The organism is Paracoccus sp. SCN 68-21 (assembly GCF_001724535.1).
Taxonomy (GTDB): Bacteria; Pseudomonadota; Alphaproteobacteria; order Rhodobacterales; family Rhodobacteraceae; genus Paracoccus; species Paracoccus hibiscisoli.
Window position 1 is genome coordinate 57305 of the sequence record NZ_MEES01000064.1, and the last position, 56812, is coordinate 114116.

Sequence of the window (56812 nt, forward strand, 5' to 3'; positions counted from 1 at the left end):
CCAGCGCCGCCGCATGGCGCCCATCGCCACGCCCTCGGCCCATCTGGCGGTGATCGGGGGTGTCATCCAGCGCTTGCAGGCGCAGGGCGACGACGGCGTCATCGACGCGATGATCCCCGCCCTGACCGGCGCCCCCCCGCGCCAGGTGCCCCGCAACCGCCCCAGCCCAATCGTGCTGCGCGAGGCCACGACCCTGGCCACCCAAGGCGGCGGCGCAATCTGCCGCGACCATCTGCAGCATGTGGTCAGCCAGAACCGCATCCTGGCCGCCCGCCTGCACGGCCTCAAGGACGCATTCGAGCTGGAGCAGGACTTCTGGCGTACCGCCACCGCCCATGTGAACCTGCAGCTGGCCGACCGCGCGATCGAGGGCGTGCCCGTCGCCCCCGACGATCTGCCCGCGATGGTCCACCAGGCGCTGCGCCAGACCCTGGACGACATGGCCGACCTGGCAACCGTGCTGATGGCCGCCTGTGTCTGGGCGCGCATGGCCACCCCTGCGCGCGACGCGTTCAAGGCCGCCCATGGCACCCATCGCGACGGGCCGGGCCACGGGGCGATGCTGCGGCTGGTCGATGCGCTGGCCGCGCAAGGCTTTCCCGACCCCGCGCTGGAGCAGTCCGGCGATATCGAGCGGTTCGACCGCCAGCTGAACGACCTGGTCGTCCAGTGGCTGGACGGCGCGACCTGAGGCCGGCGTGACCCGGTCCTCCACCCCCCGCACGGCCCTGGGGCGCGGCTTGATCGCCTGGCTGGACCGGCGGACGCCCGGGGTGGGGCTGGTGGTGGGGGCGCTGTTCGTGGCCGCCGCCCTGACCCCCAGCCTGATCCCCCGCAGCCCCGACATCCAAGGCATCCTGGCAGGCACCAGCTTTGCCGCCGGATATGGCGCGACGGTCGCGGCGGGGATGCTGTGGCGCTATCTGCAGCTGCCCGGCCTGCCCGACCGGCAGGCGCGCATCGTGGTGCCGCTGATGGGGCTGGGCGCGCTGGCGATCATCCTGGTGTTCCTGGCGCGCTCGACCCGCTGGCAGAACGACATCCGCGCCGCCATGGCCCTGCCTCCGTCCGAAGGCGCCGCGCCTCTGATCGTGGCGGGCCACGGCATCGTGGTCGCCGCCGCCCTGCTGATCGTGGCCAAGCTGCTGGCGGCGCTGGTCCGGCTGGTCAGCCGCCACATCGCGCGGGTCCTGCCGCCCCGCCCGGCGCGAGTCCTGGGCATCGTCATCACGCTGTTTCTGGCCCAGCAGGTGTTCAGCGGCGTCCTGCTGCGCGGCGTGGTGCGCAGCATCGACACCAGCGCGCAGGCGCTGGACGCGCTGATCCCGGCCGACCTGACGCCCCCCACCGGGGCGTTCCAGCCCGGCGGCCCCGGATCGCTGGTCGCCTGGCAGGATCTGGGCCGCGAGGGGCGGATCTTTGTCGCAAACACCCCCGACCCCGACAGCCTGACGGCGGTGACGGGCCGCCCCGCGCGCCAGCCCCTGCGCGTCTATGTCGGCCTGAACGCCGCCCCCACGCTGGAGGCCCGCGCCGCCCTGGCCGCGCGCGAACTGGAGCGGGCGGGCGGGTTCGAACGCGCCACGCTGGTCGTGGCCATGCCCACCGGCACCGGCTGGATGGACCCCGCCGCGATCGAGCCGCTGGAGATGCTGAACCACGGCGACGTGGCCACCGTGGCGCTGCAATATTCCTATCTGCAAAGCTGGATCTCGCTGCTGGTCCAGCCTGATTACGCGACCGATGCCGGGCGCGCGCTGTTCGCCGCCGTCCACCGCCTGTGGCTGGAACGCCCGCCCGAGGCGCGCCCGCGCCTCTATCTCTACGGTCTCAGCCTGGGCGCGCATGCCTCGCAGCAATCGCTGCGCCTGCACGAGATGCTGGACCGGCCCGTCGATGGCGCGCTCTGGGTCGGGCCGCCCTTCGTCAGCCCGCTGTGGCAGACGCTGACGGCGGAGCGCGACCCCGGTTCCCCCGCCTGGCTGCCGCAGCTGACCACCGGAGAGGTCGTGCGCTTTACCGACGGGCGGCGCGACGATATCGGCGACGGGCCCTGGGGCCGGGTGCGCATCGTCTATCTGCAATATGGCAGCGACCCGATCGTGTTCTTCCGCCCCGACAGCGGGTTCCGCCCACCCGGCTGGCTGGCCTATCCCCGCGCGCCCGAAGTCTCGGACGCGCTGCGCTGGTATCCCATCGTGACCCAGCTGCAGCTGGCCTTCGACATGGCCATCGCGCTGGAGGTGCCGATGGGTCACGGGCACCTTTACTCCTATGTCGATCACATCGACCCCTGGCTGGCGGTGACCGACCCGCCGGGCTGGGATGCCGACCGGCTGGCCGCGCTGCGGGCGCATTTCCGCGCCCGCGAACAGGCTCTGGCCGCGCCCTAAAAGGCGATCTGCACCTTCATCGCCCGGCTGCGGTCCGAGGCGAGGGCGAACCCCTCGACCGCGCGCTCCAGCGGCACGGTATGGCTGATCAGCGGCGTCACGTCGATCAGCCCCTGCCGCATCAGCGCGATGCCGGTCGCGAACTCGTCGTGAAAGCGGAAGCTGCCGCGCAGGTCCAGCTCCTTGGCGGTGATGGCCATCATCGGCAGGCTCATGTCGCCCCCCAGGCCCAGCTGCAGCACGACGCCCCTCGGGCGCATCGCGCCGATGCCTGCGACCAGCGCGGGCTGCGCGCCGGTGCATTCATAAAGCACGTCGAAATGCCCCTTGTCCGCGCCATATCCGGCCAGACCCTCCGGGTCGCGGGCCAGGTTCACGGTCAGGTCCGCCCCCACCTGCCGCGCCAGATCCAGCGTGTAATCCGACAGATCCGCCGCCACGATCTGCGCCGCCCCCGCCCGCCGCGCGGCCAGCACCGACAACAGCCCGATGGGACCGCAGCCCGTGACCAGCACCCGCGCGCCCAGCATCGGCCCCGCCCGCCCCGTGGCATGCAGCGTGACGGCCAGCGGCTCGGCCATGGCGGCCTGTCCCGGGGTCAGCCCGGTCGCATCCACGCATTGCGCCACATCCGCCACCAACAGCTGCCGGAATGCGCCCTGCACATGCGGAAACGGCATGGCCGAGCCATAGAACCGCATGTTCAGGCAGTGATTGGGCAGCCCTTCGCGGCAGAACCGGCACCCCCCGCAAGGCCGCGACGGAGACACCGCAACCAGCTGGCCGGGCGCAAACCCGGTGACGCCCTCGCCCAGGGCCTCGACATGGGCCGAGACCTCATGGCCCAGGATCATCGGCTCTTTCAACCGGATCGCGCCGAAACCGCCATGGTTGACGTAGTGCAGATCCGACCCGCAGATCCCCCCGGCGGCCAGGCGCAGCAGCAGTTGGCCGGGACCGGGCGCGGGGTCGGGACGCTCTTCCAGGCGCAGATCGCCTGCGGCATGGATGACCAGCGCGCGCATCACGCCACCTCACTGGGCAGGGCGCGGCCCGCGAAATGCGCGGCCAGATTGTCGCGCAACAGCTGTCCCATGGCGCGGCGCGTCTCGACCGTGCCGCTGGCGTGATGGGGTTGCAGGACCACATTGCGCAGCGCCAGAAAGCGCGGGTTCAGTGCCGGTTCCCCCTCGAACACGTCCAGCGCGGCCCCTGCGATGCGCCCCCCTTCCAGCGCCTCCAACAGCGCGTCCTCATCCAGGTTGGCGGCGCGCGAGATATTGACCAGCATGCCATCGGCCCCGAGCGCCTCCAGCACGCGGGCATCGACGATATGGCGCGTCTCGGGCGTGGCCGACAGGGCCATGACCAGCAGGTCCGACTGCTGCGCCAGGCTCACCGCATCGGGCAGGAAGGTCCAGCCGTGGGGTGCGTCCGCCTTGGGCGCGCGGCCCGAATAGGCGATGGGCATGCCGAATGCCGCCAACCTCTGCGCCACGGCCATGCCGATCCGGCCCAGCCCCAGGATGCCCGCGCGCCGCCCCGACAGCCGCCGCTGCAGCGGATAGCCGCCCTGCGCCGCCCAGGACCCGTCGCGGACCCAGGCCTCGGCCCCGATCATGCCGCGCGACAGGGCCAGCGCCATGCCGACGCCCAGATCGGCGACATCCTCGGTCAGCACGTCGGGCGTATTGGTCACCCGGATGCCCCGCGCCCGCGCCGCCGCCAGATCGACCGCATCGGTGCCCACGCCATAGACGCTGATCACCTCCAGCCGCGGGCAGGCGGCGATCAGGGCGGCATCCGCGCCCAGCTCTCCGCGCGTGGCGATGGCGCGCACCTGCGCGCCGTGCTGGGCCAGGAAGGCCGCGCGGTCGGGGGCCTCGAACAGGCGGTGCATGGTGAACATCTGCTCCAGCGGCTCCTGATCCCATGCGGGATAGGGGCCCATCTGCAGGATCTGGGGTCGCGACATTGGTCCTCCGGCGGCTTGACAGGCTTTGTTAACGATACCATAGTGACGGGAAATACGCCTGTCCATCGTCAAACTCGCCCGAAAGGTTGCCCCATGACCAACCCGCTTTTCGACCTGACCGGCCGCCGCGCCCTGATCACCGGATCGTCGCAGGGCATCGGCCTGGCGCTGGCGCGCGGGCTGGCACAGGCGGGCGCACAGGTCGTGCTGAACGGGCGCGACGCGGGCCGCCTGGCCGAGGCGGTGGCGCAGATCCCCGGCGCGGTCGCCTTGCCCTTCGACGTGACCGACCACGCCGCCGCCCGCGCCGCCGTGGACGGGTTCGAGGCCGATCACGGCCCCCTGCACATCCTGGTCAACAATGCGGGCATGCAGTTCCGCGCGCCGCTGGAGGAGTTTCCCGCCGACGCCTTCCAGCAGCTGCTGCAGACCAATGTGGCCTCTGTCTTCAACGTGGGGCAGGCGGTGGCGCGGCACATGATCGCGCGGGGCGCGGGGCGCATCATCAACATCGCCAGCGTCCAGACCGCGCTGGCCCGCCCCTCCATCGCGCCCTATACGGCGACCAAGGGCGCGGTGGGCAACCTGACCAAGGGCATGGCCACCGATTGGGCGCGCCACGGGTTGCAATGCAACGCCATCGCGCCTGGCTATTTCGACACGCCGCTGAACGCGGCCCTGGTCGCCGACCCCGATTTCTCCGCCTGGCTGGAGAAACGCACCCCCGCTGGCCGGTGGGGCCGGGTCGAGGAGCTGGTCGGCGCCTGCATCTTTCTGGCCTCCGACGCGGCCAGCTTCGTGAACGGCCATGTGCTTTACGTCGATGGCGGCATCACCGCATCCCTCTGACCGGACAGGACCCGACCCATGACCCAGACCACAGCCCTGATCGGTGCAGGCGCGATAGGCGGCGCCATCGGCGCGCGCCTGGCTGCGACCGGCACGGTGCTGGCCGTCTTTGACCTGGACCCCGCGCGCCTGGCGCCCCTGTCCGCGCTTGGCGCGCGGGCCGCGACCAGCGCGGCGGATGCCGCACGCGGCGCGCAGGCGGTGATCCTGTCGCTGAACGCGCCCCATATCGTGGACGCCGCCGTCTTTGGCCCCGACGGCGTGGCGGCGGGGGCGGCGCCCGGCACGCTGATCATCGACATGTCCTCGATCGACCCGGCGGCCACGCACGATCTGGCGGCGCGGGCGGCGCTGCGCGGCCTGCACTGGGTCGACAGCCCGCTGTCGGGCGGCGCGCCCAAGGCCGCGACCGGCACCCTGACGCTGATGCAGGGGGGTGACGCGGATCACGTCGCCCGCGCCCAAGCGGTGCTGGCGCGGGTCGCGTCGAACCAGACGCATATGGGCCCGGTGGGCGCCGGACAGACGACCAAGCTGATCAACCAGATCCTCTGCGGGCTGAACTTCCTCGCCGTGGCCGAGGCCACCGCCCTGGCCGAGGCCGCGGGCGTCGCCGCCGACCGCATCCCCGCGGCCCTGGCGGGTGGCCGGGCCGACAGCGCCATCCTGCAGGAATACATGCCCCGCTTTGCCGCCCGCGACTATCGCCCGACGGGGCGCATCGACAACATGGTCAAGGACCTGAACGGCGCGCAGGACCTGGCCCGCGCGACCCACACACCCATGCCGCTGACCGCCCTTTGCGCCGAGATCCACCGCCTTCTGACCGCCCAAGGGCTGGGCGATCAGGATCAGGCCGCGCTGATGGAATTCTTTCCCAACCCCCTGGCCAAGGAGCCCACCCGATGATCACCCGCTTCGCCCTGTTCCAGGGCCGCATCCGCGACGGCCAGGACGCGGCCTTCCGCGCGGCCATCCTGTCCGAGGTGCTGCCCGAATGGCGCGCCTTTCCCGGCGCCCTGTCGGTGCGCGTGAACTTTGCCGAGTTTCGCGACGATGGCGCGCCCTCGATCCCGATGATCCTGGCGATCAGCTATCCCGATCTGGACACGGTCCATGCCGCCCTGGCCAGCCCCGCCCGCACCCGCGCCAAGGCCGCGACCGAGGCGGTTCTGGCGCGGTTCTTCGACGGCCAGATCCACCATCACGTCACGACGGCGCATGATCACGACCTGACCCCGGCTTGAAAACCGCCGCCCGATCCGGGACAGTGACCGCAGCCCCCGCACAGGCCCACTCATGACCCGCCGCGCCCCCACTATGATCGACATCGCGCGCCTGGCCGGGGTGTCGCCCATGACCGTCAGCCGCGCCTTCAAGGATGACGGCCGCGTCAGCGACACCGCCCGCGCCGCCGTGATGCAGGCCGCCGAACAGCTGGGCTATGTCTTTGACAGCACGGCCAGCGCGCTGCGGTCTCAGCGCAGCGATTTCGTGGCGGTGACCATCCCGTCCATCAACAACGCCAACTTTGCCGATACGGTGCGGGGGCTGTCGGACGGGCTGCGGGCGCGGGGCTTGCAGATCCTGCTGGGCTATACCGATTACGACGTCCAGACCGAGGAGACCCTGATCGCCCAGCTGCTGCGCCGCCGCCCCGAGGCGATGGTCGTCACCGGCGGCACCCATACCGACCGCGCCCGCGCCCTGCTGGACAAGGCCGCCATCCCCGTGGTCGAGATCTGGGACCTGCCCGCCCGCCCCATCGGCCATGTGGTGGGCTTTTCCAACGCCGCCGCGATGGGCATGCTGGTCGATCACCTGGTGGGCCAGGGCCGCCGCCGCATCGCCTTCATCGGCGGGGACGCGGCCCGCGACACCCGCGGCACCGACCGCAGGCGGGGTTTCGTGGCCGCGATGCGGCGCCACGGGCTGGACGCGACGCGGCTGATCGATGCCGGCGCGCCGCCCATCTCGATGGCCGAGGGGGCGGCGGCCATGGCCGAGCTGCTGGCGCGGCTGCCCGATACCGATGCGGTGGTCTGCGTGTCCGACCTCTCGGCCTTTGGCGCGCTGTCGGAATGCCAGCGGCGCGGCGTGGCGGTGCCCGACCGCGTGGCCATCGCCGGTTTCGGCGATTACGAGATCGCGGCCATTTGCGTCCCGCCCCTGACCACCGTGAACCCCTTTCCCGGACAGATCGGCGCGCAGGCCGCCGCCCTGATCCTGCAGGCGCTGGACGGCACCCTGCCCGACCCTGCCCTGATCGGCATCACGCCCCAGCTGATGACCCGCGCCAGCACCGGTTCCTGACGATTCCCTAACGCAGCGTGCGCAAGCGGTGTACACCCTGTGCCCCTCCGGTGCAGCCCCGGTGCACGCCCCGTGCGGCCCGAAACCCAGCATCTGCTGGGCCCGCGACACCCACCCGTTGCGCAACGCATCAAAGCAACGCCCGCAACGCAACAGGGGGACGGTCGCCCGCCCCCCTCACAATCAGCGGCTGGTGATGGAAGTCACGATGGCATCGCCGTTCTGCGCGATGAAGGCGTCCCAGACCGGGCGCACCGCCTCCTGAAAGGCCGCCGCATCGACATCGCGGTTGATCTGCATGCCCTTGCCCTCCAGATCGGCCAGCATCTCCTCCTCGTGGTCCTGCGCAAGGCCACGCTGCATGGCCACGGCCTCGGTCGCGACCTCCTGGACCAGGGCCTGATGTTCCTCGGACAATCCGTTGAACTTGTTCATGTTCATGGCCAGCGCAAGGGCCGAATAGGCATGCTGGGTCAGCGACAGGTAATCCTGCACCTCGTCGAACTTGAAGCTCTGGACGATGCCCACGGGATGGTCCTGCGCATCGACCACGCCGGTCTCCAGCGCGGTGTACAGCTCGGCCACGGGGATCTGCTGGGGCGTCGCGCCAAGCGCCTGGAACATGTCCGACAGCGCCTTGGAATTGTTGACCCGCATCTGCAGCCCGGCCACATCGCCGGGCTGGGTGATCGGCCCGCGATTGTTGGTCATGTTGCGATAACCGTTTTCCGGATAGCCCAGCATCTTCAGGCCATGGCCCTGAAATTGCTCGCTGATCCCCTGACCGACTTCGCCGTCCAGCACGGCATAGGCATCCGCCCGCGTCGGAAAGATGAAGGGCAGCTCGAACGCGCCCGCCTCGGGGACGAGGCCGGTCATGTTGTTCAGGCCGGTCATCACCACGTCGATGATCCCCGATCGCGTGCCATCCACCATGGCCGCGTCATTCCCCAGTTGGCCCTGGGGAAAGATGGTGACGGTGATCTCTCCGCCGCTGCGCTCCTCCAGCTGTTCCTTCAGGAACAGGGCCAGGTTCTGCTGCAGGTCGGTCTCGGGCGCGGCATGGGCCAGGCGCAGGGTGGTCTGGGCCTGGGCGGCCAGACTAGCCACCGACAGGATGGCGGCCAGGCAGGTGGTGCGGAACAGGGTCGTCATGGTTGGGTCCTCCCTCAAGGATGTCAGCCGCCCAGAATCCGGGCGGGCACGGTAATCAGTTGCGGAAACAGGATGAACAGGCCCAGAAGGACCACATAGCCCAGGATGAACGGCCCGACGCCGCGCACGGCCTGGCTCATCGGCACGCGGCCGACGCCGCAGACGACGTTCAGCACCGTGCCCACCGGCGGCGTGATCAGCCCGATGGAACAGTTCAGGATGAACATCAGCCCGAAATAGACCTCGTCGATCCCGGCCATGCGCACGACGGGCATCAGAAGCGGCACCAGGATCAGCACCGTGGGCGACAGGTCCATGACCATGCCCACGGCCAGCACCAGCAGCATGATGACCAGCATCAACAGGCGCGGGCTGTCGATCAGCGGTTGCAGCAGGGCGGCCAGCTGTTGGGGCAGCTGCGCGACTGTGATCAGCCAAGCCGCGACCATCGCGCAGCCCACCAGGAACATCACCATCGCGGTCGACCGCCCCGCCTGGATCAGCACGTCGACAAAGCCCCGGAAGGTCAGTTCGCGATAGATCACGGTCGAGATGACGATGGCATAGACGGCGGCCACCACCGCGGCCTCGGTCGGGGTGAAGGCGCCCGAACGGATGCCGCCGATGATGATGACCGGCAGAAGCAGCGCCCAGATGCCCTCGCGCAGCGCCTTCCAGCGTTCGGCGCGGGTGGCGCGGGGCAGGACCTCGATCTCCTCTCCGCGCATGATCAGGGTCCAGATGGTGACCAGCATCAGCGCCATCATCAGGCCCGGTGCGATGCCCGCCATGAACAGTTTCGCGATCGAGATGTTGCCCGCCACGCCCACCAGGATCAGCGGCAGCGAGGGCGGGATGATCGGCGCGATGATGCCGCCCGATGCCAGCAGGCCCAGGCTGCGCCCCTCGGGGTAGCCCGCCTTGCGCATCATCGGATAGAGGATCGAGACCAGCGCCGCCGCATCCGCCACCGCCGATCCCGACAGCCCGGCCAGCACGATGGCCGTCAGGATCGCGACGTATCCCAGGCCCCGCGCCGATGCCCGACCAGGGCCATGGCCAGCGCCACGATGCGCGTGGACAGCCCGCCGCGCGACATGACCTCTCCGGCGACCAGGAAGAACGGCACCGCCAACAGCGGAAAGCTGTCCACCCCGTTGATCAGCGACTGCGCCAGGATGTCGGCGCTGAACAGGTTCATGTGCACCATCAGCGCCATCGACGACAGCAGCAGCGCGAAGGCCACGGGCAGACCCGCCAGGATGCCCAGGAACAGCACGCCGAGGAACAGGGCCAGGGTCATCTCAATGCTCCTGCCGGGTGGCCAAGGGCGGGCGGTCGGGACCGAAGATGCGCACCAGCGCCACCGCCGCCATCAGCACCGCCGACACCACCCCCGCCAGATACAGAAGCCCCGACGGCAGTCCCGTCAGCTGAGAGATGTTGTTCCAGTTGGCCAGCGTCTGCCGCCAGGCGCCCACGAACAGCATCAACACCGCGACCAGCACCACCACCCAGCAGATGCGCCGCAGGATCGGCACGAAACGCGGCATCAGCGCCTCGGAGAATTCCGACAACTGCAGATGCTCTCCCCGGCGCAGGGCCACGGCCGCGCCCAGCATGACCACCCAGACAAACCACAGGCGCGACAGCTCGATCGTGACGCGCAGCCCGCTGGAGAAGCCATAGCGCATGACAACATTGGTAAAGACCAGCACGATCATGCCCGCCAGCAACACCGCCATGATGATGTCTATCATGCGCCACAGCGCCTCGATCGCGGCTCTCATGCGGTCATCCCCCTCTTGTCCTCGGTCGACATGATATCGTTACCATGCCCTCTGTCAATCACGTCTGTCGCTTGACCGGACGGTTCATGACATCTGGACATCCGCGCAGGGGTGATCATGGTCGGCCCAACAAGAGGGAGAGTGCGATGAGCTATCTTGGCATCGATCTGGGCACATCGGGGCTGCGCGCCCTGCTGGTGGATGACGCGGGCCGCCCCCTGGGCGCGACGGAACGCCATTACGGCGTGGCCCACCCCCATCCGGGCTGGTCCGAACAGGACCCTGCCGACTGGATCACCGCCTTTCAGGGCGCGGTGGCCGACCTGCGCGCGGCGCATCCCGAATTCGCGGATCTGCGCGGCATCGGCGTGGCGGGGCACATGCACGGCGCCTGCGTGCTGGACGCGGCCGGCCGCGTGCTGCGCCCGGCGATCCTGTGGAATGACACGCGCAGCCATGCCGAGGCCGCGGTCCTGGACGCCGATCCGCGGTTCCGCGCGCTGACCGGCAACATCGTCTTTCCGGGCTTTACCGCGCCCAAGCTGGCCTGGATGGCCGCGCATGAGCCGGACCTGTTCGCGCAGGCTGCCCGCGTGCTGTTGCCTGCGGCCTATCTGAACCTGTGGCTGACCGGAGAGGCGGTGGGCGATCTGTCCGACGCTTCGGGCACGGCCTGGCTGGACACCGGGGCGCGCGACTGGTCGGATGACCTGCTGGCCGCCACCGGCATGACCCGCACGCAGATGCCCCGCCTGGTCGAGGGGTCCGGCGCGGCCGGACGGCTGCGCGCCGATCTGGCCACCGAATGGGGGCTGTCCGCGCCGGTGACCGTGGCCGGGGGGGCGGGCGACAATGCCGCCGCCGCCTGCGGGATCGGCGCGATGGCCGAGGGGGCGGGGTTCGTGTCGCTTGGCACCTCGGGGGTGCTGCTGGCGGCGCGCGACGGCTATGCGCCCGCGCCCGACACGGCGCTGCACAGCTTTTGCCACGCGGTGCCGGGGCGCTGGTATCAGATGGGGGTGATGCTGGCCGCGACCGACAGCCTGAACTGGCTAGGCCGCGTCACCGGGGCCAAGCCCGCCGCGCTGACCGCCGATCTGGGGCCGCTGCGCGCGCCCGGCCCGGTCCGCTTTCTGCCCTATCTGTCGGGCGAGCGGACGCCGCATAACGACCCCGCCATCCGCGGCAGCCTGACCGGGCTGGCGGCGGCGACCGACCGCGACGACCTGACCCGCGCCGTGCTTGAGGGGGTGGCCTTCGGGCTGGCCGACAGCTTGGCGGCGCTGCAATCGACGGGCGCCCAGCCCACGCAGCTGATGGCGATCGGTGGCGGTGCGCGGTCGGAATACTGGCTGCAGGTGATCGCCACCGCGCTGGACGTCACGCTGACCCTGCCCGGCGATGGCGAATTCGGCGCGGCCCTGGGTGCGGCGCGGCTTGGCATGGTGGCTGCGGGCGCGGGCACGGTGGATCAGGTCATGACGCCGCCGCGCGTCACCCGCCACGTGGCCCCGGACCCGGCGCTGCGCGACGCCTTTGCCCAGGCCCATGCCGATTTCCGCGCGGCCTATCCGGCGATCCGCAGCGTCCAGTAGGCGTCACAGATAGTTGCGCGCCACGGCGATCGCGACAGCCTGGGTGCGGCTTTTCGCGCCCAGCTTGCTGCAGGCCTTGATGGCGCGCTGCTTGACGGTCGATTCCGCGATGGACAGCAAGGTCGCCGTGTCGGCCTGCCCCAACCCGTCGCGGAAACAGCGCAGCACGTCCAGCTCGGCCGGGGTCAGGGCGGCACGGTTCAGCACCAGGTCGGTCCAGAGCTGGAACTTGGCCCGGCACAGCGCGATCTCCTCATCGGTGAATTCACGGTCGGGATGGGACAGGGTCAGGAACGACCGCTTGCCCGCGACCTTTCGCGAGATCGCCACGCCGTGGTTCAGGCGGAACTTGCGCGCGGCCTGCATCACGCCGCGCAGGTCGGGGATGCGCACCTCGGACCAGCGGGCGGCGCCGTCATGCGTCATCGTCCACATCGCGATGGGGTCGCCGAAAAAGTAATTCCGATCCTCATAGATGGCGCGCCAGGCCTCGGGATAGGCGTTGAGCAGATGTTCCGGCCCCCGATAGGTCAGGTTGAACCCCATGATCCAGCCGGTTGGCGCCAGGACGTGCATCTGCGCGATCTCGTCGTCGAAATTGGGGATCAGGTCGTGCAGCATCGCGGTCTCCGGCAGCAGAACCCCAGAATATGCCTTTTCGGACATACTGAAAAGGCAGCTTTCCCGTTTTTCGCGCGACATCCGGCCGCCCCACGCCCATTCCGTTAACCTATGCCAGCAAACGGAGGACCGGATGGTGAAGAGTATCAGAGAGCCTAAACTGGCCACGGCCGAATTCAGTCGGGACATGGTCGAGACGATGCTGACCTATTTCGACGCCTATGCCCAGGACGGGGTCCTGAAGGTCGAGGTGACCGATTGGGGCCTGTGGCTGCCCAACAAGGTGACGGGCGGGCGGCAATTTCTGGGACTGGCCCGGCTGCCAGACACCTATCGCCAATAAAGGAGCATGACATGACGACGACACCGACCGATGTGCGGATCGCCACGATCCGCCTGCCGCAGGACATGGCGCAATTTGATCTGGTGACCAGCTTCTTCAAGCTGCGCAAGCAGATCTTCGTCGACCGCATGGCCTGGCCGCTGCACCATGCCGAGGGCATCGAGTTCGAGCAATACGACACCTTCGACACCGTCTATGTGATCGCCCATCAGGACGGGCGCGCGGTGGGGGGCGCGCGGCTGAAACGCACCGACTGTTCGTTCGGCGGCGGCAAGGTGGTCTATTCCTACATGATCCGCGACGCGCATCTGGGGCTGCTGCCCGGCATGCCCACCAACCTGTGCCATGACGAACCCCCCGTCGATCCACAGTCGTGGGAGCTGACACGCTTTGCCGCCCTGCCCATCCCCGGCCTGGCCGAAGCGATCCTGGAGGCCGCCAACCGCCATCTGCATCAGGTGGGCGCGACCGATTGCCTGTTCCTGGGGCCGCCGGCGTTTCTGCGCATGGCCACGCGCCTTGGCTGGACGCCGCGCCGGATGGGCGACCTGGTCGGCAATAACGACGGCAAGTTCCTGGCCTTCGCCTGCGCCGTGCGCCAGCCTGCGATGGCGGCCTAGCACCCGGTCGCCTGCCCCGGCGCCGTGCCGACAGGCGCGACCTGCACCCGACCCGCGCCGATCCGGGCGCGGATGGCGCGCGACAGCGCGTCGATGCCGACCGTCACCAGCGCGGTGGCGACCAGGATGACGATGGCGCGGTCCATGCGCAGCTCTCCGATGGCGTCGTCCAGATAGAAGCCCAGGGTCGCGATGCCCAGGATGCCCATGATCGCGGATTCGCGGATGATGATCTCCCATCGGTACAGGCACAGCGCGACGAAGGGGCCGAACAGGCGGGGCACGATCTCCCATCCCCACAGGGTCAGGCCGCGCGGCGCGTCGGCGCGCAGGCGCAGCCCATCGGCCTGACGCCCCAGCAGATGCGCGATGATCGCCCCGTTATGCAGCCCAAGCGCCAGGATCGCGGGCAGCATGGAGGGCCCCCAGACCTGCAGGAACAGATAGGCCAGCATGTATTCCGGGAACGACCGCAGGATCACCAGCACCAGGTGCCCCACCCCCGCGCCGATCCGCCCCGTGACGCGCCGCGCGATCAGCGCCTGGCCCAGAAACGCCACCGCCCCCGCCAGCACCAGCGCCAGCTGCGCCACGATCAGCGTCGCGGCAAGGCCCGGCAGGATGGCCGTGGTGGTCAGGTCCCACAGCCAGGGCCACAGGGCGGCGGGGTCGCCCCGGCGCAGCGGCGCGGGGATGATGTCGCTGGTCAGGAACCGCCACAGCGCGCCCTGTCCCATCGGCGGCGATGTCACCTGCGCCAGCATCACGGCGGACGCCGCCAGCCACAGCAGCACCGCGCGCGGTCGCATCCACAGCCGCACCGTGGCGATCAGCGCGATATAGATCGCCATGACCGCCCCCGCCGCGCCATATTCGCCCTGCCGAAAGAACGTGTCCAGCTGGAACCCCAGGGTCGGCAGCCCGATGAAGCCAAGCACCGCCGACGACCGCAGCCCGCATTCGACGCGATACAGCGCATAGGTCACCATCTGCGGCACCGCCAGCGGCAGCCGCGCCCAGAGGAACCGCGTCAGCGGGTCGGCGCGCGGCCCCAGCCAGTCGGCGGGGCGGCGGTCGGCCTCGTCCAGGATCTCGGACAGGACCTTGGCGAAAATGCCGGAATAAGGCAGCGCGATGGCCAGCACCCCCGACCAGATGCTGATGCCAAAGACCTGCAGCAGCAGCAGCGCCCAGAACAGCTCGTGCACGGATCGCAGCGCGATGGCCAGGCCCCGCACCGCGCGCCAGCGATAGAAGGGTGCCATGGCCAGCCCCGCGATGCCGCCCAGGGCGACGCCGGCGACGGCAAAAGCCACGGTCAGCGCGACGGCCCGCGCGATCTGTTCGATGGCGCTGAAATCGGGCGTCAGGAAGCCGCGCCCCATCCGCGCCAGCGTGGCCCAGGGGTCGTGCCCGGCGGTGGCCAGATCGGCCAGCGGCAGGCACAAGACGGCCACGGCCAGAAATCCCGCCACGACCCCAAGGCGCGACAGGCTAGCCATAAAGCGCCTCGATCCGCGCGGCGTCCAGTTCGGTGACGGGCAGGTCGAACAGGAACGCCCCCTGGCGCAGCCCGATGACGCGCGTGGCGAATGCCCGCGCGATGGCCACGTCATGCAGCGCCAGGATCGCGGTGGGGAACGCGCCCCTGATCAGCGCGGCCAGCGTCTCGGCCTGGCGGGGGTCGACGGCGGATAGCGGCTCATCGCCCAGGATCAGGTCGCCGCCGCGATGGATCGCGCGGGCCAGGGCCACGCGCTGTGCCTGACCGCCCGACAGACCCTCGACCGCGCGATCGGCCTCGGGGGTCAGGCCCACGCGGGCCAGATCGGCCAGCGCCGCCGCCCGGTCGGGGGCTGCGGGCCGGATCAGCGTGCGCAGGTTGCGCCAGGCGCCGTGATCGTCCAGCCGCCCCATCAGAACATTGCGCAAGGCCGACAGCTGCGGGACCAAGGCCGTGTCCTGCGGGACCAGCGCCACGCGCAGGCCCCGCGCCAGCGCCGCCCGGTGCAGCGCCGCCAGCAGGGTCGACTTGCCCGACCCGCTGCGCCCCAGCAGCGCCACCCGTTCGCCGGGCGCCACATGCAGGCGCACCCCCGACAGCACGGGCGCGCCGCCATAGCCCAGATCGGCCCCGTCCAGCAGCTGCAACAGGTTACTCCAGCAGATCCAGATCGCGGGCGACCTGCTCGATGGGCGCGTAATCGTCGTTCTCGGCCGCGATGAAGGCGTTGCGCGGGAAGGCCGCCAGCAGGTCCGGGTCGTCCATGCCGATCAGGGCGGCCTGCACGCGGTCGGCAAAGCCCTCGCCCCACCGGGCGTCCACATCGCCGCGGATCGTCCAGTTGTAATCGGGATAGGGCGGCGTCTGCCAGATGATCGTGGTCGTCTCGACCTCGGGGGCGTTGTCGGCAACCGCCTGGTCATAGACGGTATAGTTCAGCGCACCGACCTGCCACGCCCCAGACGCCACCAGCCGCAGCGTCTGGCTGTGATCGCCCGAAAAGCCCACGCGGCTGAAGAATTCCTCGGGCGCCTCTCCGGTTTCCTGGCGGATGCCGTATTCGGGCATCAGCCGCCCCGAGGTCGAGGTCTTGGCCCCGAAGGTGAAGGACAGGCCGCGCGCAGCCTCAGGGAAATCGTCCGACCGCTCCAGCCCGGTATCGGTATGGGCGATGAAATAGCTGACGAAGGTGGTGTCCTCATCGCCCTGCGCGATGGCGCGGGCACCGTCGACCAGCAGGCGCGCCTGAACCCCCGACAGCCCGCCGAACCAGGCCAGCTGGACCTGATCGTTGCGGAAGGCGGTGACGGCGGCGGGGTAAGATTTCACCGGCACGAATTCGACCGGCACGCCCAGCTCATCCGACAGGTATTCGGCGACGGCGCTGAAGCGTTCGATCAGCCGGGTCTCGTCCTCGTCGGGGATGGCCGAGAAATACAGTGTGTCCTGCGCTGCGGCGGACAAAGGCAGGGCGGTGGCCAGCATCGTGGCAAACAGGCGAGACAACAGGGGCATGGGGCAAGCTCCGGGGGTGTGAATGGGGCGCGGTGATCGGCGGACCCATGGCCGGGTCTCGCGCCGATGTGCCAAGCCCCCGTTTCCGGCGGAACCCACGCGGCCCGAACGCACCCGGCGCATCGGCTTGTCCGGCCCTTCTAGCGCAGGGTTTTGATCGCGCGCAAGGGATCACGTCTTGACTTGGCCGAAGCAAACACGGACGATTAGTGCGTACCTATCAATTCGACAGGCAGAGGGGAGGGTCCTATGAATATCGACCTTTCGCGCCGCAGCTTTCTGAGGCTGGCGGGAGCGGGGGTTGCGGCAACGTCACTGGGCGCCATGGGATTTGGCGCCGCAGAGGCAGCAGAGGCGGCGCATGTGCGACCCTTCAAGCTGGCCACGACGACGGAAACGCGCAACACCTGTCCCTATTGCTCGGTCGCCTGCGGAATCATCATGTATTCCCGCGGCGACGTGAAGGCCGGCGAGACCGCCGAGCTGATGCATATCGAGGGCGATGCCGACCACCCGACGAACCGCGGAACGCTGTGCCCCAAAGGCGCGGCGCTGAAGGATTTCGTCCACGCGCCCACGCGCCTGACCCATCCCCGCCTGCGCCGTGCCGGTTCGGACCAGTTCGAACAGGTCACCTGGGACGAGGCGCTGGACAAGATCGCCCGCGCCCTCAAGGACGACCGCGACGCGAACTTCATCGCGACCAACGATGACGGCACCCCCGTCAACCGCTGGACGACGACGGGTTTCCTGGCCGCATCGGCCACGACGAATGAAACCGCATGGCTGACCTACAAGACGGTCCGGTCCATGGGGATTGTGGGATTCGATAATCAGGCGCGCGTCTGACACGGCCCGACGGTGTCCAGTTTGGGCCCGACATTTGGCCGTGGAGCGATGACCAATCCATGGACTGACATCAAGAACACCGACCTGGTGATCGTGATGGGCGGAAACGCCGCCGAAGCGCATCCCTGCGGCTTCAAATGGGTGACCGAGGCCAAGGCGCATCGCGGCGCCAAGCTGGTCGTGGTCGATCCGCGCTATACCCGCACCGCATCGGTCGCGGATTACTATGCGCCCATCCGTCCGGGCACCGACATCGCCTTCCTGATGGGGGTGATCCGCTGGTGCATGGAAAACGACAAGGTCCAGTGGGACTATGTCCGCAACTATACCAACGCGTCCTTCCTTGTGCGCGAGGATTTCGGCTGGCAGGACGGGCTTTTCAGCGGCTATGACGAGGAAAAGCGCGACTTCAACAAGGAAAGCTGGGATTACCAGATCGGCGAGGACGGCTTTGCGCTGACCGACCCGACGCTGCAGGATCCGCGCTGCGTCTGGAACATGCTGAAACAGCATGTCGATGTCTACACGCCCGAATTCGTGGAGAACATCACCGGCACGCCGCGCGACAAGTTCCTGGACATCTGCGCGATGATCGGCGAATGCAGCGCACCCGACCGGACCATGACGTCGATGTACGCGCTTGGCTGGACGCAGCATTCCAAGGGCGCCCAGAACATCCGCGGCATGGCGATGCTGCAGCTGATCCTGGGCAATATCGGGGTCCGCGGTGGCGGCATGAACGCGCTGCGCGGGCATTCCAACATCCAGGGCCTGACCGATATCGGCCTGATGTCGAACCTGATCCCCGGCTATCTGAACATCCCGACCGAGCGTGAGGTCGATTGGCAGACCTATCTGTCCACCCGCAGCTTTACCCCGCTGCGGCCCGGTCAGACCAGCTATTGGCAGAACTATCCCAAGTTCATGGTCAGCTTCCTCAAGGCCATGTGGGGCGATGCCGCCACCGAGGAGAACGATTGGGCGTTCGAATACCTGCCCAAGCTGGACGTCCCGGCCTATGACATCATGCGCATGTTCGAGCTGATGAACAACGACCGGGTGAACCTGTATTTCTGCCAGGGCTTCAACCCGCTGCTGTCCATCCCCGACCGGGGCAAGGTCACCGCGGGCCTGTCAAAGCTGAAGATGCTGGTGGTGATGGACCCCCTGTCCACCGAAACCTCGCATTTCTGGCAGAACCACGGCGCGCATAACGAGGTGGATACCGCCAGCATCCAGACCGAGGTGCTGGAGCTGCCCACGACCTGCTTTGCCGAGGACGAGGGCGCGCTGGTCAATTCGGGCCGCTGGCTGCAATGGCACTGGCCGGGCGCGACGCCTCCGGGCGAGGCCAAGCATGACACCTGGATCATGGCGCAGATCTGGACGCGGGTCCGCGAGCTGTATCGGACCGAGGGCGGCGCCTTCCCCGATCCGATCCTGAACCTGTCCTGGGACTATGCCGATCCCGGAGAGCCGCATCCGTCGGAACTGGCGCGCGAGATGAACGGCCGTGCGCTGGCCGATGTCACCGACCCGGCGACGGGCGCGGTGGTCGTACAGGCGGGCCAGCAGGTGTCCGGTTTCGGACAGCTGCGCGACGACGGGACGACCATGGCGGGCTGCTGGATCTATGCCGGCAGCTGGACCGAGGACGGCAACATGATGGCACGGCGGGACAATTCCGACCCCGACGATGTCGGCATGTACCTGAACTGGGCCTTTGCCTGGCCTGCGAACCGGCGGGTGCTGTACAACCGCGCCTCGGCCGATCCGCAGGGACAGCCTTGGGATGCCACGCGCCCGCTGGTCCAGTGGGACGGCACGCGGTGGGGCGGCTATGACGTGCCTGACATCGCGCCCACCGCCAATCCGACCGAGGTCGGCCCCTTCATCATGAACCAGGAGGGCGTGTCGCGCCTGTTCACCCGGGGCATGATGCGCGACGGGCCCTTCCCGACGCATATGGAGCCCTTCGAGAGCCCGATGGCCAACGTGTTCAACCCGCGCATGCGCGGGAACCCGGTGGCCCGGGTGTTCGAATCCGACGTGGCGCGGCTTGGCGACAGTTCCGAGTTCCCGTTCGTCGCGACCTCGTACCGCCTGACCGAGCATTTCCACTACTGGACCAAGCACAACCCGGTGAACGCCGCGCTGCAGCCCGAGTTCTTCGTGGAGATCAGCGAGGAGCTGGCCGCCGAACGCGGCATCGCCAAGGGCGGTCGCGTGCGGGTCTGGGGCAAGCGCGGGCAGGTCTGGGCCAAGGCCGTGGTGACCAAGCGGATCAGGCCGATGACCTGCGACGGCAAGACCGTCCATGTCGTGGGCATCCCGCTGCACTGGGGCTTCATGGGCGCCGCGAAAAAGGGTTGGGGGCCGAACAGCCTGACGCCCTTCATCGGGGATGCGAACACGGACACGCCTGAATTCAAGGCGTTCCTGGTCAACATCGAACCCGCAGCCGAGGAGCCGGTGGCATGAACGACATGGCAAACAGCCCGACCACGGCGGCGTCCAACCCGCCCGTGCAACCGACCGAGGCCTATTTCGATGCGCGCGACGTCGTGCGCATCTCGGCCACGCGCAACGTGCCGCAACCCGACCGCCAGCTGGAAAAGCTGGCCAAGCTGATCGATGTGTCCAAATGCATCGGCTGCAAGGCCTGCCAATCCGCCTGCGTGGAATGGAACGACACGCATCCGGCGGTGGGTGAGAACGTGGGGGTCTATGAGAACCCCCACGACCTGACCCCCGACATGTTCACCCTGATGCGCTTTGCCGAATGGGAGAATCCGGCCACCAACGATCTGGAATGGCTGATCCGCAAGGATGGCTGCATGCATTGCGAGGATCCGGGTTGCCTCAAGGCCTGCCCGGCGCCCGGCGCCATCGTGCAGTATTCCAACGGCATCGTGGACTTCATCAAGGACAACTGCATCGGCTGCGGCTATTGCGTCACGGGCTGTCCCTTCGACATCCCCCGCATCAGCCAGACCGACCACAAGAGCTATAAGTGCACCCTGTGTTCGGACCGGGTGGCCGTGGGCCAGGGTCCCGCCTGCGCGAAAGCCTGCCCCACCCAGGCCATCGTGTTCGGCACCAAGGCCGACATGCAGGCCCATGCCGAGACCCGGATCGAGGATCTGAAATCGCGCGGCTATGAAAACGCAGGCCTCTATGACCCGGCCGGCGTCGGCGGCACCCATGTGATGTATGTCCTGCATCACGCGGACAAGCCCGGCATCTACAACGACCTGCCCGAAAATCCCCGGATCTCTCCGGTGGTCGAGGGCTGGAAGGGCGTGACCAAGACCGCGGGCCTTGCCGCCATCGGCCTGGCCGCGGTGGGCGCGACGCTGCACGGCCTGTTCGCCCGCGGCAACGAGGTCGAGGAGCACGACATCGAATCCGCCGACAAGCTGGTCAAGGGTCAGGACCCCGATGAAGGGGGTCATGTCTGATGGCGCCGCGTCCCTATTACTCGGAACCAGGCGACCGGCTGGAAAGCGTCCAGCCGGTCGAGGTCAGCCGCTATCGCGGGTTCACCCGCGCGAACCACTGGGTCACCGCGTTCAGCCTGATCGCGCTGGCCCTGTCGGGGCTGGCGCTGTTCGACCCGGCGCTGTATTTCCTGACCGGCCTGTTCGGCGGCGGGCAGATGACACGCTGGATTCACCCGATCATCGGCGTGGTGCTGTTCTTCAGCTTTGCGTTGATGTTCATCCAGCTGTGGCGCCTGAACATGCCCAAGCCCGAGGACACGACCTGGGTCGCCAATATCGGCGACGTGGTGAAGGGCCGCGAGGAGAACCTGCCCGAACTGGGCAAGTACAACGCGGGCCAGAAATTCGTGTTCTGGGCCATGACCGGGCTTATCATCGTCCTGATCGTGTCGGGCGTGATGATCTGGCAGCAGGTCGCGGGCCATCTGGTCAGCGTGCCGCTGCGCCGCGTGGCGGTTCTGGTCCATGCGCTGGCGGCAGTGGCGATCATCCTGGTGTTCATCATGCATGTCTATGCCGCGATCTGGACGCGGGGCACGCTGCGCGCGATGACGCGGGGCACCGTGACCGGCGGGTGGGCCTGGCGGCACCACCGCAAATGGCTGCGAGAGATCGCCAGCCGCGACAACAAGGGCCCGGCAGAGTAATCTGCCGGCCACCATCACCGGCATCCCCTGTGGCCGGTTCGGCCCGGAGCGACACATGACCACCACCATCCAACCCGACCCCTCGGCCATCGGCGGCGTCCCCACGGCGCCGCTGGCCTTTCTGCCCAAACCCCTGCGGCTGTTCGCGACCCGCGCGAAACGTCTGGCCTTTCTGGCGCAGCACAGCGCCAATCTGGGGCCGTGGCTGACCTTTCTGGGGCAGCTGGTCGCGCTGCAGGCGCGGCTGGCCGAGGATCTGCCCCGCCCCGCCCCCCTGCCTGCCGACCGCATTCGCCTGGCGCGCGAAAACCGCATGCCGCCGATCGACCGCGCCGCGCTGGCCGCCGACCCCGAGCTACATGCGGTGCTGGACGCGGTGCTGAGCCAGGCCGCCGCGCTGGACATGCCCGAGCCCGCCCGCATCGCGCTGTCGGCCGTCACCGCGGCCGACCTGGCCGACCGCCATTGGCTGCTGGAGAACATCCTGGCCGACCGCATTCCCGATGACAGCGTCGCGCCGCATCTGTTCGCCGCGCTGGCCGTCCAGCTGCATCTGTCGCGGCTGGCATCCGGTCTGCCCGCCGATCAGCTGGTCAAGATCCGCACCGGGGTCTGCCCGGCCTGCGGCGGCAGGCCCGCGACCTCCAGCGTGATCGGGGTGGGCGATCTGGACGGCGTGCGCTATGCCGCCTGCGCCTGCTGCCAGACGCAATGGAACGAGGTGCGCCTGACCTGCCTGTGCTGCGGCCAGACCGGCCAGATCAGCTATCGCAGCGTCGAGACCGACCAGGCGACCGTCCGGGCCGAGGTCTGCGGCGATTGCGACAGTTGGGTCAAGGTGCTGTATCAGAACAAGAACCCCAGCCTGGAGCCCGTCGCCGACGATGTCGCCAGCCTAGGCCTGGACCTGCTGATGAAGGACACGCCCCTCCGGCGCGGCGGCTTCAATCCGTTTCTTGCGGGGTATTGATGTCGGGATTCCGGGCGCTGCCCTCGGTCGACCAGCTGCTGCTGGCCCTGCCCGATCAGGTCGACAGGCATGGCCGCCAGGCGGTCACCCGGACCGCGCGGCTGCGCCTGGACGCGGCCCGCGCGGCGATCCGTGACGGCGCCGACGGCGCCGCCGAGGCCGCGCGGCTGCCGCATCTGCTGGCCGCCGATCTGGCGGCGGCGGCGGTCACGCAGCTGCGTCCGATCCTGAACCTGACCGGCACGGTGCTTCACACCAATCTGGGCCGCGCGATCCTGGCGGATGAGGCGATCGCCGCCGCCACCGCCGCGATGGCCGCGCCGCTGGCCCTGGAATACGACCTGACCACGGGCGGGCGCGGCCAGCGCGACGACCATCTGCGCGGCCTTCTGTGCGAGCTGACCGGGGCCGAGGATGCCACCGTCGTCAACAACAATGCCGCCGCCGTGCTGATCGCGCTGAACACGTTCGGCGAGGGGCGCGACAGCATCGTGTCGCGTGGCGAGCTGATCGAGATCGGCGGCGCCTTCCGCATGCCCGACATCATGGCCCGCGCCGGTACCCGCCTGGTCGAGGTCGGCACCACCAACCGCACCCATCCCCGCGATTATCAGGACGCGATCACAGACCGGACCGGCCTGATCCTCAAGGTCCACACCTCGAACTATCGCATCGAGGGCTTCACCGCCGAGGTCGCGGCGCCGGAGCTGGCGGCGCTGGCGCGTCAGGCGGGGGTCGTGATGCTGAACGACCTGGGCGCCGGGTCGCTGGTCGACCTGTCGCGATGGGGGCTGCGCCGCGAACCCACCGTGGCCGAGGCCGTGGCCGAGGGCGCGGACCTGATCACATTCTCCGGCGACAAGCTGCTGGGCGGTCCGCAGGCGGGCTTTATCGTCGGGCGGCGCGACCTGATCGCGCGGATCAACCGGAACCCGATGAAGCGCGCCGTCCGCCTGGACAAGATCCGCATCGCCGCGCTGCAGGCGACGCTGCGCCTCTATCGCGACCCGGACCGGCTGCCGGACCGCCTGCCGGTCCTGCGGATGCTGTCCCGCCCGCAGGCGGATATCGCCGCCCAAGCCGCGCGGCTGGCCCCGCAGGTCGCGGCGCTGCTGCCCGATCACCGCGTGACCACGACCGATTGCGCCAGCCAGATCGGTTCCGGGTCGCTGCCGACGGACACGATCCCCTCGGCCGGGCTGCGGATCACGGGGACGGGCGGCGACGCGCCCGACCGGCTGGCCGCATCGCTGCGCGCCCTGGCCCGACCGGTGCTGGGCCATATCCGCGACGGCGCGCTGATCCTGGATCTGCGCTGCCTCGGCGACGATCGCGACCTGCTGGAGGCGCTGGCGTGATCGTCGGCACGGCGGGGCATATCGACCACGGCAAGACGGCGCTGGTCCGCGCGCTGACCGGCACCGATGCCGACCGCCTGGCCGAGGAGAAGGCCCGCGGCATCACCATCGATCTGGGTTTTGCCTATGCCGATCTGGGCGGCGGGGCGGTTACCGGGTTCGTCGACGTGCCGGGCCATGAACGGCTGATCCACACGATGCTGGCGGGCGCGGGCGGGATCGACCTGGCGCTGCTGGTCGTGGCCTGCGACGACGGGGTGATGCCGCAGACGCGCGAACACCTGGCGATCCTGCAGCTGCTGGGCCTGTCGCGCGGGCTGGTGGCACTGACCAAGGCCGATCTGGCCGATGCCGACCGCCGCACGCAGGTCACCGCCCAGATCCGCGCCGCGCTGGCGGATGGCGGGCTGGCCGATGCGCCGATCATCCCGGTGTCGTCGCTGACGGGCGAGGGTATCGACACCCTCCGCCACGCCCTGATCCGGGCCGAGGCGCAGACCGCCGACCGCGCCGCCGATGCGGGCTTTCGCCTGGCGGTCGACCGCAGCTTTACCCTGCAGGGCTCCGGCACGGTGGTCACTGGCACGGTGCTGTCGGGGCGGATCGCCATCGGTGATCTGGTCACGATCAGCCCCTCCGGGATCGCGGCGCGGGTGCGCGGCATCCACGCCCAGAACCGCCCCGCGACCGAAGGGCTTGCGGGTCAGCGCTGCGCCCTGAACCTGGCCGGAGAGGCCGTGGCCAAGGACGCGATCCATCGCGGCGACATCGTGCTGACGCCTGCGCTGCACGCCCCCACCGACCGCATCGACGCCCGCCTGAGCGTGCTTGGGTCCGAGCCGAAGCCCATCGGCACCTGGTTCCCCGCCCGCCTGCACACCCACGCGACCGAGGTGGGCGCCCGCATCGTCCCCCTGTCCGACCCCATCGCGCCAGGGGGCGGCGGCCCGGTCCAGATCGTGCTGGACCGCCCCATCGCGGCCACCATCGGCGACCGCTTCATCCTGCGCGACGTGTCGGCCAGCCGGACCATCGGCGGCGGGCATTTCCTGGACCTGCGCCCCCCCGCGCGCAAGCGGCGCACCCCCGACCGCCTGGCGCTGATCGCTGCCGCCGACGCGCCCGAACCGCTGGCCGCGATGCTGGCCACGGCCCCGGTCGATGCGACAGTCTTTGCCCGCGACCGCGCGCTGTCGCCGGCGCAGACGGCGGCGGCCCTGTCCGGGGCGGTGGTGATCGCCGGGCTGGCGCTGTCGCCCGCCCATCGCGACGCGCTGCAGCAGGGCATCGCCGACACGCTGGTCCGGTTCCACGCCGAGAACCCCGACCTGCCCGGCCTTGGACGCGAGCGCCTGCGTCTGTCCCTGACCCCGCGCCTGCCCAAGGACGCCTTTCTGGCCCTGCTGCGCGCCGAGGCCGAGGCCGGGCGCATCACGCTGGACGGGGCATTCGTCCGCCAGCCCGGCCACGAGGTCCGCCTCTCCCCCGAGGATGAGGCGCTGTGGGACCGCATCAGCCCCGTCCTGCTGGGCGATCTGCGGTTTCGCCCGCCGCGCGTGCGCGATTTCGCCACCGATCTGGGGGCCGATGAAAAGGAGATCCGCCGTATCCTGCGCCTGACGCAGAAGCTGGGCCGGACCGATCAGATCGCGCATGACCATTTCTTCGCGCGCCCGGTGACGGCCCAGATGGTGGCCATTCTGCGCGACGTGGCTGCGGCGACGGATGACGGGTGGTTCACTGCCGCCCTGTTTCGCGACCGGGTGCAGAACGGCCGCAAGGTTGCGATCGAGATCCTGGATTTCCTGGACCGCCACGGGGTCACGCTGCGCCGGGGCGATCTGCGGCGGCTGAACCCGCACCGGCTGGACCTATTCGGTTAGGGGCAGCTGGCCCTGTTCGACCACGGCCTCCATCGCCACATGGCTGGAGGTCGCGTTGACATGCGGCAGGCTGGATATGCGTTCCGCCATGATGCGCCGGTAATCGGCCATGTCGCGGGACCGCACCTTGAGCAGATAGTCGAAGCCCCCCGCGATCATATAGCACTCCTCGACCTCGGGGACGGCGCGGACGGCGGCGTTGAACGCCTCCAGCGCCTTGGGGCGGGTGTCGGTCACGCGCACCTCGACATAGGTGACATGGGTCAGGCCAAGGCGCATGGGCGACAGGATGGCGCGGTATCCGGTGATCAGGCCCGCCTCCTCCAGCTGGCGGATGCGGGCGGCGACGGGGGTCTTCGAGAGGCCGACCTTGCGCGCCAGATCGGTGATGGGGATGCGGGCATTGGCGGTCAGCTCGGTCAGAATGCGGCGGTTGATCGGGTCCAGAAGGTCGGTCACGGTCTGTCTTTCGCCTCATCTTTGGTCTGATCGTCCACAGTCTGCCCCAAGATCGGTCCCATCGTCCACCCCTGCCGCGATAGGATGCGACATGACCCAAGGGGGACCTGCCATGACCGCACTCGATTCGACCGCCAAATTTGCATCCGAAGGCCCCTTGCTGGACCGTCTGGTCCGCGATGCCGCGCTGTCGCCCGACATCCGCGCCCGCATCAGCGGCCGCGCGGCCAGCCTGATCCGCCGCATCCGCAGCGAATCGAAACCCACCATGATGGAGCTGATGCTGGCCGAATACGGCCTGTCCACGCGCGAGGGCGTGGCCCTGATGTGCCTGGCCGAGGCGATGCTGCGCGTCCCCGACCGCGCCACCATCGACGCGCTGATTGAGGACAAGATCGCGCCCTCGGACTGGGGGCGCCATCTGGGCGACAGCTCGTCCAGCCTGGTCAATGCCTCGACCTGGGCGCTGATGCTGACGGGGCGGGTGCTGGACGACAGCAAGCCGGGGCTGGCCGGAACGTTGCGCGGCGCGATCCGGCGGTTGGGTGAACCTGTGATCCGCACCGCCGTGACCCGCGCCATGCGCGAGATGGGGCGGCAGTTCGTGCTGGGCCAGACCATCGACGCGGCGTTGGAGCGCGCCAAGGGCCAGGAGGCCAAGGGCTATACTTACAGCTATGACATGCTGGGCGAGGCGGCGATGACCGCCCATGACGCCGCCCGCTATGCCGAGGAATACCGCAAGGCCATCGCCGCCATCGCGGGCGCCTGCAGGCACGGGTCGGTCGCGAAGAATCCCGGCATCTCGATCAAGCTGTCGGCGCTGCACCCCCGCTATGAGGTCGCGCAGGAGGCGCGGGTGATGGCCGAGCTGGTCCCCGTGGTCCGCGATCTGGCGCGTCAGGCCCGCGCCGCGAACATGGGCCTGAACATCGACGCCGAGGAGCAGGACCGCCTGGCCCTGTCCCTGAAGGTGATCGAGGCCGTGCTGCCCGACCCGGACCTGGCCGGGTGGGACGGGTTCGGCGTGGTGGTGCAGGCCTATGGCAAGCGCGCGAGCGCCATGATCGACGCGCTGCACGCGCTGGCAGTCCAGCATGACCGCCGCATCATGCTGCGCTTGGTCAAGGGCGCCTATTGGGACACCGAGATGAAACGCGCCCAGGTCGAGGGGCTGCCGGATTTCCCGCTCTTCACCTCCAAGACCGCGACCGATGTCAGCTATGTCGCGCTGGCGAAAAAGCTGCTCGGCATGACCGACCGCATCTATCCGCAATTCGCGACGCATAACGCCCATTCCGTCGCCGCCGTGCTGGAGATGGCGGGCAATCTGGGCGGTGGGGCGCCTTTCGAATTCCAGCGCCTGCACGGCATGGGCGAACGCCTGCACGACATCGTGCTGAAGGATCAGGGCACCGCCTGCCGCATCTATGCGCCGGTGGGCGCGCATCAGGACCTGCTGGCCTATCTGGTCCGCCGCCTGCTGGAGAATGGCGCGAACAGCAGCTTCGTCAACCAGATCGTCGATGAGGCCGTGACCCCCGAGGAGATCGCCCGCGACCCCTTCGACGCCCTGGCCGAGGCCCGCGCACCTGCGGCATTGCTGGCGCCCGATGCGCTCTACGGGCCGGGGCGCGTGAATGCGCAGGGCTTTGATCTGAGCGCCGCCGACCGGCTGGAGGTGATCTTTGCCGCGCGCGGCGCGGGCGTGCCCGATGCCGCGCCGATCCTGGCCGATGGGCAGTCGGCCCCGGGCGCGCCCGAGCCGGTGACCAACCCCGCCACGGGCCAGGTGGTGGGCCGGGTCACCCAGGCCGATGCCGCCACCGTGGCCCAGGCCATCGCCGCCGCCCGCCCCTGGGGCGCCCCCGCGCCCGAGCGCGCCCGCGTCCTGCGCCAAGCCGCCGACCTCTATGAGGCCGAGTTCGGCCCGATCTTCGGGATCCTCGCGCGCGAGGCGGGCAAGACGCTGAACGACGCCGTGGCCGAGCTGCGCGAGGCGGTGGATTTCCTGCGCTATTACGCCCAGCAGGGCGAGGCGCAGGAGGGTGCCCCGCGCGGAATCATCGCGGCGATCAGCCCGTGGAACTTTCCGCTGGCGATCTTCACCGGGCAGGTGGCGGCGGCGCTGATGGCGGGGAACGCGGTCCTGGCCAAGCCCGCCGAACAGACCCCGCTGATCGCGGCCCATGCCGTGCGCCTGCTGCACCGCGCGGGCGTGCCCCGGGCGGCGCTGCAGCTGCTGCCGGGCGATGGCGGCACGGTCGGCGCGGCGCTGACCCGGGACGGGCGCGTGGGGGGCGTGGTCTTCACCGGCGGCACCGACACCGCGCGGCTGATCGCGGCCAGCATGGCCGATCACATGGCGCCCGGCACGCCGCTGGTCGCGGAGACCGGTGGGCTGAACGCGATGATCGTGGACAGCACCGCCCTGCCCGAACAGGCGGTGCGCGACATCGTGGCCTCCAGCTTTCGCAGCGCGGGCCAGCGCTGTTCGGCGCTGCGCTGTCTTTACCTGCAGGAGGACGTGGCCGAGCCTGTCATCGCCATGATCCGGGGCGCGATGGACGAATTGCGCGTGGGCGACCCCTGGGACCTGGCCACCGATGTGGGCCCGGTGATCGACGCCGAGGCGCAGGCGGGCATCCTGGCCTATCTGGACCAGCATCGGGACCGCATCTTGCATCAGGTCGCGGCCCCCGCCACGGGGTTCTTCGTGCCCCCCAGCCTGATCCGCGTCGACGGCATCGCCGCACTGGAGCGCGAGGTCTTTGGCCCTGTCCTGCATGTCGCGACCTACAAGGCGCGCGATCTGGACCGGGTCGTGGCGGATATCAACGCGCGCGGCTATGGGCTGACCTTCGGCCTGCACACCCGCATCGACAGCCGCGTCCAGGAGATCACGCAGGCCATCCATGTCGGCAACATCTATGTCAACCGCAACCAGGTCGGCGCGACCGTCGGCAGCCAGCCCTTTGGCGGCGAGGGTCTGTCCGGGACCGGACCCAAGGCGGGCGGGCCGCTCTATCTGCCGCGGTTTCACGCGCCCGCGCAGGCGCCCGCCGCGACCGCCTGGACCGGCCCCGACAGCATGGCCCGGCTGCGCGATGCGCTGTCCGCCCCGCCCGCGCCGCCTGCGGCCACCGAACAGCTGATGCCCGGCCCGACCGGAGAGCTGAACCGCCTGCAGACCCTGGCGCGCGGCCCGGTCCTCTGCCTCGGGCCGGGGCCCGATGCGGTGGCCGCGCAGGTCGCCGCCGTGACGCAGGGCGGCGGCCAGCCGGTGGCCGCGCAGGGCCTGCCCGATGCGGCGGCGCTGACGGATCTGCCCGATCTGGCCTGCGTGCTGTGGTGGGGCGATGCCGCCACCGGGCGCGATCTGGCGCAGGCCCTGGCGCGGCGGGAGGGGCCGCTGGTCGCGCTGGTCACCGCCCTGCCCGACCGCGCGCATCTGTGCCATGAGCGGCATCTGTGCGTGGACACGACCGCGGCGGGCGGCAACGCGGCGCTGCTGGCGGGCTGAGGTCAGTCGCCGCCCACCACCGCGCGCAGCGCCTCGAAGACGCCGGGCGCTGCGGCCAGAACCGGGCCGCCGGTCGCGGCGGTGGCGACGGGCAGGGCGCGGCCCCCGGCCTCGGTGATCATCAGCGCGCCCGCCAGGCAGTCCCAGGGGTTCATATGCGGCTCATAATAGCCGCCAAGCCGCGCCGACGCGACCTGCGCCAGCATCAGCGCGCCGGACCCGTTGCGATAGAAGATCCCGCCCTGCGCCATCAGCGCCACGATCACATCGGCCACATGCCGGGGGTCGGTGCGGTGGCTGGCGCCGATGGCGACCAGGCTGTTGTCGATGCGGTGATCGGGGCTGCACGCCATCGGCTGGCCGTTCAGCCAGGCCCCCTGCCCCCGGATCGCGGTATAGAGGTCGCCCGACAGCGGATGCACCGTCACCCCGGCCACCACCTGCCCGTCCTGGACCAGCGCGATCACCACGCACCAATGCGGCAGCCCCGCCAGATAGGGCGAGGTGCCGTCGATCGGGTCGATCACCCATTGAAAGCCGGTGGTGCCAGAGGTCTCGCCCTCCTCCTCTCCCAGGATGGCGTCATGGGGATAGGCGGTGGTGATGGCGGCGCGGATCAGATCCTCGACCTCGCGGTCGGCGCGGCTGACGATGTCCTGGGGGGTGGCCTTGGCCTCGATCACCAATTGATCGCGGTCGTGGAAATAGCGCAGCGCCAGCGCGCCGCCGCGGGTGGCGGCGTCGCAGGCCAGGTCGAAGCGGGCGCGAAGGGGGTCGGTCATGGGGCCTCTCTCAGGCGACGCGGGTCGCGTCCTTGGGGTCGATGCGCAGATGGACGCGGGTGCCCACCGGCAGCGGGGTTTCGGTGATGGGCCGCGACACCAGCAGATCGCCGACGGGCGTCTGGATGCCATATTCGATGCGGCTGCCCAGATAGGTGGCGCTGGCGATCAGGTCGGGGCCGCCCGGCTCCAGCCCGATCCGTTCGGGGCGCAGCGACAGCATCGCCTGCCCCTCGGGGCCCGGCACGTCCAGCGACAGGCCCGGCGCGGTGAACCGCCCCTGCGCCACATGCCCCGCGATCAGGTTCGCGTCGCCGATGAAATCCGCGATGAAGGGCGATGCCGGGCGTTCATACAGGTCCGCAGGCGTGCCGATCTGGGCGATGCGGCCCTGCTGCATCACGACGATGCGGTCGGACACGGCCAGCGCCTCCTCCTGGTCGTGGGTCACATAGACGGCGGTCAGGCCAAAGCGGCGCTGCAGGCTGCGGATCTCCTCGCGGACCTTGCGGCGCAGTTTCGCGTCCACGTTGGACAGGGGTTCGTCGAACAGGATCACGTCGGGCTGCTGGACGATGGCGCGGGCCACGGCCACGCGCTGCTGCTGGCCGCCCGACAGCTCGGACGGCAGGCGCTGGTGCAGGCCGGACAGGCCCACCTGGTCCAGGATCTCGGCCGCGCGGGCGCGGGCGGCGGCGCGTTTCGTGCCGCGGATGACGGGGCCGTAGGCCACGTTGTCCAGCACCGACATATGCGGGAACAGCGCATAGGACTGAAACACCATCCCCACATTGCGCGCCGAGGCCGGGTCCCGGCTGACATCGCGCCCGGCGATTAGCACCTGCCCCTCGGAGGGCAGCTCCAGCCCCGCGATCAGGCGCAGGGACGTGGTCTTGCCGCAGCCGGACGGCCCCAGAAAGGTCACCAGCTCTCCCTTGGCGATGGTCAGGTCGATGCCCGCCACGGCCACGGCGTCGCCATAGCGTTTCACCACGCCGCGAAATTCGATGGCGGTCTCGGTCATGTTGCCTTGCCTTTCGACAGCGCGCTGCGCCGTCCCAGTTTGCGCCGTCCGATGCCCAGGTTCATCAGTGCGATGCAGGCCATCATGACCAGCATCAGCACCGTGGAATAGGCGATGGCCAGCGCGAATTCGCCGTTCTCGACCCGGCCCATGATATAGGCGGTCGCCATGTTGTGCCGCGCCGAGACCAGAAAGATCACCGCCGACACCGCCGTCATGGCCGTGACGAAGGCATAGACCAGCGCGGTAAAGATCGCGGGCTTGATCAGCGGCAGGACCACGTCGACCATGACGCGACCGCCGCCGGCGCCCATGGTCTGGCTGGCCTCCTCCATGCTGCGGTCGATCTGGGCCAGCGCGGCCACGCCCGCGCGCATGCCCACCGCCATGTTGCGGAACACGAAACAGATCACCAGGATCCACAGCGTGCCGGTGATGTCGATGGGCGGCACGTTGAAGGCCGCGATATAGCTGACCCCCACCACCGTGCCGGGCACCGCGAAGGACAGCAGCGTGCCGAATTCGAACAGCCGCTTGCCGGTGAAATCCTGCCGGGTGATCAGCCAGGCGGTCAGGATGCCGATGCCCATGGTCAGCGGCGCCGACAGGGCGGACACCCACAGCGTGGTGATCATGCTGTTCCAGGCCGAGCCGAACAGCTGCACGCCGCGGTCGGTGATCTCGAACGAGAAGGCCGTCCAGACATGCGCGATGGTCGGCGTCAGGTCCATCCGCGCGATATCGCCCACGAAACCACCGACCAGCACGATGGCATAGATGCCCGTGGTGAAGACCACGAAAGGCACCACCGCCGCGATGGCCGCCCATTTGACCAAGGGCGGCACGGCGGCGGTCAGGCCCGCATCCGATTTGCCGGTGACGGTGACATAGCTGGCGCGGCCCACCCACCGCTGCTGCACCCAGAACGCGCCCACGGTCAGCGCCAGCAGGATCAGCGACAGGGTCGCCGCATGGCCCAGGTCGTATTGCGCGCCCACCACCGCAAAGAAGATGCGCGTGGACAGCACGTCATAGCTGCCGCCCAGCACGATGGGGTTGCCGAAATCGGACAGGCTTTCGATGAAGGCCAGCAGGAAGGCCGCCGCCAGGGCCGGGCGCAGCAGCGGCCAGGTCACGCGGCGAAAGGTGGTGACCGGCCGCGCGCCAAGCGTGGTCGAGGCCTCCTCCAGCGTCGGATTGATCGCCTCCAGCGCGGACAGGATCACCAGGAAGGTGACGGGGGCGAAGGCCAGCACCTGCGCCATCAGGATGCCCGGCAGGCCATAGATCCAGCGGGTCGGGCGGATGCCCATCAGCTCGGCCAGCTCGACCGTGACGATGCCGGTGCGCCCGAACAGCACGATGATCGCGACGCCCACCACAAAGGGCGGCGTGATGATCGGCAGGATCGACAGCGCGCGCAACAGACGCTTGAGCCGGAAATCGGTCCGCGCCACCAGCAGCGCCAGCGCCAACCCAAGCGCGGTCGCCAGCGTGGCCGACAGCACGCCCAGGATGACCGAGTTAATGACCACCCCGCAGCGCCCCGCCCCGGTCAGGCATCCCAAGGCCCAAAGGTCGGGCGCGGTCAGGCGCGCGGCGAAGGGCGCCAGCGACACGGTGCCGTCGGCGGCCACGAAGGCTGTCGCGACCAGCCGCAGGATCGGAAAGAACACGAACAGCGACAGCGCCGCCACGATGCCGATGATCGACAGCGCGGCAAAGCGTTCGCCCCGGCAAAAGCCGCGCCCGGCCAGCAGATCGGCCAGCGCGCCGATCAGCGCGATGCCCGCGATCCAGGCGCCCCAGCCAAAGCCGGGCTGGCCCAGGGCGCTGGTGGGAAACAGCGCCTCCAGCCCCGCGATGGCGGGGCCGCGCAGGCCGATGGCAAAGCCCTGCAGGATCAGCCAGACCAGCCCCGCGCCGACCAGAACCGCGCCCGCCGGATGGATGCGCCAGTCCCGCGCCATCGCCGACAGCAGAGCCAGCCCCCCGCCGATGGCGATCAGCGGCATCAGCCAGGCGCGCCCCTCCAGCGCCTGCGTCAGGGCCGATCCGCCGCCGCCCTTGAACCAGGGCAGCAGCAGGACCGCCAGCAGCAGCCCGCCGGACCAGACCAGCCCGATCCGGCGGGCGTCGACTCCGCTCACCGGGCCAGGGCGCCGATTTCCGCGTCCCACCGGGCCAGCAGCGCCGCGCGCACATCGGCCGAGCCGAAGCGCGCAAAGTCATAGTCGATCAGCTTGATGTCCTCGAGGTCGGGCGCCTCGGGCGGGGTCGAGGCGTTCAGGTTCGACGGGACCTGAAAGCTTTTGGCCGCGGCCCCGATCTCCTGCGCCTCGGGGGACAGGGCCCAGTCATACCACAGACGCGCCGCCTCCGGGTTGGGGCCGCCCTTGATGATCGACATGGAGCCCACCTCATAGCCGGTGCCCTCGCAGGGGGCGACGGTCACGACGGGCGCGCCGTCCACGGTCTGGGCCACGGCGTCATGCATGAAGACGATGCCCACCGCCGTCTCTCCGGTGGCGGCGGCGCGGGCGGGGGCGGCGCCCGATTGGGTGTACTGGCTGACATTGGCGTGCAGATCGGCCAGATAGGCAAAGGCCTCGTCCTCGCCCATCAGCTGCACCATCGTGGCCAGCATGGTATAGGACGTCCCCGAGGAATTGGGGTTGGCCACCTGGATGTCGTCGCGGAACCGTTCGTCCGTCAGGTCTGCCCAGCAGGCGGGCGGGTTCTCGGCCACCAGGTCAGAGTTGTAGCCGAACCCCAACGCGCCCGCATAGATGCCCACAGTGCGATAGCCCGAGGTCTCGGCCTGGGCCAGCGCCCAGGGCTGCAGCTGGTCCAGCATGGGGGACCGGTATTCCTCGGTCAGATCCTCCTGGGCGGCCTGCAGATGCGGGTCGCCCGTGCCGCCCCACCAGACGTCGCCGCGCGGCTGGCCGACCTCGGCCTTGATCTGGGCGAATGTCTCTCCGCTGGACTTGCGGGTCATCAGGACATTGATGCCCGTTTCGCGCTGGAACGCCTCGGACTGGGCGCGGCACCATTCCTCGTTGACCGAGCAATACAGCACCAGCTCATCGGCCTGCGCAAAGGCACTGGCAGGCAGGACGGTCAGCGCCGTGGCGGCGATGGCGGCAAAATGGCGGTTCATGCGATCTCTCCCTCTGGGGGCGGGTGCGGTGCCCGTCCCATCCTCTTGGTTCAGCCTAGCGGCACGCGGACGGCCCTGTCCACCGCCAAGACGCCCCGCAAGGCCTTGAAACGGATGGAATTTGATGCTGCGCCGCGGCATGGGCGCTGTCTGGCACAGCGATGTGACAGGGGCATGACGGCCCGCGCGCCGTCATGCCGCACCCGACCAGGCGGCGTCGTGAAAGCCGATCTCCAGCCGCTGGACATGGCCGAACAGCGCGATCAGCGCCTGCTGGCGATCCGCAGACAGGTCCGCGCCCAAGCGGTCGACCCGGTCCCGCAGCCAGCGCGCCTGATCGCGAAACGCGGGCGCTGCATGCAGCGCGATCCAGTCGCGGCGCATCGGATCGCGCAAGGTCGCGTCGCGATGGGCGTCGCACCAGGTCCAGTACATCCATTCGGCGGCGAACATCGCGGTGGCGATATCGGCGAAATCGCCGTCCCGGGCGATGCCCAGCATGCCGTCCCGGAACGCCGCCACCCGCGGATCGGATTGCAGGCCCGGGTCCGCGACCAGCCCGCGCCGGGCATGGGCATCGCGGAAATAATCCATCTGCCCATGGGCCAGCCCATCCAGCGACGCGATCAGCTTGCGCCGGTCGTCCAGATCGCTGGCCTTGGCCACGGCATAGCCGAAGATGGCGATGGCGGTCTCCCCGAAGGCGCCCTCGATCAGCAGATAGCGGTCGAAACCCGCATCGGGCAGGCGGTCGGCGGCCAGATCGCGCACGAACGGATGCGCGACCATCGCGTCGAAACTGGCGGCCTGTTCGGCCAGCATCCGGTCGGACAGGCTCACAGCGCGGCCTCGGCTGCGGCGACAAAGCGGCGGACGCGTTTGGGTTCGACCGGGTTCCACCAGACGCCCCCCTCCTTGAGCGACGAGGCAACGATCACGCCATTAGTGCGGCCCAGGATCGCCGCGACATTGTCGGGCGTCACGCCGGACCCCACCAGCAGCGGCAGATGGGTCGCGCCGCCGATCTCGTCGATCTCGTCCATGCTGGCGCTGTCGCCGGTGCGCTGGCCGGTGGCGATAATGCAATCGCTGTCGAAAAAGCCCAGGTCGCGGGTCAGTTCCGGGATCGACCGGTCGGCCACGATGGCGTGGCTGCCGTGCTTGACATGCGCGTCGGTAAAGACCCGCACATGCTCGGCCCGCAGCAGTGACCGGTATCGCAGCGCCTGCGCCGCGCGACCCTCCATGAATCCCTCGTTGGCGACATAGGCATTGGCCCACTGGTTCACGCGGATGAAATCGGCACCCCCCGCCACGGCGGTGGCCAGCGCGGGCAGGGGCGCATTGGCCAGCACGTTGATGCCGATGGGCAGGCCAAAGGCGCGCCTGATCCGGTCGGTCACGACCGACAGGAAGGCGGGGGTTTCGGGGCCGATCTCGTGTGGTTTGGAAAACGGGATGTCGCCGTGGTTTTCGACGATCAGCCCGTGCATTCCCCCTTGCACCAGACGTTCCGCATCGCGCATGCAGGTGTCATAGATGTCGTCCATCGACGCGCCGCGATAGCGGGGGGCGCCGGGAAAGGCGGGGCAATGGATCATGCCGATCAAGGCCTTGTCGCGCCCGAAGATGTCGCGGATGGCCCCTGCCGGGCGGTCTGAGATCAGTGTCATGGGTTGGCCTTTCGAAAAAGCGGAGACGGGCGATGAAGGCTTTTGTGATCGGAAACGCGGCCCTTGACGAGACCGTGTCGGTCGAGGATTTCCCCCGGCCCGGCGCCTCGATCTTTGGCCGCGCGCTGTCGCAGGACCTGGGCGGCAAGGGCGTGAACCAGGCGGTCGCCATCGCCCGCACGGGCCTGGCCTGCCATCTGGTCGCGGCGGTGGGCCAGGACGCCCGCGGGCGCGAGATCGCCGCACGCCTGGCGGCCGAGCCGGTGATGGCGCAGCTGATCGCGCTGCCCGGTCTCGCGACCGACAATTCGATCATCCTGATGGCGGGGCATGGCGAAAACGCGGTCATCACCACCCGAGCCGCCGCGGGCGCCATGACCCCCGACCACGCGACCGCAGCCCTGGCGCGCGCCGTCCCCGGCGATCTGCTTGTGCTGCAGGGCAATCTGGGGGCGGACACCACCGGCGCCGCGCTGCGCGAGGCGCGGGCGCGGGGCATGCGGACCGCGCTGAACCCCTCGCCCCTGCAGGATTACGTGGCGGACCTGTGGCCGCTGGTCGATTGCGCCTTCGTCAATGAGGACGAGGCTGCGGCCCTGGGCGGCGACGCCCGCCTGCTGTCCCAGGGCGTGGCCGAAGTCGTGCTGACCCTTGGCGCGCGGGGTGCCACGCTGGTGCGGGACGGCGCGCGGATCGACGTGCCCGCCGCGCCCTGCGCGGTGGTGGACACGACCGGGGCGGGCGATTGCTTCATGGCGGTGGCGCTGGCCTCCGCCGCGCTGCGGGGCGTGGCGTTGGATGCGCGCGCGCTGCGCCATGCGGCTCAGGCGGCCGCCTGGACGGTCGGGCGCGCGGGCACGGTCAGTGCCTTTCCCGACACGGCCGCGATGGGCGCGATCCTGGCGGGGGACTGACCCGCTCACCGCGCGACCAGCCAGCCGAACAGGTTCTTCCACAGGGTCGCATAGCCGGGCCAGTCGCAGAATTCGGGCGACAGCCAGTGCGGCCCCACGTCCGAGGTCCAGGCCGCTGTGCGCCCCTGACCGTGTCCGCCCAGAACCAGCAGCGGGTGGCCGCCCTGATCCTCGGGCAGGCGCGCGACCACGGTGGCGCCGTTGCGGACCATCACCTCGTTCACGCCCAGGATCGGCGGCCAGGCGGCGGGCATCCCGGCCATGACCGGGTGGTCGGGCAGCAGGATGTCGGCCTGCGCGCCCTCGGGGATCTCGACCCGGTCGTCCCACGGGTGGCAGGTGACGGGCAGGGTGTCCTCGACCGCGGTGTTTCGCCAACGCGCCTTGCCGTCGATGCCTTGGAACGAGAAATAGCCCCCAATCATCAGCAGGTTGCCCCCCTGCGCAACCCAGTCCCGCAGCATCCGCAGCCGGTTCGGCACCGTCCTGGACCGCAGCCAGACATCGGGCGGCAGCAGAAAGGTGTTCGCCCCGATATCGGACAGGATCACGATGTCATAATCCGCCAGGCCACCGATCTCGAACGGAAAGCCCTCGGCGGCGTCATGGGCGGTCATGTAGTCGATCTGGAATTCGCTGTCCTTCATCGCATTCAGCAGGGGCGTCGCGCCGGTATGGAACCGGACCGAGCCGAACTGGTCAAAGCCCTTGTAATGCGTTTCCGAGGTGGTCCAGCTTTCGCCCACCAAAAGCACGCGGGTTGTCATGGGTCGTTCCTTTCGCGGATGTCAGAAGGTGGCGTCAAAGACGCGGCGCGGGTTCGTGACCATCAGCCGGTCGCAATCCCCGTCGGACAGGCCGTGCCGCATCAGGCGCGGCAGGAAATGGCGGGTGACAAAGGCGTATCCGTTGCCGCCATAGCGGGTCAGCATCATCTTGATGAACACATCCTGCGACAGCAGGATGCGGTCCAGGAACCCCTGTTCGGCCAGCCCCAGGATGGCCCGGGCGACCTGATCGTCGGACGGGCATTGCACCCCCTGATCGGCATAGAAGAAATCCATCCCGATCATGTCGAATTCGACGAAGGCACCCCGCTGCGCCAGCGTTGCCTGATAGACCGGATCGTCATGCGAGGGGTTCATGTGGCACAGCACCGTGTGGCGCAGGTCCCCGCCCTCGGATTCGACCACGTCCAGCACCCGATGCCCAAGCCGGAACCAGCCCGGCAGATGCACCATCAGCGGCAGGCCGGTGCGCGCCTGCGCACGCGCCGCGCCGCGCAGGGATTTTTCCTCCTCGGGGGTGAAATCCGACGACACGCCGATCTCTCCGATCAGGCCGATGCGGGCGTCGGTGCCGTCGGTGCCGGTCAGCGCCTCGGCCACGATCTCATCGGCGATGTCGTCGATGGACAGGCGCGCCACCTGTTCTGGCATCGAGCTGGCCAGATAATAGCCCGCGCCCATCACGATGTTCAGCCCGGTTTCCCCGGCGATGCGGCGCAGGGTGACCGGGTCGCGCCCAATGCCGCGGCAAGTCGGGTCCACCACGCTGCGCCCGCCCACTGCGGTGAAGGCGCGCAACTCCGCGATCGCCAGATCGGGGTCGTCCAGCGCGATGTTGTGGCGGTTCACGAAGGGGTCCTGACGCAGTTCGGACAGGATCTCGATGCTGACGGGGCAGTCGGCTAGGTGCTGGCGTGCGGGGTCGGTCGGTGCGTTCCACCAGCAGCGGCAGTCGTTCTGCAGATGCTCGTGCATCAGCGTGTGGCCCAGATCGGCGGACGCAATCGGGCCGGTGACGGTCATCACCCGGCCCGAACGGGTGTGGCAGAGCGACAGTTCGGTCATGTCCGCGCCTTTCCGAACCGAAAGCCCCGGTCGAACAGTTTCGTGTTCAGCCAGATGGCGATCAGGATGATCGCGCCCGTCACGATCTGCGTGAAGAAGGGCGAGATGTGCAGCAGGATCAGCCCGTTGCCGATCACCGCGATGGTCATGGTGCCCAACACCGTGCCCAGCATCGACGCCTTGCCACCCATCAACGAGGTCCCGCCCAGCACCACGGCGGCGATGACCTGCAATTCGAACCCCTGCGCCGCGTTCGACGAACCAGAGCCAAGCCGCGCGGCGATCAGCATGCCCGCCACGGCAGAGGCCAGCCCGGCCACCACATAGACGGATGCCAAGACGCGCTTGGCGGGCATGCCGACGCGGCGCGCGGCCTCCATGTTCGATCCCACGGCGATCACCTGCCGCCCGTATTGCGTGCGCAGCATGACGACAAAGCCTAGCACCGCGATCAACAGCGCGATCAGCGCGGGCACCGGAAAGCCCGCCAGCGTACCGCGCCCCAGCCAGAAGAAGCCGGGCACATTGGTGATGGGGATCGAATAGCCCTCGGTCAGATACAGCGCAAAGCCGCGCAGGATCGACAGGCCCGCCAGCGTCACGATGAAGGCAGGGATGCCCTGATACGAAATGAACCACCCCTGCACCGCCCCCACGCCCGCGCCCAGCACCAGCATCAGCACCATGACCAGCGGCCAGGGCAGGCCCGCGCCGATGGCGATGGCGCAGACCGCGTTGACCAGCGCCACCTGCGATCCGACCGACAGGTCGATGCCCGCAGTGGTGATGACCAGCGTCATCGCGACCGCGACGATCAGGATGGGGGCTGCCTGGCGCAGCACGTTCAGCAGGTTGCCGGTAGTCAGGAAGGTGGAACTGCTGAGGCCGAAGATGGTCATGCACAGCAGAAAGAACATCGCGATGGACAGGACCTGCGCGTGCTCGCCGATGAAATCGGCCCATGCGGAGCCCGCTTTGCGTTCGGTATAGACAGCCATCAATGGCCTCCCTTGCCGACGATCAGGTCGACCAGTTCCTGAAGGTTCGTGTCTTGGGTGCGCCGTTCGGCGACCTTGGTGCCTTCGTACATGACGGCGATGCGGTCGCAGACGCGGAACAGGTCCTGCATCCGGTGCGTGACCAGCACCACCGCCACGCCGCGCGCCTTGACGCGGTTGATCAGGGCAAGCACGGCCTCGACCTCGGCCACGGCCAGCGCGGATGTGGGCTCGTCCATGATCAGCACCTTGGGGTCGAAGCTGGCGGCGCGGGCGATGGCGATGGCCTGGCGCTGGCCGCCCGACAGTTTCTCGACCTTGGCGGTCAGGCGCGGGATGCGGATCTCCAGCCCGGCCAGCATGCGTTCGGCCTCGGCCAGCATGCGGGGCTGGTCCAGGAAGGGACCGCGCTTCAGCTCTCGGCCCAGGAACAGGTTGCCCACGACGTCCACGTGATCGCAGAGCGATAGGTCCTGATAGACCATCTCAATCTTTTGCGCGCGGGCCTCGGAGGGGGTGGCGAAGCGCACCGGCTGGCCGTCCAGCAGGATATGGCCGCCATCGGGGACATAGGTGCCGGACATGACCTTGGACAGGGTCGATTTGCCCGCCGCATTGTCGCCGATCAAGCCCAGGCATTCGCCCGCCCGCACGTCCAGATCGACCCCGCGCAACGCCTGGTGCGACCCGAAGGTCTTGGTGATGCCGCACAGCGACAGGATGGCCGGGGGGTGGTCCCCCCGCGCCACGGCTGAGGGGACCGGCTGCATCACTCGAACGCCGCCCGGAACTCGTCCACGTTCTCGGAGGTCACGATGGTAACGGGGACCGAGATCTCGGCCTCGACGCTGCCGCCATCCGACAGGGTACCCAGAGCCTCGACCGCCGCCGCGCCCATGCCCGCGGGGTCCTGCTGGATCACGGCCTTGACATAGCCCGCCTCGATCCCGGTGATGGCCTGCGCGGTCAGATCCCAGCCATAGACGGCGATGTCGCCCTGCCGCCCCTGGCTTTCGACCGCCGCGATGGCGCCAAGCAGGGCGGGTTCGCCGGTAGCATAGATCGCGGTCAGCGCCGGGTTCGCGGTCATCAGGTTCTCGGCCGCGCCAAGGGCCGTGTCCTGCACATTCTGGCCGTCCACGGTGCCCGCGACGGTGACGCGGGCACCGTCCAGCGCCTCTTCGAAACCGTCCTTGCGAACGTTCTGGATGAACGAGTTCAGCGCGCCCACGATGCCCAGGGTCGACCCCTCGGGCAGCGTGTCGTTCACCACCGCCGCCAGATCGGCCCCGGCTTGGGCGTTGTCCACGCCGATCTGGGCGGAATGCGGGCCTTCGGGCAGGATCGCGTCGATGGCCACCACGGGGATGCCCGCATCGACGGCCTGCTGGACGGCGGGCATGATGCCGTTCACGTCGATGGCCACGACCGCGATGCCGTCCACGCCCTCCTGGATATAGGTCTCGATCGCGCTGTTCTGCGCCGCCGGATCGTTGTTGGCGTTGAAGATCAGCAGGGTCGCGCCCGCGGCGTCCGCAGCCTCCTGCGCGCCGCGGTTCATGTCGTTGAAGAACAGCGCCTGCTGGTTGATCTGGACCAGCGCAAAGGTCTTGCCCTCCTGCGCCAGGGCGGGCAGGGCGGCGGCGATCAGGCCGGTGGTCATCAGCGCACCCAGGGTGCGGCGGGTTAGGGTGGTCATGGTCTCATTCCTCGCTGTTGGGGTTGCGGTGGAAAGGGCGGATCGGCGGCGCAACGGAGTTCCGCGCGATCAGCGTGACATCCAGCAGCTCCTCTGACGGGGGCTTTGCGGGATCGGTGCCGTCCATGGCCAGCAGGCGCCGCAGCGCGTGGCGGCCCAGGTCGCGGACGGGTTGACGCACCGCGGTCACGGCGGGTGCGAACAGGTGCAGGGGCCCGACATCGTCGAAGCCGATGACCGAGACCTGATGGGGAATGGCGATGCCCGCCTCGGCCAGCACCTCGCACAGGCCGATCAGCAGCTCGTCCGAGGTGGCAAAGATCGCAGTGGGGCGGGTATCCGGGGCGCGGTCGACAAAGCTGCGGCCTGCCGCGCGACCGGCGTCGATGGTATAGGGGCCGCGGATGCGCTCGATCCGGTGATGGGGACCGGCGATGGCGGCCATCCCTTGGGCAAAGCCCCGATGGCGGCGCGCGCCGCTGACCATCTCGTCGACGCCACCCACGAACAGGACGTGGCGATGGCCCGCCTGCGCCAGATGCTGCCCGGCCAGCCAGCCGCCCTGGCAGTTGTCGCAAAAGATCTTGGGGACATCGGCGCCCAGGACATCCTCGTCCACCACCACGCAGCGCGGCAGGCGGTTGATCTTGGCGGCCAGCTCTCGCGTGCCGGCATGGTTGGTGACAAAGATCAGCCCGTCCGCATGGCCCGTCCGCACCAGGTCCAGATAGGACAGCTCTCGCGCGGGGCTGTTCAGCGTCGCGTAAAGCGCCAGCGCCAGGCCCTGCTCGCTGGCCTCGGCCTCGACCGCGCCGACCAGCGTGGCAAAGAACGGGCTGGAGATGTCGGGCACGATCAGCGCGATCGTGTCCGACCGCCCCAGGCTGAGGCGGCGGGCATGCGGGTTGGGGGTATAGTCCAGCGCCCGGATCGCCGCATCGATCAGCGTGGCCGTGCGCTCGGGCAGCTCCAGCGAGCCGTTCAGATAGCGCGACACCGTGGCCTTGGAGACCCCGGCAGCGGTCGCGACATCCTGCAGATTGGCCACCATTTCCCCCGAATCCGCCTGATAAAGCGGTTTAGTAAACTGGTTTATAAACTCAGACTGCCCGGTGGGAATGCGGTCTGTAAACCAAAATGTCATGGCAGTGCGGGCCCTGCCCCTTTCACGGGCAGACGGGGCGGGGATCACGCCCCCGGCCCGTCCGGTCTGTCGGGGGCGTGTCCTACCAGATGAAATCCTCGGCGTTCATGTGCGACAGCCGGAAATCCTCGATCACCAGGCTGTTGGGGCCGATGTTGATCACCACGTCCGACCCCTGCTGGCTTGCAGCGGCGCGGATGTTGGAAAAGCTGTTGATCGCCGCGAACGAGGACAGGTCGATCTGATCGTCGCCATTCTCGAAATCGGTGATCCGGTCGCGCCCGCCGTTAAAGACAAAGCGGTCGGCCCCCTCTCCGCCGGTCATCAGGTCGTTGCCCGCGCCGCCGTTCAGCGTGTCATTGCCCTCGCCCGCGCGCAGCGTGTCGTTGCCCGCGCCCGCGACCATCAGGTCGTCGCCCTCTCCGCCAGTCAGGATGTCGTCGCCGCCGTTGGAAAAGATGCGGTCGTTGCCCTCGCCGCCGTCGATCGTGTCGCGGCCATTGCCGGCGTTCAGCGTGTCGTTGCCCTCGCCGCCGACGACGCGGTTGTTGCCCGCCCCGGCATAGACGATGTCATTGCCCTCACCCGCAAAGATGCGGTCGTTGCCGCCATTGGCCCAGATGCTGTCATTGCCCGATCCGCCATAGACCAGGTTGTTGCCGGTGCCGGCCCAGATGAAGTCGTTGCCTTCGCCGCCATCCAGCGTGTCGTCGCCGCCAAAGCCCTGCAGCCGGTCATCGCCCGAGCGGCCATAGATCAGGTCGGCCGCATTGGTCCCGTTGAGCCTGTTGTCGTCGTCATTTCCGAACAGTCGTGCCATGTGATGTCCTCCAGAGGGAAACGGCGCCGGGGTTCAGAAAGCCCGCCGGTCGACGCCGATCCCCGCGGGCCTGACGCGCCCCCACCCTGAGGGATGCGTGTCCCCCCGATGACGCGCCGGGGCCGGGCTTATTCCGCGATCGCGCGATTTATTTCCCCGCCTGCCAGATCGGGGCCCGCCTGATCGGCACCCGTCGCGCTGCCGCCATTCTGCGGCCCGACGCGGCCCGGCCCCGTGCAGGACGGCGGCGCCTGCAGCAGCCCCGCGCCGAAGACCTCGTCGCGGCCCGGCTCGCCCAGATCCTCGGCCCGTTCGGTCAGGCGGCGGGCCAGATCGGCGGCCGACAGCGCGGGCTCGGCGCGCAGCCACAGCGCCGCCGCTGCCGTCACAAAGGGCGCGGCAAAGGACGTCCCGGTCTTGGTCCGCGCCCCGCTGATCGAGGCCGNCCCGCCGCCGCCACGATCAGCACGTCGCGGGCCACCAGCAGCGCGATCTGGCGGGCCAGTTCCTCATTCGGCGGCCCGGCCAGCGACATGTTGATCAGGCGCAGATCCTGCGCGCCCAGCCAGTCCAGCGCCGCGATCAGGCTAAAAGCGTCACTGCGCTGATCCTGGCCCTGGCGGACAAAGGCATCGACGGCAATCAGCCGCGTGCCCGGGATCAGGCCAGGGCTGCGCGTGTCCGGCGCGCCGACCAGCAGCGCCGCGACCGCGGTGCCGTGCAGCGCATCCGACGCCGTGGCGCGCGCGCGTTCCGCCGCCGGGTCAAGGCTGTGGACGGTCAGGTTGGCCTGGGCGAAGGTCGCGTGATCGGCATTGACGCCGGTATCGACCATCCCCACCGCAGGCAGCGGCCCGCACCCCGCGACCGGCTGCCAGGCGATCACCTGCCGCGCCAGGCACAACCCGCCGGGACAGGCGTCGCCCGCCTGCGCCGCGCCTTGGTCGGTGCGATAGAAATGGTTGAAATCGGCGCTGGTGCCCGAGGCGCGGGCCCGCACCGCCGCGCGGGCGGCGTCCAGATCCAGCGGGCCGGGCTTGCGCAGGCGCACCAGGGTCGCGCCGCCGGTCAGGGCGCGCTGTTCGATTAGGACAAAGCCGTCGGCCTGCAGCTGCGCCAGATCGTCCGCGGAGACGCCCCGCGCGATGATCTCATCGGCGGCACGGTCGGGCAGGGGCGCGGGGGCAGGGGCGCGGGCGGGTGCTGCACGGCGCACGGGGGCGGGGGCCGCCTGTCGGGGCGCGGCCCGGCGCGGCGTCGCGCGGCGCCGGTCGTCGTCATCGCGATCCCCCGACCGCCCCGAGAACGAGGTCCCGCCGCTGCTGCGGCCCCCGTCGCCCCGGTCGTCATCATCGTCATCGTCGTCGTCGCGGTCATCATCATCGTCGTCGTCGTCGTCCGATTGGGCCATGGCCTTGGACAGCAATCCGATGCCGTCCAGGTCCAGGCGGGGCTGGGCCCCCAGGGCCAGCACGAACAGCAGGGTGAACAGGACAAGTCGTTGCATGGGTCTCTCCGTCTGACGTCAGCACTGGACAATGACGCCCCGGCCTTTCAGATATTCCCCCAGGACCGGGGCAGGCAGCAAGGTGGAACCACATGGATGCGGCATTCGGTGATGCACTGATCCGATTGTTGCCGAACCTGCGCCGCTATGCGCTGTCACTGTGCCGCCGCCCCGACCTGGCCGACGATCTGGTGCAGATCACGGTCGAACGCGCGATCACCCATCACGCCGCCCGCGACCCCGCGCAGCGGCTGGAGCCGTGGCTGTTCCGCATCTTGCGCAACGCCTTCATCGACACGACCCGCCGCCAGCGCACCGAGGGCACCCGCGTCGATGTCACCGACCACCCCGAGATCCTTGCGACCGACGACGCCCCGCTGATCGAGGCGCGGCTGATGCTGGCCGCCACGCGCAGCGCCATGACCCGCCTGTCGCCCGAGCAGGAGGAGATCCTGACCCTCGTCTGCATCGAGGGCCTCAGCTATGCCGAGGCGGCCCAGGTGCTGGACGTCCCCAAGGGCACCGTCATGAGCCGCCTGTCCCGCGCCAGGCTGGCCCTGGCCGCCCTGTTGGGAATAAACTGAGCATGCGGCACGTCAACAACGCGATCGGGGCCATCAGGCAAGGACAGGAACAGTGACGATTGACGACGAGACCCTGATGGCGCTGGCCGATGGCCAGTTGGACCCCGATCAGGCGCGCGACGTGCAGGCGCGGCTGGCCGCCGACCCCGCGGCGCAGGCGCGGCTGGCGCTGTTCCGCCGGACGCGCGCCCGGCTGGAGGCGCTGCGCGACGATACCCCGCAGGCGGAACCCGGCGACGCGGCGCTGATCGCGCGCATCCGGGCGGCCACGGGCGGGGCCGCACCCCAACAGGAGGCAGCCGGCCCGGCGGCGGCCACGATACCGCCCAGTCCGACAGCGGCCCCACCCCAGTCCAGGATGCGCGCGGCCAATGCCAATCGCGCGCCCTGGATGGCGCTGGCGGCAGGCTTGGGCGCGGTGGCGGTCATGGCCGGGCTGGCGCTGACCGACGGGCGCCGCGATGGGTCGCCCCTGCAGACCGCGCTGGCCCAGCTGCCCGCCGGAGAAGGGACCGTGCTGCCCGACGGCACCGACCTGACGGTTCTGGCCAGCTTTCGCATCGGCGGCGACGCGCTGTGCCGCGAGGTCGAGACGCTGCGCGACGACAGCGCGCGCCTCGCGGTCCTGTGCCGCGCCGCACCCGGTCAGCCCTTCGAGGAACGCTTTGCCATGGACCTGCCCGCAGGCGACGACTATCGTCCCGCCTCGGGCGATCTGGAGGCGCTGGACGACTGGCTGATCCAGGTCGGCGCAGGCCCCGTCCTGTCCCTCCAGGAGGAGGCGCCGCTGCTGACCCCCTGAGCGATCACGCGTCGTCGATCACATAGCCAAAGCCGCGCACATTGCGGATCAGCCGCTCGGCACCGGGGCCGTCCACCTTCTTGCGCAGATAGGCGATATAGACCTCGACCAGATTGGTGTTGGGGTCGAAGCTTTTGCCCCACACGCCCGCCAGGATCTCCATCCGGCTGACGATGGTGCCGCGCCGTTCGACCAGGAACCGCAGCAGCGCGAATTCCGTGGGCGTCAGGCCCAGATCGCGCCCGCCGCGCACGGCACTTTTCAGCGCCAGGTTCAGCGTCAGGTCGGCGATCTGCACCGCCTCCTGGCGGGCGCCGCCCCGGCGGCGCAGCGTCTCGATGCGGACCAGCAGCTCCTCGAAAGCGAAGGGCTTGGTCATATAGTCGTCGGCCCCCGACCGCAGGCCGTCCAGCTTTTCCTCCAGCGCGTCGCGGGCGGTCAGCATCAGGATCAGCTGCCCCGAATCGGCGCGGCGCAGCTGGGCGCACAGATCCGCCCCCTCGGCATCGGGCAGCATGCGGTCCAGGATCACCAGGCACCAGCGCCGCGCCTCCAGCGCGGCCAGCATCGCGGCGCCGGTCGCGACGTGATGGGGGGCATAGCCCTCGACCGTCAGGCCCTGGACCAGAAAGGCCGCGATCTCGGGGTCGTCCTCGACGATCAGGATGTCCATGCCGCGCCCCCCTGCGCGCCGCCCCAGGGCAGCGTGATCTCGACCCGCGCGCCGGGCTCGGTGCGGGCGATGGCGATGGCGCCGCCATGCTGCTCCAGCAGCCAGCGCGCGATGGGCAGGCCCAGCCCCGCGCCCCCCCGCGCGCCCCGGCTGTGGCCGCGATAGAACCGCTCGAACACCCGCGAGGCCTCCTCCTCGGTGAAACCCGGGCCGCGGTCGGACACGGCCAGCCGGATCAGGCCCCCGGCCTCGTCCAGCTCCAGCGTGACGGCGGTGCCGTCGGGGGCGTGGCTGATGGCGTTGTCCAGCACGATGACGATGGCCTGGCGCAGCCGGTCGGGATCGGCGCGCAGCACGATCGGTTCGGAAGGCTGGGTGACGCTGATCGTCACGTCGCGCTGACGCGTCAGCAGGGCGGCATCCATCATCACCTCGGCCAGCACCTCCTGCATCATGGTGTCGCGAAAGGCGAAGGCGATGGCCCCGGCCTCGGAGCGGGCCAGAAACAGCAGGTCATCGACCAGCCGCCCCATCTGCCCGCTGCGCCGGGTGATCTGGGAGAGGGTCTGGCGCAGGTCGGCCACCGTCGCCTGCGGCTGGCGCAGCGCCACCTCGGCCTGGCCGCGGATGGCGGTCAGGGGGGTGCGCAGCTCGTGGCTGACATCGGCAAAGAACTGGGTGCGGGTGTCGTTCAGCCGCGTCAGGCGGGCGTTCGCGGCCTCCAACTGGCTGGTGCGCTGGCTGAGGCTGGCGGTGCGCTCGGCCACCTGAACCATCAGCGAATCGCGGGCCGCGCGCAGGTCGCTCTGCTGGCGAGCAATGGCGCGGGCCATCTGGTCGAACCGCGTGGCCAGCCGCCCCAGCTCGTCCCCGCCGGGGGCCGGGCGGGGGCGGGTCACGCGGCCCTGGCCCAGGTCGTCGACCGCGCGGGCCAGCGCCTCGATGGGCCGCGACACCAGCCGGTCCATCACCAGCGCGGCGCCCACGGCCAGTCCCGTCCCCAGCACCACCGTGCTGATCGCCAACGCGCGCAGAAGTTCCGTCTGGCGGTCCCACCGGTCGATGGCGTCCAGCACCCGCGCCTCGTCGGCGGCGGTCGCGCTGCGCAGCAGGTCCGAGATCTCGTCGTCCAGCCCGTCCTCGACCTGCACGACATAGATGCGCCGCGCCTCCTCAATGCGGCCATCCGCCACCAGATCGGCCATGCGCGCGCCGATATCGGCCAGCCGCTCGGTCCGGTCCAGGATCACCTCGATCCACTCCAGCATCTCGGCGTCGCGCTGGCGGGCACGGTCGCTGGCGGCGGTGGCGATGTCCTCGCGCAGCCGATCGCGCACCCCCTCCAGCCGCGCCAGCAGGGTCCGCGACACCTCGGTGACCTCGCGCCGATTGGACAGCCCGATGCTCAGCAGCTCTGAGATCTGCTCGGCCATGCGGTTGCTGTCCGAGCTCAGCTCGTTCAGCTGGCGCAGGCTTTCATAGCTGTCGGCCATGCGGCGGCGGTTGCGGTCGGTCGTCTCCAGCGCGACCAGCATGAAGGCGCAGATGACCGCCACGCAGACCGCCAGCGCCCCGTGGCTGACCAGAAGCTTGTTGCGGATCTTCATGCCCGTTCCTCTTGCGGCTGGTCACACGATAGGCGGATCGCCGCGACCCGCCATGCCCGATCGGCCTGTCTCGTAAACTTCTAATTTGAAGGACGGCCCTGCCGTCTCCACGTCGATCGCATGCGACAGACGTGCTTGCAAAGCATTCCGTCAGACCTTTTTGCGCCTGCCCGCGGCCCTTGCGGGAATAAAACCTGCGGCCCCGCCGTCACCCACCCATGCGACCCGCACCAAGGAGACCAGACGATGACTGACATGCCCGCTGACATCATCCGCCAGAAACGGGTCGTGCTGTATTCGCACGATACCCTTGGGTTCGGCCATCTGCGGCGCAACATGCTGCTGGCCGGCGCGCTCAAGCGGATGGACCCCGCGCCCGATGTGCTGATGATCGCGGGCATGGCCGAGGCCGGGGCCTTCAAGCTGCCGCAGGGCGTCGACGTGCTGACCCTGCCCGCCTATGGCAAGCGTGCCGACGGCAGCTATCACGCCCGCAGCCTGGGGCTGGAGCTGAAGGACCTGGCGCGGCTGCGGTCCGACATCATCCGCGGCGCGCTCAAGGCCTACGACCCCGACCTGGTGATCGTCGACAACGTGCCGCGCGGCGCGCAGTCGGAACTGGACCGTCCCCTGGCCGCACTGCGCCAGCGGGGCCGGGCGCGGATCGTTCTGGGCCTGCGCGACGTGATCGACGCCCCCGAAACGGTGCGCGCGCAATGGCTCAAGCGGCGCAACTTCGCCGCCATCCGCGACTGGTTCGACGAGGTCTGGGTCTATGGCGACCCGAATTTCTTTGACCTGATCGAGGAATACGCCTTTGGCGATGCCTTTGCCGCCAAGGCGCATTTCCTGGGCTATCTGGACCAGCGCAAGCGGCTGGAGGGGATGGCGCCGGTCGATCTGCCGCGCGATCCCTATATCCTCTGCGCGGTGGGCGGGGGCCGCGACGGCGCGGCGCTGTGCCGGGCCTTTGCCGGGGCGACCCTGCCCGCGGGCCATCGCGGCATCATCCTGACCGGCACGCAGATGCCCGCCGCCGCCCGCGCCCAGCTGGAGGCCAGCATCGCCGCCCGGCCCGACATGGAGATCGTCGATTTCCTGGCCGAGCCGCTGCCCCTGATGCAGGGCGCCGCGCGGATCATCGCCATGGGCGGCTACAACACCGTGACCGAGGCGCTGTCGCTGCGCCGCCCCACGCTGATCGTGCCGCGCACCCGGCCCCGGCTGGAACAGCTGCTGCGCGCCGAGCGCCTGTCGGCCAAGGGCGCGATCGGGATGATCCTGCCCGAGCACCTGACCCCTGCGCGGCTGACCGCCTGGATGGCCGGGCCACCGCCCGCCGCAGGCTTGGGCCAGGACATGCTGGACATGGGCGGCCTCGAGCGCATGCAGGCCCGCGCCCGCATGCTGCTGGCCCAGCCCGCACCGCTGGAGGCCGTGGCATGAGCATCGGTTACGTCCTCAAACGCTATCCGCGGTTTTCCGAGACCTTCGTCGTGAACGAGATCCTGGCCCATGAGGCCGCGGGCCGGTCGGTCAAGATCTTCGCCCTGCGCTCGGTCGAGGAGACGCATTTCCAGAACATCATCTCGCGCGTGCGCGCCCCCGTCACCCGCATCCCCGACCGCATCAAGGGCATCGACGAGGGCTGGCCCCAGCTGGCCGCCGCCCAGGCCATCCCGGGCGCGTGGGCGCGGCTGGCCGATTTCCCCGAGGCCTCGGGCCGCGACATCCTGCAGGGCATCCGTCTGGCGCTGGAATGCCGCGCGCGCGGCGTCACGCATCTGCACGCGCATTTTGGCACCGTCGCCTCGACCGTGGCACGGATCGCGGCGCGCCTGGCCGAGACTCCCTGGTCCATGACGCTGCATGCCAAGGACATCTTCATGGATTACGCCGAGAACCGGAACCTGGCCCTCAAGATCGCCGAGGCCCCTGCGACCGTCACCGTCTCCGACTTCAACCGCCGCTATCTGGAGGACCGCTTTGGCCATCCGGTCACGCGCATCTTCAACGGGCTGGACCTGGAGGGCTTTCCCTGGACCGCGCCGCGCCCTGACGCGACCGAGATCGTGGCCGTGGGCCGCCTGGTCGAAAAGAAGGGCTTTCACATCCTGATCGAGGCGCTGCGCATGCTGCAGGCCCAGGGCCGCCCGATCCGCGCCCGCATCATCGGCGGCGGCGAGATGCAGGCCGAACTGTCGGCCCAGATCACCGATGCCGGGCTGACTGGCGTGACCCTGGCAGGCCCCCTGCCCCAGGATGCGGTGATCGCCGCCATGCGGGGCGCGGCGGTCCTGGCCTGCCCCTGCGTGGTGGGCGATGACGGCAACCGCGACGGCATGCCGACCGTCCTGCTGGAGGCGATGGCGCTTGGCTGTCCGGTCGTGGCGACGCCGGTCACGGGCATCCCCGAACTGGTGGACGGCACCACCGGCCTGCTGGCCGATGAGGGCTGCGCGGCCAGCCTGGCGCAGGCCATGGCGCGGCTGCTGGACGACCCCGACCTGCGCGCGCGCCAGTCCCGCGCAGCCCGCGCCCGGATCGAGGCCGATTACGACGTCACCCGCAGCGCCGCCGCCCTGCGCGACATCTTTGACCGGCTGGCGGCCCCGGTGCGGGGGGCCGCGTGATGCGTGTGGCCTATGTCTCGATGGACCCGGGCATCCCGGTCTTTGGCACCAAGGGCGCCTCGATCCATGTCCAGGCGATGCTGCGCGCCTTTCTGGCGATGGGGGCCGATGTCACGCTGATCTCTCCGCGCATCGCGGGGGACGCGGTCCTGCCCGTGCGCACCGTCGCCCTGCCGCTGGCCGAGGGCTGCCGCACGACGGCCCTGCTGGCCGCCAACGACACCCTGGCCACGACCTTGGCGGCCGAGGGGCCGTTCGACCTGATCTATGAACGCCACGCGCTTTACGCCCATGCGGCGATGGATCACGCGGCGGCCTATCGCATCCCCTCGGTGCTGGAGATCAACGCCCCCCTGATCGAGGAACAGTCCCGCCACCGCAGCCTGTCCCACCCGGAGGACGCCGCCCGCACCACCCGCGCCAGCCTGTCCGCCGCCCGCGCGGTCGTGGCGGTCAGCCCCGCGGTCGCCGATTATGCCCGTGCCCATGGCGCGGCGCGGGTCGCGGTCATCCCCAATGCCATCGACGCCGACCGCCAGGCTTTGCCGCATGTGCCCGGCCCCTTCACCGTCGGGTTCCTAGGTTCGCTGCGGCCCTGGCACGACATCGGCGTGCTACTGGACGCGATGGCGCTGCTGCAGGCGCGCATGCCCGCGCATCTGCTGATCATCGGCGACGGCCCCGACCGCGACCGCCTGGCCCCCCGCCTGACCGCCATCGGGGCCGAGGTGACGGGCATGGTCCCCCACACTGAGCTGCCGCGTCATCTGGCCCGGCTGGATGTGGGCGCAGCCCCCTACTCCGCGACGCAGCCCTTCTATTTCTCTCCGCTGAAGCTGTTCGACTATATGGGCGCGGCGCTGCCCATCGTGGCCAGCCGCGTGGGAGACATGGAGACACTGCTGGACCACGGCCGCCTTGGCCTGACCGTCCCGCCCGACGACGCCGCAGCCCTGGCCCGCGTACTGGAGCAGCTGGCCCAGGACGCAGCCCTGCGTGACAATCTGGGCCGCGCGGCGCGGGCGCATGTCATGGCGCATCACACCTGGGACCGCGTGGCGGCGCAGGTGCTGGATCTGGCCGGATTGCGGGTGCCGGCATGACCGGGCTGATGCGACGGTTCCGCCCCTATATGCGCGGCGAGGGGCTGGTGCTGACCGGCGGCATGACCGCCCTGATCGCCGCCACCATCATGAAGCTGCTGGAGCCCTGGCCGCTGAAATTCGTCGTCGACAGCGTGCTGCGCGTCGAACAGCCGACCGATGCGGCCACCGTCATCGCGCTGTGTGCCGCAGCCCTGATCGCCATCACGGCGGCGCGGGCGCTGTTCCAGTTCCTGGCCACGACGGTGTTTTCGCTGGTCGGCGGGCGCATCCTGACGCGGGTGCGCGCGGCACTGTTCGATCATGTCCAGCGTTTGTCCGCCGATTTCCACGAGAAATCCCGCGCGGGCGACATCACCCTGCGCCTGGTGGGCGATGTCGGCATGCTCAAGGACACGGCGGTCACCGCGACCCTGCCGCTGTTGGGCAATATCCTGGTGCTGACCGGGATGATCGGGGTGATGCTGTGGCTGGACTGGCGGCTGGCGCTGGTGGCGCTGGTGCCGCTGCCGCTTCTGTGGTGGGCCACGCGGCGGGTCAGCGCGCCCAACGCAAGCGCGAGGGCGCCATCGCCGCCACCGCCGGAGAGGCCCTGTCGGGCATGCGCGCCATCCAGGCCCTGGGGCTGGAGGGGTCGGTCAACCGCATGTTCGCGGGCGCCAATGACCGCAGCCTGACCGATGGCGTGCGCGCCGGTCGTCTGTCCGCCGCGCTGGAGCGCATGGTGGATGCGATGGTCGGCATCGCCACGGCGGCGATCCTGTGGTTCGGGGCGCATGCGGTGATCTCGGGGCGGCTGACGCCCGGAGAGATGCTGGTCTTCCTGACCTATCTGAAGAACACGTTCCGCCCGGTGCGCGAATACGCCAAGTATTCTGGCCGTCTGGCCAAGGCCGCGGCGGCGGGCGACCGGGTGTTCGACCTTCTGGATCAGGTACCCACCGTCCGCGACCGCCCCGGCGCGGTGGCGGCCCCGGCCTTTCTGGGCACGGTGCGGTTCAACGATGTGGGCTTTGCCTATGGCGGCGGCGCGCCGGTCCTGTCGGGGCTGGACCTGACCATCCCCGCGGGCCAGCGCGTCGCCGTCACCGGCCCGTCCGGCATCGGCAAATCGACGCTGCTGACGCTGCTGTTGCGGCTGCGCGATCCGGTCACGGGGTCGATCACCATCGACGGCACCGATATCGGCGCGGTCACACTGGCTTCGCTGCGCGGGCAGATCAGCTTTGTCGCGCAGGAGCCGCTGCTGTTTTCCACGACCATCGCGGAAAACATCGCCCTGGGCGCAGGCGACGTCACCCGCGCCCAGATCGAGGAGGCCGCCCGCCTGGCCGATGCGCATGGCTTTATCGCGGCCCTGCCGCAGGGCTATGACACGCTGGTGGCCGAACGGGGCGCGAATTTCTCGGCCGGGCAGCGGCAGCGGCTGGCCATCGCGCGCGCCGCCCTGCGCCCCGCGCCCCTGCTGCTGCTGGACGAGCCGACCGCCGGTCTGGACAGCACCAGCGAGGATGCCGTCGCCCGCGCCATCGACGCGCTGTCGCAGGGGCGTACCACGCTGATGGTGACCCATAACCTGTCGCTGGCCGCGCGGATGGACCGGATCATCCTGCTGTCCGACGGCCAGCTGGCCGAGGACGGCACCCATGACACGCTGCTGGCGCAGGGCGGACGCTATGCCGCGATGTGGCGACTGCAACAGGGACGGGGGGTGCGCGATGCTGCAACCGGCTGACCGCGCCATCGTCGAACGCGACCCCGCCCTGCCGGGGCTGGCGCTGCTGCTGGACCCGCAGGCGGTGGCGGCCCTGCTGGGCGCGCCGGTCGATCCGGTGCATCTGCGCTACAAGCCGGGGACCAGCTGCATGGCGACCTTTCGCATGGGCGCGGATTTCGTCACCCTGCGCGCCCTGACCCGCGCCCGGTTCGACGACGACCGCCCCAGCCCCCGCCGCGCCGCCCTGCAACGATGGCTGCCCGATCACGCCGTCATCATCCAGCCGCCCCAGGCCGACCGCCGCATCACCGCGCTGCGCAAAGGCGCCGTGCCGCAGGATGCCGTGGCGCTGCGCTTCAAGCCCGAACGGCGGCTGGTGCTGCGCCGGGGCGACACGATGATCAAGGCGATGTCCCCCGCCACCTGGGACCGCGCGCTGCGGGGTGCACAGTTCGGCGCAGGCCATGGCGGGCCGCAGGTCCTGGCGCTGGACGCCCGCCGCCACCTGATCACCACCGCCTGGCTGCCAGGGCATGGCGCCGAAACCGCCCCCGCCCCGGTCCACGCCCGCATCGGTTCGGCCCTGGCCGCCCTGCATCGCGGCACCGCCGACCTGCCGCCGCGCGCGCCCTTTGCCCCGCCCGCCGCCCTGGACGACCTGGCCGTGCTGGCGCCCGACCTGTCGGACCGCATCGACCGACTGCGCGGCGCGCTGGCGCTGCTGCGCCCGCAGGGGCCGCTGGTCTCCAGCCATGGCGATTTCAGCGCCGATCAGGTGATGATCGCGCCCGACGGCACGCTGTCCATCGTCGATTGGGACGAGGCCGGGCTGGCCCCCGCCGCCCATGACCTGGGCAGCTATCTGGCGCGGCTGGATCACGATGCACTGACCGGCACGCCCACCCGTGACCGCGCACAGGCGCTGCTGCAGGGCTATGGCCCGCCCCCGCCCGACCTGGCCGCCTATCACGCCGCGGCGCTGGCGGCCCTGGCGACCGAGGGGTTCCGCACCCGCCGCCCCGACTGGCCCGACTTAGCCCGCCGCCTGCTGGACCGCGCGCTGCAGATCGTGCCGCAGATCGACCCCATCACGGCCACCGCCGACCCCGCGCTGATGACGCGCCTGAGCGGCCAGCCCATCGCCCGCGCAGCCCTGATCCGGCACAAGCCGGGGCGGCGCGCCCTGTTCCGCTATGACGACAGGCTGATCGGCAAGATGCGCATGAAAGGTCCCGACCGGCGCACGCCCGCGCTGCATGACCGCCTGCGCGCGGCGGGCCTGGACGGCACGGGCGATACCGGCGTTCCAGCGCAGCGGGGCCGGGTCGATGCGCTGAACCTGTGGCTGCAGGACATCGCGCCCGGCCAGCTGCTGACCGGGCTGATCGCGCCGGACGGTCCCACCGCGCCGCTGGCCGCGACGGGCCGCGCGCTGGCCCGGCTGCACGCCGCAGGCGTCCCCGCCGACCGCGACTGGAGCACGGCAGATGAGGTCGCCGTCATGGACCGCGCGCTGGACACCCCTGACACCCGGGCCTTGGCCCACCATCTGGGCCGCGCGGCACTGGCCCTGCCGCCGGGACCGGTCTGTGGCATCCACCGCGACTTCTATCCCGATCAGGTGCTGATCGACGACGTCCGGGTCTGGCTGCTGGACCTGGACCTCTATGCCAGGGGCGATCCGGCCATCGACCTGGGCAACATGCTGGCGCATCTGGACGAATACGCGCTGCGCAGGGGCTGGGACTGCGCCGCGCTGGACCCCCAGGCCGCGGCCTTCATGGCCGGATACGCGACCCTGCGCCCGCTGCCCGGCCATGTGCCCCTGATGCGCGCCGTATCCCTGGCCCGCCATCTCGCCATCGCGCGCCGCTTTGACGACCGCCGCCACGTGCCGCCGCTGATCCTGCACCAGCTGGCCCGGATGGGCATGGCGCCCGCCTGACCGGGACCCGGGCACGGTCAGCGCGGAAAGCCGTTGACGAGTGACGGCGCGGTCCTCCATGGTCGCGCTGTCATCGAAAGGAGACATTATGACGGCGCGGCCTGTTCTGGTCATGGGCATCTGCGGCACGGGAAAATCGACCGTGGCCCGCGGCATCGCCGCACGCATCGGCGGCACCTTCATCGAGGCCGACCTCTATCACGACCCGTCCAGCGTGGCGCGGATGCGCGCGGGCCAGCCGCTGACCGACGACATGCGGTGGGGCTGGCTGGACCGGCTGGCAGCAGAGGTGACAGCGGCGCCCAC

Annotated in this window: 52 protein-coding genes and 2 pseudogenes (2 of these 54 cut by a window edge); 27 read left to right on the forward strand and 27 right to left on the reverse strand. The window is 69.8% G+C overall.

The window, feature by feature from the left end; genetic code table 11:
• Together ABS73_RS13625 and ABS73_RS13630 are read left to right on the forward strand one after the other, a co-directional pair.
• Window positions 1-691 carry the end of a hypothetical protein gene (locus tag ABS73_RS13625; RefSeq protein ID WP_277023792.1) on the forward strand. Its footprint begins 719 nt before the window's first position, so the window shows 691 of its 1410 coding nt (coding positions 720-1410); its start codon lies off the left edge, out of view; the stop codon is at window positions 689-691.
• Between the two features lie 7 nt (window positions 692-698).
• Window positions 699-2393: an alpha/beta hydrolase gene (locus tag ABS73_RS13630; protein ID WP_277023790.1), complete on the forward strand. Its 1695-nt coding sequence runs from the start codon at window positions 699-701 to the stop codon at window positions 2391-2393.
• Here the strand turns inward: ABS73_RS13630 and ABS73_RS13635 are convergent.
• Entirely contained in the window at window positions 2390-3418 is a 1029-nt protein-coding gene (locus ABS73_RS13635; RefSeq protein ID WP_277023789.1) for an L-idonate 5-dehydrogenase, read from the reverse strand. The two genes, ABS73_RS13630 and ABS73_RS13635, sit on opposite strands and share 4 nt — an antisense overlap.
• Entirely contained in the window at window positions 3418-4368 is a 951-nt protein-coding gene (locus tag ABS73_RS13640) for a 2-hydroxyacid dehydrogenase (protein ID WP_277023788.1), read from the reverse strand. The genes ABS73_RS13635 and ABS73_RS13640 overlap by 1 nt, the downstream gene beginning before the upstream one ends.
• Window positions 4369-4461: 93 nt before the next feature.
• Here ABS73_RS13640 and ABS73_RS13645 point away from each other — a divergent pair, with 93 nt between their 5' ends.
• From ABS73_RS13645 to ABS73_RS13660, 4 genes are read left to right on the forward strand one after another with little or no spacing between them, the layout of a single operon-like run.
• Window positions 4462-5217, forward strand: a complete 756-nt coding sequence (locus ABS73_RS13645; RefSeq protein WP_277023787.1) for an SDR family oxidoreductase — start codon at window positions 4462-4464, stop codon at window positions 5215-5217.
• An 18-nt stretch (window positions 5218-5235) separates the two neighbouring features.
• The gene (locus ABS73_RS13650; protein ID WP_277023786.1) at window positions 5236-6126 is read left to right on the forward strand and encodes an NAD(P)-dependent oxidoreductase; all 891 of its coding nucleotides are present in this window, start codon (window positions 5236-5238) and stop codon (window positions 6124-6126) included.
• The gene (locus ABS73_RS13655) at window positions 6123-6464 is read left to right on the forward strand and encodes a hypothetical protein (RefSeq protein WP_277023784.1); all 342 of its coding nucleotides are present in this window, start codon (window positions 6123-6125) and stop codon (window positions 6462-6464) included. The genes ABS73_RS13650 and ABS73_RS13655 overlap by 4 nt, the downstream gene beginning before the upstream one ends.
• Window positions 6465-6516: 52 nt before the next feature.
• Complete coding sequence (locus tag ABS73_RS13660; RefSeq protein ID WP_277023781.1) at window positions 6517-7530, forward strand: LacI family DNA-binding transcriptional regulator; 1014 nt, start codon at window positions 6517-6519, stop codon at window positions 7528-7530.
• A gap of 183 nt (window positions 7531-7713) precedes the next feature.
• Here ABS73_RS13660 and ABS73_RS13665 read toward each other — a convergent pair whose 3' ends face one another.
• From ABS73_RS13665 to ABS73_RS13675, 3 genes and pseudogenes are all read right to left on the reverse strand, one after another.
• Complete coding sequence (locus tag ABS73_RS13665) at window positions 7714-8685, reverse strand: DctP family TRAP transporter solute-binding subunit (RefSeq protein WP_277023780.1); 972 nt, start codon at window positions 8683-8685, stop codon at window positions 7714-7716.
• Between the two features lie 23 nt (window positions 8686-8708).
• A pseudogene (locus tag ABS73_RS13670) lies at window positions 8709-9988 on the reverse strand (TRAP transporter large permease subunit).
• A 1-nt stretch (window position 9989) separates the two neighbouring features.
• Window positions 9990-10475 carry a TRAP transporter small permease gene (locus ABS73_RS13675; protein WP_277023778.1) on the reverse strand — a complete coding sequence of 162 codons (486 nt, stop codon included), beginning with the start codon at window positions 10473-10475 and terminating at the stop codon, window positions 9990-9992.
• 146 nt (window positions 10476-10621) lie between these two features.
• Here ABS73_RS13675 and xylB point away from each other — a divergent pair, with 146 nt between their 5' ends.
• Window positions 10622-12070 (forward strand): xylulokinase, encoded by a 1449-nt coding sequence (gene xylB / locus ABS73_RS13680; RefSeq protein WP_277023776.1) that lies wholly within the window; start codon window positions 10622-10624, stop codon window positions 12068-12070.
• Between the two features lie 3 nt (window positions 12071-12073).
• On the opposite strand, the gene ABS73_RS13685 is transcribed toward xylB, so the two are convergent.
• On the reverse strand, window positions 12074-12691 hold the full coding sequence (locus tag ABS73_RS13685; RefSeq protein ID WP_277023774.1) for a helix-turn-helix transcriptional regulator: 618 nt from the start codon (window positions 12689-12691) through the stop codon (window positions 12074-12076).
• A 136-nt stretch (window positions 12692-12827) separates the two neighbouring features.
• On the opposite strand from ABS73_RS13685, the gene ABS73_RS13690 reads away from it, so the two are divergent.
• Entirely contained in the window at window positions 12828-13034 is a 207-nt protein-coding gene (locus ABS73_RS13690) for a hypothetical protein (RefSeq protein ID WP_277023772.1), read from the forward strand.
• A gap of 11 nt (window positions 13035-13045) precedes the next feature.
• Complete coding sequence (locus ABS73_RS13695) at window positions 13046-13654, forward strand: acyl-homoserine-lactone synthase (RefSeq protein WP_277023770.1); 609 nt, start codon at window positions 13046-13048, stop codon at window positions 13652-13654.
• On the opposite strand, the gene ABS73_RS13700 is transcribed toward ABS73_RS13695, so the two are convergent.
• Genes ABS73_RS13700 through ABS73_RS13710 form a run of 3 tightly spaced genes read right to left on the reverse strand, consistent with a single transcriptional unit; the run spans window position 13651 to window position 16673 of the window.
• Window positions 13651-15156: a PhnE/PtxC family ABC transporter permease gene (locus tag ABS73_RS13700; RefSeq protein ID WP_277023768.1), complete on the reverse strand. Its 1506-nt coding sequence runs from the start codon at window positions 15154-15156 to the stop codon at window positions 13651-13653. The two genes, ABS73_RS13695 and ABS73_RS13700, sit on opposite strands and share 4 nt — an antisense overlap.
• Window positions 15149-15805 carry an ATP-binding cassette domain-containing protein gene (locus ABS73_RS13705; RefSeq protein ID WP_277023766.1) on the reverse strand — a complete coding sequence of 219 codons (657 nt, stop codon included), beginning with the start codon at window positions 15803-15805 and terminating at the stop codon, window positions 15149-15151. The genes ABS73_RS13700 and ABS73_RS13705 overlap by 8 nt, the downstream gene beginning before the upstream one ends.
• A gap of 4 nt (window positions 15806-15809) precedes the next feature.
• A complete protein-coding gene (locus ABS73_RS13710; protein WP_277023765.1) occupies window positions 15810-16673 on the reverse strand; it encodes a putative selenate ABC transporter substrate-binding protein in 864 nt (287 codons plus the stop codon).
• A gap of 249 nt (window positions 16674-16922) precedes the next feature.
• On the opposite strand from ABS73_RS13710, the gene ABS73_RS16860 reads away from it, so the two are divergent.
• Genes ABS73_RS16860 through selB form a run of 7 tightly spaced genes read left to right on the forward strand, consistent with a single transcriptional unit; the run spans window position 16923 to window position 25883 of the window.
• Complete coding sequence (locus ABS73_RS16860; RefSeq protein ID WP_502686060.1) at window positions 16923-17522, forward strand: molybdopterin-dependent oxidoreductase; 600 nt, start codon at window positions 16923-16925, stop codon at window positions 17520-17522.
• Window positions 17523-17534: 12 nt separating this feature from the next.
• Window positions 17535-20003, forward strand: coding sequence for a formate dehydrogenase-N subunit alpha (fdnG, locus tag ABS73_RS13715; RefSeq protein ID WP_502686061.1), 2469 nt, complete (start codon window positions 17535-17537; stop codon window positions 20001-20003).
• Entirely contained in the window at window positions 20000-20983 is a 984-nt protein-coding gene (gene fdxH, locus ABS73_RS13720; protein ID WP_277023761.1) for a formate dehydrogenase subunit beta, read from the forward strand. Before fdnG ends, fdxH begins: the two co-directional genes overlap by 4 nt.
• Window positions 20983-21672, forward strand: coding sequence for a formate dehydrogenase subunit gamma (locus tag ABS73_RS13725; RefSeq protein WP_277023759.1), 690 nt, complete (start codon window positions 20983-20985; stop codon window positions 21670-21672). Before fdxH ends, ABS73_RS13725 begins: the two co-directional genes overlap by 1 nt.
• 55 nt (window positions 21673-21727) lie before the next feature.
• Window positions 21728-22642: a formate dehydrogenase accessory protein FdhE gene (fdhE, locus tag ABS73_RS13730; RefSeq protein ID WP_277023757.1), complete on the forward strand. Its 915-nt coding sequence runs from the start codon at window positions 21728-21730 to the stop codon at window positions 22640-22642.
• The gene (gene selA, locus ABS73_RS13735; RefSeq protein ID WP_286693523.1) at window positions 22642-24000 is read left to right on the forward strand and encodes an L-seryl-tRNA(Sec) selenium transferase; all 1359 of its coding nucleotides are present in this window, start codon (window positions 22642-22644) and stop codon (window positions 23998-24000) included. Before fdhE ends, selA begins: the two co-directional genes overlap by 1 nt.
• Window positions 23997-25883: a selenocysteine-specific translation elongation factor gene (gene selB / locus ABS73_RS13740; protein ID WP_277023754.1), complete on the forward strand. Its 1887-nt coding sequence runs from the start codon at window positions 23997-23999 to the stop codon at window positions 25881-25883. Before selA ends, selB begins: the two co-directional genes overlap by 4 nt.
• On the opposite strand, the gene ABS73_RS13745 is transcribed toward selB, so the two are convergent.
• Window positions 25872-26342, reverse strand: coding sequence for an Lrp/AsnC family transcriptional regulator (locus ABS73_RS13745; RefSeq protein WP_277023752.1), 471 nt, complete (start codon window positions 26340-26342; stop codon window positions 25872-25874). The genes selB and ABS73_RS13745 overlap by 12 nt on opposite strands.
• A 112-nt stretch (window positions 26343-26454) precedes the next feature.
• On the opposite strand from ABS73_RS13745, the gene putA reads away from it, so the two are divergent.
• Window positions 26455-29865, forward strand: a complete 3411-nt coding sequence (gene putA, locus ABS73_RS13750; RefSeq protein WP_277023750.1) for a bifunctional proline dehydrogenase/L-glutamate gamma-semialdehyde dehydrogenase PutA — start codon at window positions 26455-26457, stop codon at window positions 29863-29865.
• Between the two features lie 2 nt (window positions 29866-29867).
• Here the strand turns inward: putA and ABS73_RS13755 are convergent, their stop codons facing one another.
• The 6 genes from ABS73_RS13755 to ABS73_RS13780 form a co-directional block, all read right to left on the reverse strand.
• Entirely contained in the window at window positions 29868-30647 is a 780-nt protein-coding gene (locus ABS73_RS13755) for an inositol monophosphatase family protein (RefSeq protein WP_277023748.1), read from the reverse strand.
• A gap of 10 nt (window positions 30648-30657) precedes the next feature.
• Window positions 30658-31671: an ABC transporter ATP-binding protein gene (locus ABS73_RS13760; RefSeq protein WP_277023747.1), complete on the reverse strand. Its 1014-nt coding sequence runs from the start codon at window positions 31669-31671 to the stop codon at window positions 30658-30660.
• Window positions 31668-33821: an ABC transporter permease gene (locus tag ABS73_RS13765; protein ID WP_277023745.1), complete on the reverse strand. Its 2154-nt coding sequence runs from the start codon at window positions 33819-33821 to the stop codon at window positions 31668-31670. Before ABS73_RS13765 ends, ABS73_RS13760 begins: the two co-directional genes overlap by 4 nt.
• On the reverse strand, window positions 33818-34834 hold the full coding sequence (locus ABS73_RS13770; protein WP_277023743.1) for an ABC transporter substrate-binding protein: 1017 nt from the start codon (window positions 34832-34834) through the stop codon (window positions 33818-33820). The genes ABS73_RS13765 and ABS73_RS13770 overlap by 4 nt, the downstream gene beginning before the upstream one ends.
• A 192-nt stretch (window positions 34835-35026) precedes the next feature.
• Complete coding sequence (locus ABS73_RS13775; RefSeq protein WP_277023741.1) at window positions 35027-35674, reverse strand: TenA family protein; 648 nt, start codon at window positions 35672-35674, stop codon at window positions 35027-35029.
• A complete protein-coding gene (locus ABS73_RS13780; RefSeq protein ID WP_277023740.1) occupies window positions 35671-36507 on the reverse strand; it encodes a BtpA/SgcQ family protein in 837 nt (278 codons plus the stop codon). Before ABS73_RS13780 ends, ABS73_RS13775 begins: the two co-directional genes overlap by 4 nt.
• 32 nt (window positions 36508-36539) lie before the next feature.
• Between ABS73_RS13780 and ABS73_RS13785 the strand changes: the two genes are divergently transcribed.
• The gene (locus ABS73_RS13785; RefSeq protein ID WP_277023739.1) at window positions 36540-37421 is read left to right on the forward strand and encodes a ribokinase; all 882 of its coding nucleotides are present in this window, start codon (window positions 36540-36542) and stop codon (window positions 37419-37421) included.
• Between the two features lie 5 nt (window positions 37422-37426).
• On the opposite strand, the gene ABS73_RS13790 is transcribed toward ABS73_RS13785, so the two are convergent.
• The 9 genes and pseudogenes from ABS73_RS13790 to ABS73_RS16820 all read right to left on the reverse strand — a co-directional run.
• The gene (locus ABS73_RS13790; RefSeq protein ID WP_277023738.1) at window positions 37427-38188 is read right to left on the reverse strand and encodes a glutamine amidotransferase; all 762 of its coding nucleotides are present in this window, start codon (window positions 38186-38188) and stop codon (window positions 37427-37429) included.
• Window positions 38189-38209: 21 nt separating this feature from the next.
• Window positions 38210-39274 carry a phosphotriesterase family protein gene (locus tag ABS73_RS13795; RefSeq protein WP_277023736.1) on the reverse strand — a complete coding sequence of 355 codons (1065 nt, stop codon included), beginning with the start codon at window positions 39272-39274 and terminating at the stop codon, window positions 38210-38212.
• The gene (locus ABS73_RS13800; RefSeq protein WP_277023734.1) at window positions 39271-40272 is read right to left on the reverse strand and encodes an ABC transporter permease; all 1002 of its coding nucleotides are present in this window, start codon (window positions 40270-40272) and stop codon (window positions 39271-39273) included. The genes ABS73_RS13795 and ABS73_RS13800 overlap by 4 nt, the downstream gene beginning before the upstream one ends.
• Window positions 40272-41042: an ATP-binding cassette domain-containing protein gene (locus ABS73_RS13805; RefSeq protein WP_277023732.1), complete on the reverse strand. Its 771-nt coding sequence runs from the start codon at window positions 41040-41042 to the stop codon at window positions 40272-40274. The genes ABS73_RS13800 and ABS73_RS13805 overlap by 1 nt, the downstream gene beginning before the upstream one ends.
• Window positions 41042-41971 (reverse strand): substrate-binding domain-containing protein, encoded by a 930-nt coding sequence (locus tag ABS73_RS13810; protein ID WP_277023731.1) that lies wholly within the window; start codon window positions 41969-41971, stop codon window positions 41042-41044. Before ABS73_RS13810 ends, ABS73_RS13805 begins: the two co-directional genes overlap by 1 nt.
• A 4-nt stretch (window positions 41972-41975) precedes the next feature.
• Window positions 41976-43022: a LacI family DNA-binding transcriptional regulator gene (locus ABS73_RS13815; RefSeq protein WP_277023730.1), complete on the reverse strand. Its 1047-nt coding sequence runs from the start codon at window positions 43020-43022 to the stop codon at window positions 41976-41978.
• A gap of 175 nt (window positions 43023-43197) precedes the next feature.
• Complete coding sequence (locus ABS73_RS13820; protein WP_277023729.1) at window positions 43198-43935, reverse strand: calcium-binding protein; 738 nt, start codon at window positions 43933-43935, stop codon at window positions 43198-43200.
• Between the two features lie 128 nt (window positions 43936-44063).
• The gene (locus tag ABS73_RS16815; protein ID WP_353743340.1) at window positions 44064-44372 is read right to left on the reverse strand and encodes a S8 family serine peptidase; all 309 of its coding nucleotides are present in this window, start codon (window positions 44370-44372) and stop codon (window positions 44064-44066) included.
• Window positions 44373-44381: 9 nt separating this feature from the next.
• Window positions 44382-45442, reverse strand: a pseudogene (locus tag ABS73_RS16820) (S8 family serine peptidase); the annotation flags it as partial.
• Window positions 45443-45534: 92 nt separating this feature from the next.
• On the opposite strand from ABS73_RS16820, the gene ABS73_RS13825 reads away from it, so the two are divergent.
• Window positions 45535-46026: an RNA polymerase sigma factor gene (locus ABS73_RS13825; RefSeq protein ID WP_277018377.1), complete on the forward strand. Its 492-nt coding sequence runs from the start codon at window positions 45535-45537 to the stop codon at window positions 46024-46026.
• Window positions 46027-46078: 52 nt separating this feature from the next.
• Window positions 46079-46828 carry an anti-sigma factor family protein gene (locus ABS73_RS13830; RefSeq protein ID WP_277018375.1) on the forward strand — a complete coding sequence of 250 codons (750 nt, stop codon included), beginning with the start codon at window positions 46079-46081 and terminating at the stop codon, window positions 46826-46828.
• Window positions 46829-46832: 4 nt separating this feature from the next.
• Here ABS73_RS13830 and ABS73_RS13835 read toward each other — a convergent pair whose 3' ends face one another.
• On the reverse strand, window positions 46833-47501 hold the full coding sequence (locus tag ABS73_RS13835; protein ID WP_277018373.1) for a response regulator transcription factor: 669 nt from the start codon (window positions 47499-47501) through the stop codon (window positions 46833-46835).
• Window positions 47489-49108, reverse strand: coding sequence for a sensor histidine kinase (locus tag ABS73_RS13840; protein WP_277018370.1), 1620 nt, complete (start codon window positions 49106-49108; stop codon window positions 47489-47491). The genes ABS73_RS13835 and ABS73_RS13840 overlap by 13 nt, the downstream gene beginning before the upstream one ends.
• 246 nt (window positions 49109-49354) lie before the next feature.
• On the opposite strand from ABS73_RS13840, the gene ABS73_RS13845 reads away from it, so the two are divergent.
• From ABS73_RS13845 to ABS73_RS13875, 7 genes are all read left to right on the forward strand, one after another.
• On the forward strand, window positions 49355-50554 hold the full coding sequence (locus ABS73_RS13845; protein ID WP_277018368.1) for a glycosyltransferase family protein: 1200 nt from the start codon (window positions 49355-49357) through the stop codon (window positions 50552-50554).
• Window positions 50551-51741, forward strand: a complete 1191-nt coding sequence (locus tag ABS73_RS13850) for a glycosyltransferase family 4 protein (RefSeq protein WP_277018366.1) — start codon at window positions 50551-50553, stop codon at window positions 51739-51741. The genes ABS73_RS13845 and ABS73_RS13850 overlap by 4 nt, the downstream gene beginning before the upstream one ends.
• Window positions 51741-52844, forward strand: a complete 1104-nt coding sequence (locus tag ABS73_RS13855; RefSeq protein WP_277018364.1) for a glycosyltransferase family 4 protein — start codon at window positions 51741-51743, stop codon at window positions 52842-52844. Before ABS73_RS13850 ends, ABS73_RS13855 begins: the two co-directional genes overlap by 1 nt.
• Window positions 52841-53521 (forward strand): ABC transporter transmembrane domain-containing protein, encoded by a 681-nt coding sequence (locus tag ABS73_RS13860; RefSeq protein WP_286693524.1) that lies wholly within the window; start codon window positions 52841-52843, stop codon window positions 53519-53521. Before ABS73_RS13855 ends, ABS73_RS13860 begins: the two co-directional genes overlap by 4 nt.
• Window positions 53437-54579 (forward strand): ABC transporter ATP-binding protein, encoded by a 1143-nt coding sequence (locus ABS73_RS13865; protein WP_353743341.1) that lies wholly within the window; start codon window positions 53437-53439, stop codon window positions 54577-54579. The genes ABS73_RS13860 and ABS73_RS13865 overlap by 85 nt, the downstream gene beginning before the upstream one ends.
• The gene (locus ABS73_RS13870) at window positions 54563-56506 is read left to right on the forward strand and encodes a phosphotransferase (RefSeq protein WP_277018359.1); all 1944 of its coding nucleotides are present in this window, start codon (window positions 54563-54565) and stop codon (window positions 56504-56506) included. The genes ABS73_RS13865 and ABS73_RS13870 overlap by 17 nt, the downstream gene beginning before the upstream one ends.
• 88 nt (window positions 56507-56594) lie before the next feature.
• On the forward strand, window positions 56595-56812 hold the start of the coding sequence (locus ABS73_RS13875; protein ID WP_277018356.1) for a gluconokinase. 289 nt of this gene lie beyond the right edge of the window; 218 of the gene's 507 nt are visible here — the first part of the coding sequence; the start codon lies at window positions 56595-56597; the stop codon falls past the right edge of the window.

Coding starts and splice junctions, on each gene's coding strand:
- ABS73_RS13695 (WP_277023770.1), top strand. CDS start 13,046: ATGACGACGACACCGACCGATGTGCGGATCGCCACGATCCGCCTGCCG.
- ABS73_RS13870 (WP_277018359.1), top strand. CDS start 54,563: ATGCTGCAACCGGCTGACCGCGCCATCGTCGAACGCGACCCCGCCCTG.
- ABS73_RS13635 (WP_277023789.1), bottom strand. CDS start 3,418: ATGCGCGCGCTGGTCATCCATGCCGCAGGCGATCTGCGCCTGGAAGAG.
- ABS73_RS13725 (WP_277023759.1), top strand. CDS start 20,983: ATGGCGCCGCGTCCCTATTACTCGGAACCAGGCGACCGGCTGGAAAGC.
- ABS73_RS13860 (WP_286693524.1), top strand. CDS start 52,841: ATGACCGGGCTGATGCGACGGTTCCGCCCCTATATGCGCGGCGAGGGG.
- ABS73_RS16860 (WP_502686060.1), top strand. CDS start 16,923: ATGAATATCGACCTTTCGCGCCGCAGCTTTCTGAGGCTGGCGGGAGCG.
- ABS73_RS13760 (WP_277023747.1), bottom strand. CDS start 31,671: ATGACCGAGACCGCCATCGAATTTCGCGGCGTGGTGAAACGCTATGGC.
- ABS73_RS13800 (WP_277023734.1), bottom strand. CDS start 40,272: ATGGCTGTCTATACCGAACGCAAAGCGGGCTCCGCATGGGCCGATTTC.
- fdxH (WP_277023761.1), top strand. CDS start 20,000: ATGAACGACATGGCAAACAGCCCGACCACGGCGGCGTCCAACCCGCCC.
- ABS73_RS13855 (WP_277018364.1), top strand. CDS start 51,741: ATGCGTGTGGCCTATGTCTCGATGGACCCGGGCATCCCGGTCTTTGGC.
- ABS73_RS13820 (WP_277023729.1), bottom strand. CDS start 43,935: ATGGCACGACTGTTCGGAAATGACGACGACAACAGGCTCAACGGGACC.
- fdhE (WP_277023757.1), top strand. CDS start 21,728: ATGACCACCACCATCCAACCCGACCCCTCGGCCATCGGCGGCGTCCCC.
- ABS73_RS13835 (WP_277018373.1), bottom strand. CDS start 47,501: ATGGACATCCTGATCGTCGAGGACGACCCCGAGATCGCGGCCTTTCTG.
- ABS73_RS13645 (WP_277023787.1), top strand. CDS start 4,462: ATGACCAACCCGCTTTTCGACCTGACCGGCCGCCGCGCCCTGATCACC.
- ABS73_RS13650 (WP_277023786.1), top strand. CDS start 5,236: ATGACCCAGACCACAGCCCTGATCGGTGCAGGCGCGATAGGCGGCGCC.
- ABS73_RS13770 (WP_277023743.1), bottom strand. CDS start 34,834: ATGAACCGCCATTTTGCCGCCATCGCCGCCACGGCGCTGACCGTCCTG.
- ABS73_RS13755 (WP_277023748.1), bottom strand. CDS start 30,647: ATGACCGACCCCCTTCGCGCCCGCTTCGACCTGGCCTGCGACGCCGCC.
- xylB (WP_277023776.1), top strand. CDS start 10,622: ATGAGCTATCTTGGCATCGATCTGGGCACATCGGGGCTGCGCGCCCTG.
- ABS73_RS13655 (WP_277023784.1), top strand. CDS start 6,123: ATGATCACCCGCTTCGCCCTGTTCCAGGGCCGCATCCGCGACGGCCAG.
- ABS73_RS13810 (WP_277023731.1), bottom strand. CDS start 41,971: ATGACCACCCTAACCCGCCGCACCCTGGGTGCGCTGATGACCACCGGC.
- ABS73_RS13710 (WP_277023765.1), bottom strand. CDS start 16,673: ATGCCCCTGTTGTCTCGCCTGTTTGCCACGATGCTGGCCACCGCCCTG.
- ABS73_RS13640 (WP_277023788.1), bottom strand. CDS start 4,368: ATGTCGCGACCCCAGATCCTGCAGATGGGCCCCTATCCCGCATGGGAT.
- ABS73_RS13795 (WP_277023736.1), bottom strand. CDS start 39,274: ATGACCGAACTGTCGCTCTGCCACACCCGTTCGGGCCGGGTGATGACC.
- ABS73_RS13700 (WP_277023768.1), bottom strand. CDS start 15,156: ATGGCTAGCCTGTCGCGCCTTGGGGTCGTGGCGGGATTTCTGGCCGTG.
- ABS73_RS13780 (WP_277023740.1), bottom strand. CDS start 36,507: ATGACACTGATCTCAGACCGCCCGGCAGGGGCCATCCGCGACATCTTC.
- ABS73_RS13825 (WP_277018377.1), top strand. CDS start 45,535: ATGGATGCGGCATTCGGTGATGCACTGATCCGATTGTTGCCGAACCTG.
- ABS73_RS13850 (WP_277018366.1), top strand. CDS start 50,551: ATGAGCATCGGTTACGTCCTCAAACGCTATCCGCGGTTTTCCGAGACC.
- ABS73_RS13665 (WP_277023780.1), bottom strand. CDS start 8,685: ATGACGACCCTGTTCCGCACCACCTGCCTGGCCGCCATCCTGTCGGTG.
- ABS73_RS13660 (WP_277023781.1), top strand. CDS start 6,517: ATGACCCGCCGCGCCCCCACTATGATCGACATCGCGCGCCTGGCCGGG.
- ABS73_RS13840 (WP_277018370.1), bottom strand. CDS start 49,108: ATGAAGATCCGCAACAAGCTTCTGGTCAGCCACGGGGCGCTGGCGGTC.
- ABS73_RS13685 (WP_277023774.1), bottom strand. CDS start 12,691: ATGCTGCACGACCTGATCCCCAATTTCGACGACGAGATCGCGCAGATG.
- ABS73_RS13805 (WP_277023732.1), bottom strand. CDS start 41,042: ATGCAGCCGGTCCCCTCAGCCGTGGCGCGGGGGGACCACCCCCCGGCC.
- ABS73_RS13675 (WP_277023778.1), bottom strand. CDS start 10,475: ATGAGAGCCGCGATCGAGGCGCTGTGGCGCATGATAGACATCATCATG.
- ABS73_RS13790 (WP_277023738.1), bottom strand. CDS start 38,188: ATGACAACCCGCGTGCTTTTGGTGGGCGAAAGCTGGACCACCTCGGAA.
- ABS73_RS13845 (WP_277018368.1), top strand. CDS start 49,355: ATGACTGACATGCCCGCTGACATCATCCGCCAGAAACGGGTCGTGCTG.
- ABS73_RS13785 (WP_277023739.1), top strand. CDS start 36,540: ATGAAGGCTTTTGTGATCGGAAACGCGGCCCTTGACGAGACCGTGTCG.
- putA (WP_277023750.1), top strand. CDS start 26,455: ATGACCGCACTCGATTCGACCGCCAAATTTGCATCCGAAGGCCCCTTG.
- selA (WP_286693523.1), top strand. CDS start 22,642: ATGTCGGGATTCCGGGCGCTGCCCTCGGTCGACCAGCTGCTGCTGGCC.
- ABS73_RS13815 (WP_277023730.1), bottom strand. CDS start 43,022: ATGGTGGCCAATCTGCAGGATGTCGCGACCGCTGCCGGGGTCTCCAAG.